Origin of the sequence: Acetobacter estunensis (assembly GCF_011516945.1) — a bacterium.
Taxonomy (GTDB): domain Bacteria; phylum Pseudomonadota; class Alphaproteobacteria; order Acetobacterales; family Acetobacteraceae; genus Acetobacter; species Acetobacter estunensis.
This window is the reverse complement of record NZ_WOTH01000007.1, coordinates 1-57,671: the sequence shown is the minus strand read 5'-3', so window position 1 is coordinate 57,671 and position 57,671 is coordinate 1. Positions and strand designations below refer to the sequence as shown.

Annotated in this window: 53 protein-coding genes (1 of these 53 running past the window's edge); 18 read left to right on the top strand and 35 right to left on the bottom strand. The window is 59.4% G+C overall.

The features are described from left to right. The 5 genes from accC to GOB87_RS05275 all read left to right on the top strand — a co-directional run. Nucleotides 1–731, top strand: partial view of an acetyl-CoA carboxylase biotin carboxylase subunit gene (gene accC, locus GOB87_RS05295; protein WP_166313516.1) — the 3' portion only. It extends 613 nt beyond the left edge of the window; the window shows 731 of its 1,344 coding nt (coding positions 614–1,344); the start codon falls outside the window, past its left edge; its stop codon occupies nt 729–731. A 160-nt stretch (nt 732–891) separates the two neighbouring features. Further along, entirely contained in the window at nt 892–2,472 is a 1,581-nt protein-coding gene (purH, locus tag GOB87_RS05290) for a bifunctional phosphoribosylaminoimidazolecarboxamide formyltransferase/IMP cyclohydrolase (protein WP_166313514.1), read from the top strand. 114 nt (nt 2,473–2,586) lie between these two features. Next, complete coding sequence (locus tag GOB87_RS05285) at nt 2,587–3,306, top strand: hypothetical protein (protein WP_166313512.1); 720 nt, start codon at nt 2,587–2,589, stop codon at nt 3,304–3,306. A 203-nt stretch (nt 3,307–3,509) separates the two neighbouring features. Next, the gene (locus GOB87_RS05280) at nt 3,510–3,755 is read left to right on the top strand and encodes a hypothetical protein (RefSeq protein ID WP_166313510.1); all 246 of its coding nucleotides are present in this window, start codon (nt 3,510–3,512) and stop codon (nt 3,753–3,755) included. A 24-nt stretch (nt 3,756–3,779) separates the two neighbouring features. Next, nucleotides 3,780–4,967: a hypothetical protein gene (locus GOB87_RS05275; RefSeq protein ID WP_166313508.1), complete on the top strand. Its 1,188-nt coding sequence runs from the start codon at nt 3,780–3,782 to the stop codon at nt 4,965–4,967. Here the strand turns inward: GOB87_RS05275 and trmB are convergent. The 3 genes from trmB to dapB all read right to left on the bottom strand — a co-directional run bounded on the left by trmB (nt 4,937) and on the right by dapB (nt 7,802). Further along, nucleotides 4,937–5,665 (bottom strand): tRNA (guanine(46)-N(7))-methyltransferase TrmB, encoded by a 729-nt coding sequence (trmB, locus tag GOB87_RS05270; protein WP_166313506.1) that lies wholly within the window; start codon nt 5,663–5,665, stop codon nt 4,937–4,939. The genes GOB87_RS05275 and trmB overlap by 31 nt on opposite strands. A 9-nt stretch (nt 5,666–5,674) precedes the next feature. Continuing rightward, nucleotides 5,675–6,862 (bottom strand): methionine adenosyltransferase, encoded by a 1,188-nt coding sequence (gene metK, locus GOB87_RS05265; RefSeq protein WP_166313505.1) that lies wholly within the window; start codon nt 6,860–6,862, stop codon nt 5,675–5,677. A 133-nt stretch (nt 6,863–6,995) separates the two neighbouring features. Next, nucleotides 6,996–7,802 (bottom strand): 4-hydroxy-tetrahydrodipicolinate reductase, encoded by an 807-nt coding sequence (dapB, locus tag GOB87_RS05260; protein ID WP_166313504.1) that lies wholly within the window; start codon nt 7,800–7,802, stop codon nt 6,996–6,998. Between the two features lie 175 nt (nt 7,803–7,977). On the opposite strand from dapB, the gene GOB87_RS05255 reads away from it, so the two are divergent. Beyond that, nucleotides 7,978–8,367, top strand: a complete 390-nt coding sequence (locus GOB87_RS05255; RefSeq protein WP_166313503.1) for a YraN family protein — start codon at nt 7,978–7,980, stop codon at nt 8,365–8,367. A 60-nt stretch (nt 8,368–8,427) separates the two neighbouring features. Here GOB87_RS05255 and GOB87_RS05250 read toward each other — a convergent pair whose 3' ends face one another. From GOB87_RS05250 to GOB87_RS05135, 24 genes are all read right to left on the bottom strand, one after another. After that, entirely contained in the window at nt 8,428–8,745 is a 318-nt protein-coding gene (locus GOB87_RS05250; RefSeq protein WP_166313502.1) for a hypothetical protein, read from the bottom strand. 130 nt (nt 8,746–8,875) lie between these two features. After that, nucleotides 8,876–9,211 carry a Grx4 family monothiol glutaredoxin gene (gene grxD, locus GOB87_RS05245; protein WP_166313501.1) on the bottom strand — a complete coding sequence of 112 codons (336 nt, stop codon included), beginning with the start codon at nt 9,209–9,211 and terminating at the stop codon, nt 8,876–8,878. Between the two features lie 71 nt (nt 9,212–9,282). Then, nucleotides 9,283–9,513 carry a BolA family protein gene (locus GOB87_RS05240; RefSeq protein WP_166313500.1) on the bottom strand — a complete coding sequence of 77 codons (231 nt, stop codon included), beginning with the start codon at nt 9,511–9,513 and terminating at the stop codon, nt 9,283–9,285. A 17-nt stretch (nt 9,514–9,530) separates the two neighbouring features. After that, nucleotides 9,531–11,741 (bottom strand): phosphoribosylformylglycinamidine synthase subunit PurL, encoded by a 2,211-nt coding sequence (purL, locus tag GOB87_RS05235; protein ID WP_166313499.1) that lies wholly within the window; start codon nt 11,739–11,741, stop codon nt 9,531–9,533. Then, complete coding sequence (purQ, locus tag GOB87_RS05230) at nt 11,738–12,439, bottom strand: phosphoribosylformylglycinamidine synthase subunit PurQ (RefSeq protein ID WP_166313498.1); 702 nt, start codon at nt 12,437–12,439, stop codon at nt 11,738–11,740. The genes purL and purQ overlap by 4 nt, the downstream gene beginning before the upstream one ends. After that, entirely contained in the window at nt 12,436–12,843 is a 408-nt protein-coding gene (locus GOB87_RS05225) for a Rap1a/Tai family immunity protein (protein WP_166313497.1), read from the bottom strand. The genes purQ and GOB87_RS05225 overlap by 4 nt, the downstream gene beginning before the upstream one ends. After that, nucleotides 12,840–13,082: a phosphoribosylformylglycinamidine synthase subunit PurS gene (purS, locus tag GOB87_RS05220; protein WP_166313496.1), complete on the bottom strand. Its 243-nt coding sequence runs from the start codon at nt 13,080–13,082 to the stop codon at nt 12,840–12,842. Before purS ends, GOB87_RS05225 begins: the two co-directional genes overlap by 4 nt. Nucleotides 13,083–13,130: 48 nt before the next feature. After that, the gene (purC, locus tag GOB87_RS05215) at nt 13,131–13,895 is read right to left on the bottom strand and encodes a phosphoribosylaminoimidazolesuccinocarboxamide synthase (RefSeq protein WP_166313495.1); all 765 of its coding nucleotides are present in this window, start codon (nt 13,893–13,895) and stop codon (nt 13,131–13,133) included. 155 nt (nt 13,896–14,050) lie between these two features. Next, entirely contained in the window at nt 14,051–15,403 is a 1,353-nt protein-coding gene (gene purB, locus GOB87_RS05210) for an adenylosuccinate lyase (RefSeq protein WP_166313494.1), read from the bottom strand. Between the two features lie 447 nt (nt 15,404–15,850). Continuing rightward, complete coding sequence (locus GOB87_RS05205; protein WP_264805389.1) at nt 15,851–16,420, bottom strand: polysaccharide biosynthesis/export family protein; 570 nt, start codon at nt 16,418–16,420, stop codon at nt 15,851–15,853. A gap of 59 nt (nt 16,421–16,479) precedes the next feature. Continuing rightward, on the bottom strand, nt 16,480–17,859 hold the full coding sequence (locus GOB87_RS05200; RefSeq protein WP_242006178.1) for an outer membrane beta-barrel protein: 1,380 nt from the start codon (nt 17,857–17,859) through the stop codon (nt 16,480–16,482). Between the two features lie 19 nt (nt 17,860–17,878). Beyond that, nucleotides 17,879–19,000, bottom strand: coding sequence for a glycosyltransferase family 4 protein (locus tag GOB87_RS05195; protein ID WP_264805387.1), 1,122 nt, complete (start codon nt 18,998–19,000; stop codon nt 17,879–17,881). Between the two features lie 21 nt (nt 19,001–19,021). Then, on the bottom strand, nt 19,022–21,205 hold the full coding sequence (locus GOB87_RS05190; protein ID WP_242006174.1) for a GumC family protein: 2,184 nt from the start codon (nt 21,203–21,205) through the stop codon (nt 19,022–19,024). A gap of 42 nt (nt 21,206–21,247) precedes the next feature. Continuing rightward, the gene (locus GOB87_RS05185) at nt 21,248–22,063 is read right to left on the bottom strand and encodes a WecB/TagA/CpsF family glycosyltransferase (RefSeq protein ID WP_166313491.1); all 816 of its coding nucleotides are present in this window, start codon (nt 22,061–22,063) and stop codon (nt 21,248–21,250) included. After that, nucleotides 22,053–23,561, bottom strand: coding sequence for an exopolysaccharide biosynthesis polyprenyl glycosylphosphotransferase (locus tag GOB87_RS05180; RefSeq protein WP_166313490.1), 1,509 nt, complete (start codon nt 23,559–23,561; stop codon nt 22,053–22,055). The genes GOB87_RS05185 and GOB87_RS05180 overlap by 11 nt, the downstream gene beginning before the upstream one ends. A gap of 313 nt (nt 23,562–23,874) precedes the next feature. Then, the gene (gene hpnR / locus GOB87_RS05175) at nt 23,875–25,416 is read right to left on the bottom strand and encodes a hopanoid C-3 methylase HpnR (RefSeq protein ID WP_166313489.1); all 1,542 of its coding nucleotides are present in this window, start codon (nt 25,414–25,416) and stop codon (nt 23,875–23,877) included. An 87-nt stretch (nt 25,417–25,503) separates the two neighbouring features. Beyond that, the gene (locus GOB87_RS05170) at nt 25,504–25,863 is read right to left on the bottom strand and encodes a hypothetical protein (protein ID WP_338421421.1); all 360 of its coding nucleotides are present in this window, start codon (nt 25,861–25,863) and stop codon (nt 25,504–25,506) included. A gap of 20 nt (nt 25,864–25,883) precedes the next feature. Beyond that, nucleotides 25,884–26,066, bottom strand: a complete 183-nt coding sequence (locus tag GOB87_RS05165; RefSeq protein WP_166313488.1) for a Trm112 family protein — start codon at nt 26,064–26,066, stop codon at nt 25,884–25,886. Between the two features lie 52 nt (nt 26,067–26,118). After that, the gene (locus tag GOB87_RS05160) at nt 26,119–26,829 is read right to left on the bottom strand and encodes an LON peptidase substrate-binding domain-containing protein (RefSeq protein WP_166313487.1); all 711 of its coding nucleotides are present in this window, start codon (nt 26,827–26,829) and stop codon (nt 26,119–26,121) included. 6 nt (nt 26,830–26,835) lie between these two features. Further along, complete coding sequence (locus GOB87_RS05155) at nt 26,836–27,786, bottom strand: tetratricopeptide repeat protein (protein ID WP_166313486.1); 951 nt, start codon at nt 27,784–27,786, stop codon at nt 26,836–26,838. Nucleotides 27,787–27,949: 163 nt separating this feature from the next. Next, complete coding sequence (gene nth, locus GOB87_RS05150) at nt 27,950–28,681, bottom strand: endonuclease III (protein ID WP_166313485.1); 732 nt, start codon at nt 28,679–28,681, stop codon at nt 27,950–27,952. A 171-nt stretch (nt 28,682–28,852) separates the two neighbouring features. Then, complete coding sequence (locus GOB87_RS05145; RefSeq protein WP_166313484.1) at nt 28,853–30,466, bottom strand: efflux transporter outer membrane subunit; 1,614 nt, start codon at nt 30,464–30,466, stop codon at nt 28,853–28,855. Beyond that, nucleotides 30,463–31,815, bottom strand: coding sequence for an efflux RND transporter periplasmic adaptor subunit (locus GOB87_RS05140; RefSeq protein WP_166313628.1), 1,353 nt, complete (start codon nt 31,813–31,815; stop codon nt 30,463–30,465). Before GOB87_RS05140 ends, GOB87_RS05145 begins: the two co-directional genes overlap by 4 nt. An 8-nt stretch (nt 31,816–31,823) precedes the next feature. Continuing rightward, entirely contained in the window at nt 31,824–34,982 is a 3,159-nt protein-coding gene (locus tag GOB87_RS05135; protein WP_166313483.1) for an efflux RND transporter permease subunit, read from the bottom strand. A gap of 194 nt (nt 34,983–35,176) precedes the next feature. On the opposite strand from GOB87_RS05135, the gene GOB87_RS05130 reads away from it, so the two are divergent. Beyond that, nucleotides 35,177–35,545 (top strand): DUF488 domain-containing protein, encoded by a 369-nt coding sequence (locus tag GOB87_RS05130; protein ID WP_166313482.1) that lies wholly within the window; start codon nt 35,177–35,179, stop codon nt 35,543–35,545. A gap of 14 nt (nt 35,546–35,559) precedes the next feature. On the opposite strand, the gene ypfJ is transcribed toward GOB87_RS05130, so the two are convergent. Both ypfJ and GOB87_RS05120 read right to left on the bottom strand, forming a co-directional pair. Further along, nucleotides 35,560–36,420, bottom strand: a complete 861-nt coding sequence (gene ypfJ, locus GOB87_RS05125; RefSeq protein WP_166313481.1) for a KPN_02809 family neutral zinc metallopeptidase — start codon at nt 36,418–36,420, stop codon at nt 35,560–35,562. 77 nt (nt 36,421–36,497) lie between these two features. Then, entirely contained in the window at nt 36,498–37,745 is a 1,248-nt protein-coding gene (locus GOB87_RS05120; RefSeq protein WP_166313480.1) for a DNA recombination protein RmuC, read from the bottom strand. A 378-nt stretch (nt 37,746–38,123) separates the two neighbouring features. Between GOB87_RS05120 and GOB87_RS05115 the strand changes: the two genes are divergently transcribed. The 7 genes from GOB87_RS05115 (at nt 38,124) to flgH (ending at nt 45,431) form a co-directional block, all read left to right on the top strand. Then, nucleotides 38,124–39,884, top strand: coding sequence for an alginate export family protein (locus GOB87_RS05115; protein ID WP_166313479.1), 1,761 nt, complete (start codon nt 38,124–38,126; stop codon nt 39,882–39,884). A gap of 342 nt (nt 39,885–40,226) precedes the next feature. Further along, nucleotides 40,227–40,820 carry a nitroreductase family protein gene (locus tag GOB87_RS05110; protein ID WP_264805428.1) on the top strand — a complete coding sequence of 198 codons (594 nt, stop codon included), beginning with the start codon at nt 40,227–40,229 and terminating at the stop codon, nt 40,818–40,820. Between the two features lie 10 nt (nt 40,821–40,830). Further along, complete coding sequence (ubiM, locus tag GOB87_RS05105) at nt 40,831–42,042, top strand: 5-demethoxyubiquinol-8 5-hydroxylase UbiM (RefSeq protein WP_166313478.1); 1,212 nt, start codon at nt 40,831–40,833, stop codon at nt 42,040–42,042. An 81-nt stretch (nt 42,043–42,123) separates the two neighbouring features. Further along, on the top strand, nt 42,124–42,864 hold the full coding sequence (gene flgF, locus GOB87_RS05100) for a flagellar basal-body rod protein FlgF (protein WP_166313477.1): 741 nt from the start codon (nt 42,124–42,126) through the stop codon (nt 42,862–42,864). Nucleotides 42,865–42,894: 30 nt separating this feature from the next. After that, nucleotides 42,895–43,680 carry a flagellar basal-body rod protein FlgG gene (gene flgG / locus GOB87_RS05095; RefSeq protein ID WP_194303219.1) on the top strand — a complete coding sequence of 262 codons (786 nt, stop codon included), beginning with the start codon at nt 42,895–42,897 and terminating at the stop codon, nt 43,678–43,680. Further along, a complete protein-coding gene (flgA, locus tag GOB87_RS05090) occupies nt 43,677–44,675 on the top strand; it encodes a flagellar basal body P-ring formation chaperone FlgA (protein WP_166313475.1) in 999 nt (332 codons plus the stop codon). Before flgG ends, flgA begins: the two co-directional genes overlap by 4 nt. 30 nt (nt 44,676–44,705) lie before the next feature. Next, the gene (flgH, locus tag GOB87_RS05085) at nt 44,706–45,431 is read left to right on the top strand and encodes a flagellar basal body L-ring protein FlgH (protein WP_166313474.1); all 726 of its coding nucleotides are present in this window, start codon (nt 44,706–44,708) and stop codon (nt 45,429–45,431) included. A 49-nt stretch (nt 45,432–45,480) separates the two neighbouring features. Here flgH and GOB87_RS05080 read toward each other — a convergent pair whose 3' ends face one another. The 5 genes from GOB87_RS05080 to GOB87_RS05060 form a co-directional block, all read right to left on the bottom strand. After that, nucleotides 45,481–45,684, bottom strand: coding sequence for an SHOCT domain-containing protein (locus GOB87_RS05080; RefSeq protein WP_166313473.1), 204 nt, complete (start codon nt 45,682–45,684; stop codon nt 45,481–45,483). 27 nt (nt 45,685–45,711) lie between these two features. Next, nucleotides 45,712–47,217 carry an MATE family efflux transporter gene (locus GOB87_RS05075; RefSeq protein WP_242006172.1) on the bottom strand — a complete coding sequence of 502 codons (1,506 nt, stop codon included), beginning with the start codon at nt 47,215–47,217 and terminating at the stop codon, nt 45,712–45,714. A gap of 168 nt (nt 47,218–47,385) precedes the next feature. Then, complete coding sequence (locus GOB87_RS05070; RefSeq protein WP_242006177.1) at nt 47,386–48,459, bottom strand: AI-2E family transporter; 1,074 nt, start codon at nt 48,457–48,459, stop codon at nt 47,386–47,388. Between the two features lie 138 nt (nt 48,460–48,597). Continuing rightward, nucleotides 48,598–50,703: a S9 family peptidase gene (locus GOB87_RS05065; RefSeq protein ID WP_166313471.1), complete on the bottom strand. Its 2,106-nt coding sequence runs from the start codon at nt 50,701–50,703 to the stop codon at nt 48,598–48,600. Nucleotides 50,704–50,820: 117 nt separating this feature from the next. Next, on the bottom strand, nt 50,821–51,153 hold the full coding sequence (locus GOB87_RS05060) for a hypothetical protein (RefSeq protein ID WP_166313622.1): 333 nt from the start codon (nt 51,151–51,153) through the stop codon (nt 50,821–50,823). Between the two features lie 292 nt (nt 51,154–51,445). Between GOB87_RS05060 and GOB87_RS05055 the strand changes: the two genes are divergently transcribed. The 4 genes from GOB87_RS05055 (at nt 51,446) to GOB87_RS05040 (ending at nt 56,228) form a co-directional block, all read left to right on the top strand. Further along, nucleotides 51,446–53,914 carry a membrane-bound PQQ-dependent dehydrogenase, glucose/quinate/shikimate family gene (locus tag GOB87_RS05055; RefSeq protein WP_166313470.1) on the top strand — a complete coding sequence of 823 codons (2,469 nt, stop codon included), beginning with the start codon at nt 51,446–51,448 and terminating at the stop codon, nt 53,912–53,914. A gap of 369 nt (nt 53,915–54,283) precedes the next feature. Then, complete coding sequence (locus GOB87_RS05050; protein WP_166313469.1) at nt 54,284–54,499, top strand: hypothetical protein; 216 nt, start codon at nt 54,284–54,286, stop codon at nt 54,497–54,499. Next, complete coding sequence (locus tag GOB87_RS05045) at nt 54,496–55,920, top strand: PepSY-associated TM helix domain-containing protein (protein ID WP_166313468.1); 1,425 nt, start codon at nt 54,496–54,498, stop codon at nt 55,918–55,920. The genes GOB87_RS05050 and GOB87_RS05045 overlap by 4 nt, the downstream gene beginning before the upstream one ends. Further along, complete coding sequence (locus GOB87_RS05040) at nt 55,917–56,228, top strand: hypothetical protein (protein WP_166313467.1); 312 nt, start codon at nt 55,917–55,919, stop codon at nt 56,226–56,228. The genes GOB87_RS05045 and GOB87_RS05040 overlap by 4 nt, the downstream gene beginning before the upstream one ends. 21 nt (nt 56,229–56,249) lie before the next feature. On the opposite strand, the gene qhpR is transcribed toward GOB87_RS05040, so the two are convergent. Further along, entirely contained in the window at nt 56,250–57,299 is a 1,050-nt protein-coding gene (gene qhpR / locus GOB87_RS05035) for an AraC-like transcriptional regulator QhpR (protein WP_166313466.1), read from the bottom strand. Nucleotides 57,300–57,671 lie beyond the last annotated feature (372 nt).

Here is a 57,671-nt window from a genome sequence, read left to right as displayed (position 1 = left end):
GCCCGCGTCATATCGAGCTTCAGATTCTCGGCGACATGTACGGCAATGTCGTGCATTTCGGTGAACGTGACTGCTCGCTCCAACGCCGCCACCAGAAGCTGCTGGAAGAAGCAGGCTCGCCCGTTCTCTCCGTCGAGGAACGCGACGCCATCGGTGCGACAGCCACAGCGGCCCTCTCCAAAATGGGCTACCGCAACGCGGGCACGCTGGAGTTCCTTTATCAGGACGGTCAATTCTGCTTCATTGAGATGAACACCCGTCTTCAGGTGGAACACCCCGTCACGGAAATGGTGAGCGACGTGGATCTCGTGCGCGAGCAGATCCGAATCGCTGCCGGCGAGAAACTGGGTTACGGCCAGTCCGACATCACCTTCTCCGGTCACGCGATCGAATGCCGTATCAACGCGGAAGACCCGGACACCTTCATCCCCTGCCCCGGCACCGTGGACGTGTTCCATGCGCCGGGTGGGCTCGGGGTTCGTGTCGATAGCGCGCTGTATTCGGGCTACCGCGTGCCGCCATTCTACGACAGCATGATCGCCAAACTGATCGTCCATGCTCCCACCCGTGCAGCGGCCATCGCCCGCATGCAGCGCGCACTTGATGAAATCGTGGTCGAAGGTGTGAAGACCGTCATCCCGCTCCACCGGCGCATTCTGGCCGATCCGGAATTCCAGCGAGGAGACTACACCATCCATTGGCTAGAAAACTTCACCGCACGTAACACATGAGCCACAGAGGGCGCGGATCGAACGGTCTGCGCCCTTCTTCTTTCCGGCTGTTGTCGCAAGGACGCCGCAGCGCTATTGAGCGGCGGATGACCGCCACTTCCGGCGATCTCCGGTCACGCAACCGCCGTCACATTCCCTGCGTATCGAAAGAGCTTTCCCAATGAGCCAGCCCTCCCTGCAGCCCGTGCGCCGCGCCCTTCTCTCCGTCTCGGACAAAACCGGACTGATCGAACTCGGTCGCGCGCTGGTCGCTCAGGGCGCGGAACTGCTCTCCACAGGCGGTTCAGCCAAGGCTTTGCGCGATGCCGGACTGCCGGTCACGGAAGTGTCCGATCACACAGGCTTTCCCGAAATCCTCGATGGGCGCGTCAAGACATTGGTGCCGCATATCCATGGTGGCATCCTTGGACGCCGTGATCTCCCCGCGCATGTTGCCCAGATGGAAGAGCACAAGATCGCGCCCATTGATCTGGTAGCGGTCAATCTCTACCCGTTTGAAGCCACAGTCGCCTCCGGCGCGGGTGACGAGGATTGTATCGAGAACATCGACATCGGCGGACCGGCGCTGATCCGCGCCGCTGCCAAAAATCATCCCCACGTCACGATCCTGACGGACCCGGCGCAATATGACAGCGTCATCGACGCCTTGAAGGCAGGAGGCACCACTCTGGAAGCTCGCCGCGCACTGGCAGGTGCTGCCTATGCCCGCACGGCAGCCTACGATGCCGCGATTGCAACATGGTTCGCCCAGAAACGTGGCGATCTGCTTCCCGAGCGCTTCACGCTCGCCGGTCAGCGCCGCGAAGAGCTGCGTTATGGCGAGAACCCGCACCAGAAGGCCGCCTTCTACACCGATGGCAGTACCCGTCCCGGCGTGGCCACTGCGCGTCAGATTCAGGGCAAGGCTCTTTCCTACAACAACCTCAACGACACGGACGCCGCGTTCGAGGCGGTGGCGGAATTCACCGATCCGGCTGTCGTCATCGTCAAACACGCCAACCCTTGCGGCGTGGCGACAGCCAACAGCCTTTCCTCGGCTTGGGATCACGCTTTGCGCTGCGATCCGGTCTCGGCTTTCGGAGGCATCGTGGCCCTGAACGGCACACTGGACGAGGAAACGGCGAAAAAGATCGCGACCATTTTTACGGAAGTGATCGTCGCACCCGACGCCACCAACGCCGCCAAGGCCGTCCTCGCCGCCAAGAAAAATCTGCGTCTTCTGCTCACGGGTGAACTTCCTGACCCGACCGCAGGCGGGGTGATCGTGCGCTCACTCGCCGGTGGTTTCCTCGCCCAGACCCGAGATAATGGCCGCGTCGAGGAATCCTCCCTCAAGGTCGTGACCAAACGCGCACCCACTCCAGCAGAATTGCGCGACCTGATGTTCGCCTTCCGGGTGGCCAAGCACGTCAAATCCAACGCCATCGTCTACGCCAAGGATGGCGCGACGGTGGGCATTGGCGCCGGTCAGATGAGCCGTGTGGATTCCGCACGCATCGCCGTCAGCAAGAGCGCCGAGGCCGCTCGTGCCTGCGGTCAGAGCGAGCCTCTAACGCGCGGCAGCGTCGCCGCTTCCGATGCGTTCTTCCCCTTTGCGGACGGTCTCGAAACGCTGGTCGAAGCCGGTGCCACCGCCGTCATTCAGCCCGGAGGCTCCATCCGCGACGATGAAGTGATCGCCGCCGCCGACAAGGCCGGAATCGCCATGGTCTTCACCGGTATGCGCCACTTCCGGCACTGATCCGCACACAGACCCACTTGCCCCGACGCGCCACTCGTGGCGTTGTCGGGACACACTTGCGTATTCTGCCCGCTATTCCCCCTCCAGATGGGCGTAGCCAATGATGGATCGGTCATGCGTCAGTTTCTTCGTCTTGCAGTCGTAGCCTTCGGTACGGCTACGATCACCCCAGCTTTCGCCGCAGGCTCGCCACCGACCGTCTCGGTCTATGATGTGTCCATGCTGCCCTCTTTCAGCGGAACGGTTGCGCAATATCTTCCCTCCCCGGCAGGCGGCGTCAGTGGCGTGCTGTTCACCGATGGCACGGAAGTGTTGGTCTCACCCGATCTGGCGTGGGATGTCTCCAAAATCGTCAAACCGGGCGAGCGTCTGACCGGCACCGGCCTGAAAGGTCGCCAGCTTCCGCTGATCCGCGCCTATACGCTCGCAGGTCCGCGTGGCAAGCGGGCGGAAGACACAGGCATCACCATGCCGCAGCATGCGCCCGAAATGGTCACGGGGCCGGACATTATGGTTCACGGGATCGTGGCGCAAACGCTCTACGATGTTCACGGCGTGCCCGCTGGTGTCATTCTCAAAGATCGGACGGTCGTGCAGATGCCCAGCCGTGCCGCCACCCGTCTGTTGCCACAGCTTCGGCCGGGAACAACGATCTTTGCAGCAGGCCCCGGCTCCACAGGTGAATTCGGAACCTCCATCTACGCCCATCAGGTTGGCCCAAGCGCGGCACAGTTGTCCTCTCTGGCTGCCGATGATGTCCCTCCACCCGGACCACCACCGGGTTCGCCGGGTTATGACTTCATTCCATCCGCAGCGTCGGCGGAAGCGCGCTGAAAAATGGGGGCTTCGTGCCCCCTTTTGTTTTTCTTCCTTCTGTCAAACCGCTCTCTTTACGACAAACTATTTCCAGAACCTATTGATGCTTAATTTGACGTTTTATTCATTCAATACGCATAACAAAATCAAATAAAGAACACACCAATAGAGAAAAGAAAATCTCTCCTGTTTGCGTTTACACGTGTTGAGGCACATATATTATGATCGTGTATGAAGGCGAAGAACTGGTCGTCCATCATGCCAACGGTACGACAGATTATGTTGTCATTACCTTTCAGGGCGCGCATCGCACTCATATCGCGACCCAGACTTTCTTTGCCGAACATCCTTTCCAGAAAAACAATATCAGTGCCATCGGTGTTACCAGCAAAGTCGATCATTGGTATTTGTCGTCCGATACCGAGTATGTCCTCTCACTCATCACCACGCTCAGTCGCCCTTACTGACAGATCATTCTGATCGGTTTTTCCATGGGCGCTTACGCCGCTCTGGCGTTTTCACGTCGTCTGAACGCAGACGCTGTACTCGCTGCTGTTCCCAAATGGTCTCTTGATCCCGCAGAAATCGAGATCCCGCAGCATTATGTGGACAACAATTTACGCCCCGGCATGGAAGGCATGGGCCTCCGGGCTTCACAAGTCCAAGGTAAAATCTTCATTCCCTATGATCCAGGAGACCACATCGACAATATTCATGCCCACAAGATTGCTGAAATCGTCCCAGAATCCCAACTTGTTCCAACATTTTACACTGGGCATTTGATTTTCGACCACATTCGTGGCTCAGCCAATATAAAGGCACTCGTGGATGCCTTACGAAGCGAAGATTCCACAAGGCGCGTGCCAGCCGTACTTTCGCGGGCGCGTCGCCATAACAGTCGTAACATTCAATGCCGTCTGGAAAGTGGATATGCGTCTCATCCCCTTCTCTGCAGCCAGATTCTACAGAGATGTCTATGCCAAAACGATGAACTTTCTCGTGCGGTCATTGAAGACGAACCTTTGATAATACGTGTCATCGCGGCTCTTTGCCGTTATCGATACTGGACAAATGCGTTCGATCTTCTAACCAATCTTATCAACCGGCATCTGACAGGAGAACATCAACCTTCTGGATATATTTTTCCCTTCACCTCACCGGGAAAACTGCCCCGAATCATTACGTGGCATGGAACCATTCTGGCTTACGCCCCGGAACAGAAAGGATTTCTCTGCCAATCCCTGATCATTGCAGATAACGCAGCCATACCCGTGTTGTGTGACACCTCCACGGACCGATATCTCTTGTGTATCGAAAGATATGGAATTCTCTTCTATTTCGCGGAAACAGATTCCGGACTACGCCTCACAAACAACCCGGAAGATGCAGCCAATTTGGCCTTTACATCCTTTCAGAACAGACAGTTACTCCGCACCATTTCCGACACGAGTGATTCTTTTCTGTCTGTGCAGACCAGACAAGGCAATCTGTGCGCACATCCCGATCATGTTGTCGTTATGGATTCACCAAATTGTCTGCAATGGGAAGCTTTTGCTCTTATTCCAGTGCAAATACAGGCACATACTCCTGTGCAGGACACTCTCTCTTATCCTGAAGAGATGGCGCCCTGCCTGTCTGCACACAACCCTCAGTTAGGTTTTCTTATAAATGTCCAGTAAAACGGCTGACGACCCGCTTTGAGCGCTTTGGCTTCATACCGCGTTCCGGGCCACCCCCCTGGCCGTTCCATGCTGGGCTCACCAGCCACGAAAAACGGCTGAGCGGTCATCACCTCAGTGACCCATGCCTGATAAGTTGGATCGTCGCTGGCTATCCGCCACTGCGCTCCCGGTTTGAGCGCACGCGCCACAAGCGGAAGATTCCCCGGATGCACGAAGCGTCGTTTGGCATGACGCGCTTTCGGCCATGGGTCGGGAAACATCAGAAATATACGATCCAGCGAGGCTTCCGGCAGCTTCTCTAAAAGCAGCCGCGCATCCTCATCCCAGATACGCAGCAGCGGCGGCACCGGGGCTGTTGCTTCCTCATCCTCGGGAACCAGACGCGAGAGAAGCGAACACAGGCCGTTCTCAAACACTTCCGAGGCGATGTATCCTACCTCGGGATGCGCCTCGATCTGCGCCAGAACATGCTCGCCTCCCCCAAAGCCGACTTCCAGCCAGAGTTGCTCGGGTCGGCGACCAAACGCCGACAAGGGATCGGAAGCGGCTTGCTCCGACAGACGCAGACGCGGCAACGTCTCATCCATCAGACGCTGCTGGCGCGGACGCAGTGGATGACCGCGCTGACGACCATACAAACGCCGGGCAGGTGGTTTCACCTTGCCCGGCGTCAGATCAGACGTATCGACCGTCACGCATCAACCTCAGCGGTTGAAGGCGTTACGCAGCGCGTCCACAAGATCCGTGCGCTCCCACGGGAACGTATCACGCACCTCGTCGGGCGTGCGGCCAAAGTGACCGTAAGCCGAGGTCTCAGTGTAGATTGGGCGGTTCAGACGCAGGTGCTGACGAATACCGCGCGGCGAAAGATTCATCACCTCACGCAGGACGCTTCCCAGCTTCGCCTCATCCACGTCTTTGCCTGTGCCATCGAGATCGACATAGACCGACAGAGGATGCGATACGCCGATAGCGTAAGAAAGCTGAAGCGTGCAGCGATCCGCCAGACCGGCGGCCACCACGTTCTTCGCCAGATAGCGCGCGGCATAGGCCGCCGAGCGATCAACCTTCGTGGGATCCTTGCCCGAGAACGCACCGCCGCCATGCGGTGCCGCACCGCCATAGGTGTCCACGATGATCTTACGACCCGTCAGGCCAGCGTCTCCGTCCGGTCCGCCGATCACGAAGATACCGGTCGGATTGACGTAGAATTCCTTGTCAGCTGGCATCCAGCCTTCCGGCAGCACGTCCTTGACGATCTTGTGCAGTTCATGACGGATCGCCTCTTGATTCATGCCCTCATCATGCTGCGTGGAGATCACAACAGACGTAGCTTCAACCGGCTTGCCGTTGAGATACCGCAGCGTGACCTGGCTCTTGGCATCCGGCTGCAGACCCTTCGCGCGCGGATCGTTCGCACGACGCAGATCGCGCATCGTCTTGAGGATCTTGTGCGAATAATACAGCGGAGCCGGCATCAGGCTGTCGGTCTCATTGGTCGCGAAACCGAACATGATGCCCTGATCGCCCGCACCCTCGTCCTTATCGCCCGCGCTGTCCACGCCCACGGCAATATCGGCCGACTGCGCATGCAGGTAGTTGCTGATCTCGGCATTCTTCCAGGAGAAGCCTGCCTGATCGTAGCCAATATCGCGAATGGCCTCACGAGCCGCCTCAATAAGGCGGTCGGACGTAATGGAGGAAGGACCGCGGACCTCGCCGGCCAGAACCACGCGATTGGTGGTCACCAGCGTCTCGCACGCCACGCGCGCTTCCGGGTCGGCCGCAAGATAGGCATCCAGAACCGTGTCGCTGATCCGGTCCGCAACCTTGTCCGGGTGGCCTTCGGACACCGATTCCGAGGTAAACAGGAACTCGCCGTGCTTGAGCATGATTGTGCCGACTGCCTCGCTAGAAAATGGAACGACCGCGATCGCGGCCCTCACGCAGAAAGGGACTTGTCGTTTGGCCGAGAGTTGCGGTCCGGTCAAGCGGGAAGCGCGGGAAACAGCCCTACGCTGCCCCTCATTTCATCCCGAGCACATCTTCCATGTCGTAATGACCCGGCTTGCGCCCCGCCAGCCACTGCGCCGCCTGTACCGCGCCATCGGCAAACACGCGGCGGTCAAAGGCCCGATGCCCAATGGTAATCTGCTCCGTGCCGGACGTGAACAAAAGCTCATGCTCGCCCACGATCTGTCCCCCGCGCAGGGCGGCAAAACCGATCTCTCCGGTCTTGCGTGGACCGCACAGCCCTTCGCGCACAGGCGCCCGCACATCGGCCAGTCGCGTTCCGCGCCCCTCAGCCACGGCTTCACCAATGGCCAGCGCCGTACCTGAGGGTGCATCGACTTTCTGCCGGTGATGCATTTCGACGATTTCCGCGTCGAAACGCTCAGCGGGCAGTACCGCCCCCATTTCGCGAGCAAGCCGAAGAAGTACCGTTACACCGGTGGAGAAATTTGCGGCCTGAACGATGGGAATCCGCAGCGCTGCCGCATCCACGGCCGTCTGATCGGCTTCCGTCAGACCCGTTGTGCCCAGCACCCATGGCACGCCAGCATCCGCCAAGAGTTCCGCATGAGACTGCACCGTTGTGACATGCGTAAAATCGATGACCACATCAGATATTTTTGCAAGCTCGCCCAGACCGTCACACAGGACGATTGCCCCATTGTTCGTAAGCCTCGCCCGTGCCGCTGCGTCCATAGGAGGTGTGCGACAAGTGCCCCCAGCCACGACACAGCCAGCCTCGGCCGTGCTGCGCACGAGTCCCTGCCCCATGCGGCCCGAAATGCCTGCTATGCCAATACGAAGAGGAGTGCTGGTCATCGCGCTGTCCGGCCCCTGATGAATGAAAGAGATGGATCGTGTCCACCGACACAATTCCATCACGCATGTTCGTGACAAACAGCGCGTCACTTTCCTACGGATTTTATCGTACAGCTTCAATGCAGACAGGACGCATGTTCACCTTGCCTTCATCCATCGCTCCCATGCTGGCCCTATGCAGAAGCCGTCACCATCACCCTCTCGCCAGACACGCGGATCTCTCGCGCATGCGGACGGTCTGCGCGGGGAAGACATTGCACGACAACATCTGCTGGCCGATGGCTGGCACATTCTGCTTCACCGCGCTCGCACGCCCTGCGGTGAAATCGATCTGGTCGCGAGCAAAAACGATCATCTCGCTTTTATTGAAGTCAAGAAACGTGCGAATTGCCAAACCGCGTCCGAAGCCATCACGATGCGACAGCGCCGTCGCCTGATGGCCGCTGCCGAACTATTGCTCACAGCCCATCCCGAGTGGACTTATGAAGGCATCAGTTTCGATGTGATTGCCATAGCGTCAACCGGCAGCTTGCGTCACATCCGGGACGCTTTCAGGCAGGAATAACCCAAAGAAAAAGGCTCCCATTTCTGGAAGCCTTTTCTAGATCATATCAACTGCCTGAAATCAGGTGCGATGACGAACATGCGCCACAGCAGTCGAGCGTTTTACCGTCCGGTAGGACGCCAGATGCACCAACCCGTGCATATTGCTTCCACGGCGGCTGGCAACCGCCATATGAAGGCTGCCCGCATGACGCGCTGCAACGTGATGGGAAACCGGATGATAAACGGGCACTGCGGTCAACGATTCCAGCGTCAGCTTACTGGCTTCAAAATCGGAGATGATGCGCTCTGCATGAGCTGACTTGGCACCTGCCACACATGTCATAAGACCGATACCAGCCGTTACAACTGTCAGTTTCCGCACCACCGTCCTGATCATCTCGTCTCTCGCGCCGTATCTGTTTTTCCGACCTTACCAGCTCTGCCTCTCGCCGCAACCCGCGAGCAGACAGTTTCTGGCCGAAAACCGGAGTTTTTCCTTATCACGCCGTTAAACGCAGTCGAATATTTCAGGCTGCGTTGACCGTAACACCCTTCTCGGTCAGCAGCGTCTGCAACTCACCGGATTTGGCCATCTCGGTCACGATGTCACACCCACCGATGAACTCTCCTTTGACGTAGAGCTGCGGGATCGTGGGCCAATCGGAGAAAATCTTGATACCTTCCCGGATTTCCGGATCGGCCAGAACATTCTCACCCCGGAAAGGAACATTCAGATGATTGAGAATCTGCACCACGCGCGCAGAGAAGCCGCACTGCGGAAAATCCGGAGTGCCTTTCATGAACAGAACAACCGGGTTCTCTTCAATCAGCGCCTGAATGCGCTGGCCAACAGATGTGGACATATTTTTCGACTCCATTCTGCGGACATCCTCATGATGAATGAGGCTGCCTTCGTAATTCCTGTGAAATCCGCTCAGGGCGCCGAAGTTTTCAGCGCCAACGCATGCAGCGTGCCACCCATGTGTCCCTGAAGCGCATTATACACCATTTGGTGCTGCTTCACCCGTGAAACACCCCGGAATGCCTCGCTGACCACAGTACACGCATAATGATCCCCGTCGCCTGCCAGATCATCAATGGCGATCTGCGCATCGGGAAATGCCTCACGAATATAGTTTTCCAGTTCTGAGGCTGTCATCGCCATGATGTGTGTCCTCTCACTCAGCGATCCATCAACGCAGGGAAAAACGCTTCGTTGACAGCACGCAAACGCGCGGCTGCCAATATGGCACCACTGGGCAACGTCAAACTGTCACCACCGATGCGCCCCATCACGCGGACCGGAACACCTGCCGCCTTCGCCGTGGCCGCGAAGCCTGTCCCATCACCGGAAACAGCCACCAGATAACGCGCCTGATCCTCACCAAACCAGAATGCTTCGGGACGCATTCCAGACTGAGGCGGCTCCAGTTCGCAGCCATGGCCGCTCGCCATGACCATCTCCGCCACGGCAATCAGCACGCCGCCATCGGACACATCATGACAGGCCAACACGTTACCAGCCAGAATCTGCTCGCGCACAAAATCGCCATTGCGGCGCTCGGCCTGCAGATCGACCTCCGGAGCATCACCCGTTTCGCGACCGAGCACCTCGCGCAGCCAGAGCGACTGACCGAGATGGCCTTTCGTCTCGCCCACAAGCAGAAGTGTTCCTTTCTCGGGCATGGCCAATCCGATGTGCTGACGCACATCCTTGAGCACGCCCAGCGCGCCAATAGCGGGAGTCGGCAGAATGGCCTGCGTCGTGCCATCCGGATCCCGCGTCTCGTTGTAGAGCGAGACATTGCCGCTCACGACCGGGAAATCGAGCGTTCGACACGCCTCTCCCATACCCTCAATCGCAGCGACGAACTGCGCCATGATTTCGGGTTTTTCGGGATTGCCGAAGTTCAGGTTATCCGTCACGGCCAGCGGCGTGGCACCTGTGGCCGTGATGTTACGCCACGCTTCCGCCACGGCCTGCGCTCCACCGGCACGTGGATTCGCCTTGCAGTAGCGCGGCGTGCAATCCGTTGTCAGGGCAAGACCAATGGTGGTGTCATCCACCTTCACAATCGCGGCATCCGCGCCACCGGGACGCTGTGCGGTCTGGCCACCGACAGTGCTGTCATACTGGTTCCAGATCCACGCACGGGACGCCAGATCCGGACAACCGAGCAATGTGGTCAACGTCTTTTCCAGACCCAACGGATCGTGAATGTCACCCACCGGCTCAGGCGCAGGCAATGGTGCCGTCGGACGGTCATAGATCGGAGCCTGATCCGCCAACGGATCCAGAGGAATATCCGCTTCCACTTCGCCGCGATGGCGCACCACGATGTGACCGGTATCGGTCAGATGCCCCACGACCGCGAAATCCAGCTCCCACTTTTCGAAAATCGCACGGGCCTGCTCGGTGCGCTCGGGCTTGAGCACGATGAGCATGCGCTCCTGACTCTCGGAGAGCATCATTTCATAGGCCGTCATGCCCGGCTCACGCTGCGGCACGGCGTCAAGATCGAGATCGATGCCCACGCCCCCCTTGCCCGCCATCTCGACGGAAGAGGACGTCAGCCCCGCAGCGCCCATGTCCTGAATAGCGACAATCGCGTCCGTCGCCATCAGTTCGAGACAAGCCTCGATCAATAGTTTTTCAACGAACGGATCGCCCACCTGCACAGTCGGACGCTTGGCGAGAGCATTTTCGTCAAACTCGGCCGACGACATGGTCGCGCCATGGATGCCATCACGGCCCGTCTTGGAGCCGACATACACCACCGGGTTGCCAATACCGGCAGCAGCGGAAAGAAAGATGCGATCCTGCCGCGCTACACCCACTGTCATCGCATTGACGAGTGGGTTTCCGTCATAAGCACGGTGAAAGTTCACCTCGCCACCAACTGTCGGCACACCCACGCAATTGCCGTATCCACCAACGCCGCGGACGACGCCGTCCACGATCTCGCGGGTACGCAGCGTCTCGGGCGCACCAAAACGCAGCGCGTTCAGGTTGGCCACTGGACGCGCGCCCATCGTGAACACGTCGCGCAGGATGCCGCCAACACCAGTGGCCGCCCCCTGATACGGCTCAATAAAAGAAGGATGGTTGTGGCTTTCCATCTTGAAGATGGCCGCCAAGCCTTCCCCGACATCCACCACACCCGCGTTCTCGCCCGGCCCGTGAATCACCCAAGGCGCCGTTGTCGGGAGAGTCTTCAGCCACTTGCGGGAGGATTTGTACGAGCAGTGCTCGGACCACATGACCGAGAACACGCCCAGTTCCGTCAGGCTTGGCGTGCGTCCCATGATGGAAAGAACGCGGTCGTATTCTTCCGCCGACAGCCCAAACTCGCGTGCGAGATCGGCGTCGACCGTCTTGTGCTTCGTGCTCACCGGCTCAATGCCTCCACCAGACTCTCGAACAGGGGCTTGCCGTCCTCACCGCCCATCAGCGGATCCACCAGATCCTCAGGATGCGGCATCATCCCGCACACCCGACCGTTGGCGCTCAGGATACCGGCGATTGCGTTCACGCTACCATTCGGATTGATCGTCCGATCGGCGGCATCGACTGTGCCATCCATTCCGGCATAGCGAAACGCCACCCGGCCGTCGCCTTCCAGCGTATCGAGCGTCTTTGAATCGGCTACATAATTGCCGTCGCCATGCGCAAGCGGCGTGCGGAACACATCACCCTTGGCCCATTTACTCGTAAACGGCGTCTGCGCGTTTTCAACACGCAGGTGACAATCCTGCGAAAGAAAGCGCAACCCTGCATTACGCAGCAAAGCACCCGGCAGCAGCCCGGTTTCCGTCAGAATCTGGAACCCGTTGCACACCCCGAGCACATGACCACCGCGCTCCGCAAACGCGCGGACCTCACGCATGATGGGCGAATGAGCGGCCATCGCGCCACAACGCAGGTAGTCGCCATAGCTGAAGCCACCCGGCAACACGACCAGATCCAGATCCGGCAACGATGTCTCGCCATGCCACAGAAGACTTGGCGATTGCCCCGTCACAGCCTTCAGCGCGATCATCATGTCACGCTCGCGGTTGGTTCCCGGAAAGAGGACGACAGCCGCCTTCATTTCGGAGCGCTCTCGGTCTTGGGAGCCGTCATCTTGGCAGCACACGGATAAGCATCATGCAGCGCCATGAACACGCCCTCGCCCACCGGCTTCTGAAGCACGTCCCGATGCGCTCTGAGCCACGCGATCACCTTGCCCCGCATGGAAGGCCCCGTCTCGGAAGCCGGCACACAGAAACCCGCCGGCGCATTGGGATCGCCCTCATTTCGATCATTGATCTTGGCCAGCGCGACCGCATCCGCCATGCCGGAAATATAGGCATCGCAAATCTCGTTGCCCGCCGCCGCCCCACGGGTGCAGATGCGGCCAAAACTGCCAGCCGTCAGAGGAGACACACGCTGAGCATGAGCTGCTTCCGCACCGAACAGGCCAAGTGCTGCAATCAGAAGAGCCGTGCGCTTCATTTCACCACCTCGACCGCAAAATCCTCAATCACCTGATTGGCCAGAAGCTGCTCGGCCATTGCGCGCGCGCGCGCCTCGGCCTTCGCAGCATCCTCATCGGCCAGATCAAGTTCGATCACCTTGCCGACGCGCACTTCACCGACTTCGTCAAAGCCAAGCACGTGCAAGGCATGTCCGATCGCCTTGCCCTGCGGATCGAGAACGCCCTCCTTGAGGGACACCGTCACACGTACTTTCATGCCGCCACCTGCCAACAGAATTTATTTCACCGCACCGTTTCGTGCGTTTCAGTGCATCAGATCCGAACTCTTCGGATCACCATTTGCCGTCTCGGGAAGGATGCCAAGGCGCCGGGCCACTTCCTGATAGGCTTCCTCGACATTGCCCATATCCCGACGGAAGCGGTCCTTATCGAGCTTCTCGTTCGTACGAGCATCCCACAGACGGCAATTGTCAGGCGAAATCTCGTCAGCAAGGATAATGCGCATATCCTCACCTTCCCACAGCCGCCCGAACTCCAGCTTGAAGTCCACCAGCGTGATGCCAACGCCTGCGAACAGGCCACACAGGAAATCATTCACACGCAGGGACATGGCCACCATGTCATCCATATCGTGCGGGCACGCCCAGCCGAACGCCGTGATGTGCTCTTCAGCCACCATCGGATCGCCCAGCGCGTCGTTCTTGTAATAATATTCCACTATGGAGCGCGGCAGGCGCGTACCCTCGGGAATGCCCAACCGCTTGGCAATGCTACCCGCAGCAACATTGCGCACCACGATCTCAAGCGGGATGATTTCCACTTCACGGATCAACTGCTCCCGCATGTTGATACGACGGATGAAGTGGGTGGGAATCCCCACCTCCTGAAGCCGCAACATGACGTATTCGCTGATGCGGTTGTTCAGCACGCCCTTGCCTGTGATGACACCGGTTTTCGCGCCGTTTCCGGCTGTGGCATCGTCCTTGAAATACTGCACGAGCGTCCCGGGTTCGGGTCCCTCGAACAGAATCTTGGCTTTACCTTCGTACAGCTGACGGCGACGGGCCATGATCGTCCCTTGTTCTCTTTGACTAGCACGAACGCTCGCACAAAGCGTCCACAGATCTGGCCCTGACAGGCCCTACATGCGGCTGCCTCTTAGCAGCCTTCCGCCTCAGATGATACATCCGCGTGACGCACCGCACGCGGATGGTCCCAAGCGGATCAGGGAGCAGACGGTCCCTTTTCCCCGAAAACGAGTTCATAGCGATTGTCGATCGCCTTGAGATGCGACCGGCTGTCGAGAGCTGCGTCCAGAATCTCTTTCGCAATCCGGCCCGCAATCTCAGGATCGGCATCGAGATTCTCGCGGAAAGTGCGGCCATCCGGCTTTCCAAGGTTACGCCACGTGTCCATCGCGCAGCGCTGCACGATGCGGTAGGCGTCCTCACGCAGCACGCCAGCACGCGCCAGAGCAAGCAGCACCTCACCGGAATGCACCACACCACCGAGACTCTCGATATTGGCCGCCATCTGCTCGGGATAGACCACGAGTTTGTCCATCATGCCAGCAAGGCGCGCGAGCGCAAAATCCAGCCCGATCGTCGCATCCGGACAGATGTTGCGCTCAACGGACGAGTGACTGATGTCGCGCTCATGCCACAACGCCACGTTCTCCAGCGCCGGCACCACAGCCGCACGCACAAGACGGGCCAGTCCCGTGAGATTCTCCGAAAGAACCGGATTGCGCTTATGCGGCATAGCCGATGAGCCCTTTTGGCCCGGATGGAAGAATTCTTCCGCCTCGCGCACTTCCGAACGCTGAAGATGGCGCACTTCGGTCGCGATACGCTCGATGCCGCTGGCAATGACAGCCAGCGCACAGAAATAGGCGGCATGACGGTCACGCGGGATGATCTGCGTGGAAACCGGCTCGGGTTTCAGCCCCAGTTTTTCAGCGACATAGGTTTCAACACGTGGATCGAGATGGGCAAACGTACCGACAGCACCCGAAATGGCGCAGGTGGCGATTTCCGCTCGCGCCGTCACCAGTCGCTCACGGTTGCGCTGGAACTCGGCATAATGCCCCGCCATTTTCAGGCCGAAAGACGTCGGCTCGGCGTGGATTCCATGGCTACGGCCAATGGTGAGAGTGTGCTTATGGGTGAAGGCCAGCTTCTTCAACGCCGCCAGAACCGCATCGAGATCCGTGAGCAGCAGATCGGTCGCCTGCACAAGCTGAACGGCCAGACAGGTGTCCAGCACGTCAGAGGACGTCATACCCAGATGCACGAAACGGCTGTCAGGACCGACTTTTTCCGCCAGCCACGTCAGAAAGGCAATGACGTCATGACGGGTCTCGGCCTCGATTTCATCGATACGATCGAGATCGGCCTGAGAAAATGCCGCCATCGCAGCATCGCCACGCTCACGAATTGTCTTGGCCGCTTCCTTGGGGATCTCACCGAGTTCCGCCATGGCCTCACAAGCAAGAGCCTCGATATTGAACCAGATGCGATAACGATTTTCGGGGGCCCAGATGGCCAACATCGCAGGTCTCGTATAGCGCGGCACCATGAAGAAGCCCTCTCTTTCCATGTGGCATTCGACCGACAGGCCGGAACATGGCGCTGCTCGTAGACCATTTTGCGGCTGGATGAAATATTTCTCCCTGCCGCGCTGCCTTGGATAGAAACGGATTGGATCCGTTTGGCCCATTAACTCTTCTAAATCTTTTTCTCTTTAATGATACGACAACTGAAACTCGTGCTGGATGGGATCAACCGTCGTGTCACAGGTTATTCAACATATCGCTTCGCCTACCCGCGTGTCGCCGTCTTCCGCTCTATCTCACGCTCCTCCGCCACCTTTGACGGAAAAGCGTGAATTTTCAGCTTTCCGCGGCATGGCGTTCGGCGCGCTTCTTTGCCTGCCGTTCTGGGCCGGTGTCGCGTGGTGGTTTCATCGCTGACGAAATGCCACCACGTGCTCCGTAAATCTCGCGCAATAATAGAGTAAGGCCGCTTAGAAGAACCGCTCGTACACTGTGACGACATCGCCTGGCGCAAGAAGGCTATCCGGTTTGATCTTGCCTTCAACAGGATGCTCATCATGCGTGCCTTCCGTTCGCACGACACTCGCCGTGTTCGTAATGGCACGGTAGGTATAGCCACCGGCAAGAGCTGCCAGCGTCTGCATGGTCATGCCAGGAAGATAATTATACTGCCCCGGCTTCTGCACTTCACCCAGAATGAACACCGGTCGGTATTGTGTCACTTCCACAGAGATGCTCGGCTTATGCAATAGCCCCTGCTGCGAAAGATCTGTCCCGATTTCTTGTGCCAGTTCCCCGGGCGTCTTACCTGCTGTCGGCACCCTGCCGAGCAGCGGAAAAGCAATCATTCCGGCATCGCTGACTGTAAACGTGTTGGTTAATTGAGGCTCGTTATAGGCGATAACGCGAATCTGATCACCTGCCCCCAGTCTGTAGGAGCCATCAACAGGCGGTATGGGCTTGAGGCCATGCGTTGGTGAGCAAGCAACAAGTATTGTCAAGGCAGCACCCACAGCAATACGTTCATTCCACTTTTTCACGCCCTGTTTTCCTTGCCGCTCACGGTTATTACCACGATTTTCATATCCTGACCGTCGCATCATCGCGTGAATGCAACCCCCAAGCTTACTGTCTGATTAGTATACGTTCCACTACCAATACCCGTCTCATTACCTTCTTCGCTTCCAGTTAACTTAGATTTACTTTTGGTATACATATATTTCAATGTCAGCTTGAAATCACGATTAAACTGCCAGTCCACACCAGCTCCTCCCCTGAATTGCACCTGCTGATGACCTGCACTCCCCGCCGATGCTCCAAACGAATCCGTACGGGCAAACCCAACCTGGCCACTAAAAAAAACATCTCGTAATAATTCGCGCTCTTCCTCAAGCTGTACCGTGGAGACAATCTGATTACGTGAAAAGGCAGATGTTGGATCGAACAGTCCACGTTGGCCGGTCAGCGTAAACGTATCCAGTTTATCCGGCATCCAGATCACTTCCAGTTCTGCCGTTGGCGTGGTCAATGTACGCCCACCTCCACGCACGAAATGACGCGTTTCTGCTCCTATAAGTGCCCGATATTGCCACACGGCATCAGCTCGCAAATCCAAGCCAACAAATCCACCACCCGAGATATAATCGGCTGGATGGCCATCGCTAACGCTGACAAATTGAGCTTCCGAAGTGCGGATAATGCCAAGCAATGCGTTTCCCTTGGATATCTCGTATCGGAGTTGAAGCATCTGGGTTTCCAACTGATGGCTCAAAGAATGCGTATTACGCCCAGCAGTAGGAATGGAACCTGCGGCCTCACCAAAAGAAAAATCGTCGTAGGCGACGCTCGGTATCAGCGCTATCCGCGTCCAATTCTTTCGATAACTTAATCGCGCATCATCTACAGCATAAGGAACTGGGTATCCAACTCCGAAATTTCCTAATTGAGTCGCAGATAGATGCTTGACCGCATGGCTATAGCCTGCGGACAGCGTATCATGTCCGAGGTTCAACCCTCCTCCGGCTGCAACATTCCAATCTGTGTAGCCAGCTTCGGACAAAGATGGATAATATTTATTATTTATTGGATAGGCAGTATTTTTTACAGATGCCGACACACCAAAAGAATGTCGACTCCAATTTGAATTCAGACCCAATCCGGCCATCGAATCAAGCTCGAGACCTCCAGTATGGCTAGCTCCAAGGATACTGCCATTATACCCAACCTTCTGGGAAACACTTGGATGAAAAATAAAAGACCCTACATTTATTCCAGCATGAGGCTGCCGCAATACCTCACGCAATGACACAATGCCCGTAGAGTCGGCTGAATACCCTGGAAGTTCGCTCGGGAAAGACTGGGTAATCAGCTGCGCATAAGCAGGCGATCCAAGTTCCCCTGAGCCGACCACACCACAGAACATCAGAAATAGTCGCGCCTTTTCTCTCCTTAGATCAAGAAATGGCTTCCCACTTTTCATGGTCACGCGAAGTCACCATTCATGGGATGGCTCTTTCCCTGTCATGCAGAACTTCATCGTACACCTGCACATAGCGTCCAGCGACATCTTTCCAATCGTAAATGCGCGCACCCTGCGCCGCCTGCTTCCGAAGACCGGTCAAACCCGCTTCCTGCAAGGCTTCCATCCGAGATGCCGTTTGTGCCAGATCACCGTCCTCACTCAGCAACCCAACACCCGTCTGAGCCACAAGACGGCGGAAAGGCGGAATGGTGGAGAGCACCGGCACCAATCCCGCCGACATACCTTCCACGGCGGCAAGCCCGAAGCCTTCATGTTCAGACAGGCTTGCGAACCACGAAGCCTGACTCATCGCATCACGAAGTTGACCATCCGAAGGCTCGACCAGAAATGTAACAGCACTCTCCATACCGAAATGATGTGCCTGCTTCTGTAATTCAGCGACAGAAATTTCAGCCGGACGACCAGCAATAATAAGGCGCCATTCCGGATTACATTTCCGAAGAGCCGCGAGAAGCGGAAACAGAAGATCCAGCCTTTTATGTGGAGAAAACCGTCCAAAAGAAATCAATGTACGACAAGGACGCAATGATGACGCATCCAGAAACTTGTCCTGATTGATCCCATTCTCGATCGTTACCAGTTTCCCATGCGCCACGTCCGCAAACAGCTTCGCGTCATTTTCACTGCATGCCACAACTTTGGCATACGCGCGGATGCTCGCGCGCGTGATTGTGGAAAACCATACCTTCTTAAGCTCTGAATACGCCCCACTGTGGAAAAACCCTCCATGTGTCGAGACGATCAGCGGCTTATGATGAAGAGGCTTCGTCCACGCCAGGTAATCGAAAAAAAAGTCGATGGCATGGACATGAATCAGGTCCGCATCCCGACAATGCCACAGAACGGAGGGGGCCAGAGGGTAACGTGTGGACCCACGCCATGGCAGACGTGTCACAGGAATACCTTCGACAGCATCACGAGGCGGCAGAATGCCCTCGCGATTGAACACACGATTGAGCGTGACAACCCGCGCATTTAATCCGCATTGCCGCCTTTGCTCCAAGGCCAGATTCAGGACAGAATCCTCCAGCCCCCCAACCGAAGGGCTGAACTGCCTCACCACATGGACGATATTCACGCGAGCACCTTTTTCACTCATTCATTGCTTGGTCAGAAGGTGTGTCTCGCTGCGCGTCAGAGGAACACCGCCCAACAGGTTTGCAGATTTCACTTCAGCGCCCGTCACCACGATCCCCGCCATCCGAGCGCCATAAACACGCAGACGCTCCAGACAGGCCGCCATAATGGTACGAGACGTACGCCCCCATCGGCACACAAACACCGTCTGATCGGAAACCGACGCCATCACCAACCCGTCCAAGGCAAGGGCCAATGGCGGCGTGACAAACAAGATCATGCGATATTCTTGAGAGAGATCGCGCAGAAGATCGCGGATCTGGAGAACTTCCGCAGCATCGAAAGCGCTAACCCGTGCCTCTCCAGCTCCCATCACGTCCACCCCCAAAGCCGGGTCACGCTCAATGACATCCCGCGCCATGGCCCTCCGCGCCAGCACATCGGAAAATCCGCGTACATTCTTTTCTCGCGCGTCATGCCGCCGAGGATCGACATTGATGATGAGCGTCTTCTGACCGCAGGCATCCAAAGAGCCACCCAGCAACGCCGCAAGTGTCATTTTCCCATCGCCCGGCGCCGCCGAGACAAGACTCACAACGCCCGTTTCCCCATAGCGCCGATCACCCGGCAACAGCGCCAATTGCGCAGAGATTCCTCTTACTGTTTCCGCTATCTGCGAAAACGGCTGCGCCATGACAGGATTGATTACGCCTTTCCCCAGTTGGCCGAAATGCGGCAGCACCGCAAGAAGTGGCAATCCATCAAAATTGCGCAGTTCATCCATATCCACGAAACTTGGCGACAAGGCCACCTTCATGACTATGGCCGATACACCGGCGACCATCGCCAACACGATGACACCCATCATCAGTTTTTTACGGTTGGGGAACGTGGGCGCTGCCGGCACGGCCGCATGGGAAACAAATGTTACGGGCGGCTGTAGCAATGCCACGCGATCCGTCAGTTGTTTGGCACGATCCAGAAACGCCTCATACACACTCCGGGCACTTTGCGATTCCTGCTCCAGCGTCCGATATTCCGCCTGCGCGCCGCTCTGACCGGCCGACTGTCCACGAAGACGATTGAGTTGCGCCGTCAGGGCATCCACATCTGCTCGGGCCGCCACAACCTCACCACTCATGGAGGTCAGAGCTCGTCGTGTCTCAATATTCAATGTCGTGCGAGCTTGAGATATCTGCTGATTCAGCGACCGCACATCAGGATGATTGGGACCAAGAGATCCAAGCTTCTCGGCTCGCTGCGTTTCCGCCTGCATCAGGCTACTCGCTGCAGCAACAAGAAGAGGCTGTTCGGCAAGCGAGATCATAGCCGATGCATCGCCTGCCTGCATGGCCGCTTTCAACGCCATGGCCTTTGCCTGCGCCGAAGCATAACGGCTCTGGGCCTGCCCAAGACTGGTCGCCATATCGGCAATCTGCCGCTCCACCAGCGGCGATCCACCTTCCGTGTTGGTCAGTCCATGCTGAACATTGTAACCACTCGTGGTGCGTTCAGCGTCCAGCCACCGCTCACGAAGAGCAGCCGTCCGTTCATCGAGCCAGTCGGCTTCTTTCTGCAGATTGCTACGCTGCTGCGCGAGAGCAACCGCCTGATAATTTGTCACAAGGGCATTCGTCAGCGCAGCCGCACGCTCACCGGTGTCGGCCTTTACGCTCAAGGTGATAATCCGCGAATGGGGCTGAGGTTCCGCCGTCACGCTCCCAAGAAGGGCATCAATCTGCCGGTCGAGTTCTCCGGCGCTGTTGCTCGCTGCCTCCGATGCCACGGGGCATACTGAGTGCACCCCGTGTTCACACAGAAAACGCCGCCACCCCTGCCCATGCGGAGGCGATGGAGGTGGTGGATATTGCCTGAGCACACGGGCCGCGACATCGCGTGAGGTCATGAGTTCCGCCTGTGTCGCAAGTTCATCGTCTTCAAGCGCCGTATTGCTGTCTGACGACTGACTTAGCGGATCGACCATATGAGTCGTCACGACCACCGTGGCCGTCGCCATGAAAGAGCGTTTCAGCGTCATCACCATCGCGGTTCCCAAAACGAGAACCAGAAGCGATACGACCAGGAACAGCTTGCGATATCTCAAGCCGATTCCCAGATAGCGTCGAACCAGAACATATGCGCCCGTTTCAGGTGGAGGCGAGGGCGCCATCCTGTTTATGGGAACGTCCAGAGCATGATCAGACATTTCCGCTCTCTCCCATCGGAGAACGCTGCATTCCCATTGGCATCAACGCGCCTTCCTTCCCAGCAGCATTCCCAGTTTCCAGCGCAGCACATACAGCCCAAAAAGCGGCAAACCAAGCAGATAGCGCTTCCACAAACGCTGCGGCTCACGACTTAGTCGCACAAGCCATTCCAGTCCGGCGTTTGCCACCCACATCGGTGGACGACTGACACGCCCCGCAGCGTGATCGACCAGCGCCCCCGCCGTAATCGCCACGACAGGCGGCAGCCGATTCCAGTTGTCCCACAACCAGCGTTCCTGCCGCGGCATACCCATATTAAGCAGCAGGACCGAAGGACGTGCTTTTACGATAGCCTCGATCACGGCTTCCGATTCCGGCGATCCAGCCGTGGCATCGAAGAAGCCGTGCTGACAGCCTGCCGTCCGACAACCGTACTTGACAGAAAACGCCTCGGCCGCCTCCTGCACCACGCCATCCGCACCTCCAAGCCAGAAAACCGAAGCCTCTTTTCCCAGAGCCTCCAGAACGTTTCCGACCCATTCGGGAGGCGTCGTGCGATGCAGTGAGCGGCCCGTCAGAAAACGCGATGCAAGCTGCACGCCCGCACCATCGCAGAAAGCGATCTCCGCCTGTCGAAACAACATCCGCAGCCATGGCAATCTCTGAGATAGTGTGACGCAGTGCGCATTCGCATTAATCACGCGTGCGCCTTTTCCAGCCCTTACCAGATCGACCAGAATCCGGACGATCTCTTCGCGCGGAATATCGAGAAGCGGCAGCCCCATAACGTTAACCACAGGAAATGAATATCCATCCACCTCACGGGCAAACGTCTGCGCCTTGTCGTCAGAATGCATGGCGGCTGAATACCTCTCTCACCACGGTCAGAATCATGATCTTGAGATCGAACAGAATGGACCAGCGACGAATGTATTCGAGATCCAGATTCACGCGCTTCTCAAGATCTTCAAGCGTCACCAGTTCACCGCGCGCTCCATTGATCTGAGCCCAGCCCGTGATCCCCGGCTTTACGTGATAACGCAGCACATATTCTGCAAGCGCGTCATCCAGAAGAAGACCCCCAGCCCGCGTCTGCGGCGCATGGGGGCGCGGTCCGACAAGCGACATTTCGCCCTTAAGCACATTAAACAACTGTGGAATTTCATCGATGCTGAGTTTACGAAGCCATTTTCCCACCCGCGTAACCCGTGGATCGTCCCGACTGGTTTGCTTGGCCGCACCCAGATCAGCCTGATTCGCATACATCGAACGGAATTTATAGACGAGAAACTCCCGCCCATTCTTGCCGATACGTGGCTGACGAAAGAACACAGGCCCACGTGAATCCAGTCGGATGAGCAGCGCAACCACTATCAGGAAAGGAGACAGAAAGATCAGGGCGAATATCCCAAGAACGATATCCAGCACCCGCTTTTCAAAGTTTTGCGTTTCCGTCAGTGGACGTCTCTGGAGCACCAGCAACGTGTTTGGCCCCAGAAATTCCTGCGGCAGAGCCTGATCGATGCCTGTCACCATATTCGGCGTCACATAGATATCACAGGCTACCGAACGCAAGGCAAAACAGGTACGGCGCACTACATCTTCCTGAACCGTTGCCTCGGGAAAAGCGAGGATAATGGCATGAAGAGATTCATGGCGACTTCTCTCCACCAGAGTCTGAAGAGACCCTTTCACCGCGTCATCGGCAGAAGCCTCGCTGTCCGGAAAGACACCGAACAGACCATAGGTGTGCCCCGCATCGTGCGAAATGCGCTCAGCCAGTTCAGAAGCAAGATCCCCCTCTCCCACTATGGCGATCTTGCGACGCAAACCGGCAATCACGGCAGGCTGATACAAAAAGAAAGTTAACACCCCTCGCGCAATCAGAAGCGGCACAATGACCGCCAGCAACCATATTCCCGTCAACCGCACGGATTGGATCACCGGCATTTCAAGCAGCACGCACAAAAAGGCATGTGCACAAGCTGCCGCCAAAACGGGCGTCACGAGATAGCGACACTGAGCTTTCAGTCGGCGCACCTTCGGGAAAGCAAGCAAAGTGCGCTTCTTGGGAAACAGCAGGAAAACCAGCACCGCCACAAGATCGGCGGCGCCTATCACTTCTGCCATCTGCCTCGTCAATGCGGGGCATTCCAGAAAATGGGCGAACCCGCTCCCCAATGCCACGCTTGCCAGATCCATCCAGGCAATAATCGCAGCCAGCAGAGTGTGAAGATAAGGATAGGGTTCCTGCAGCAATTGCCGCCGCACGGGCTGCATAAGCAGACCCATCTGGCCGCTCTCGGCCAACAGTTCCTCGTGGGTATGTCCGGTGGCCCCAGACCGGTCGATCATGCTTACACTCTCCACCACGTTCGGCGCGTCCAGCCACCGTCCGTTCCCTGCCCACGCATACAAGGGAATCTCGTTGATGCGGCCACGTGGCCACGTCCCATCACAAAACGGAAGAGATTTTTTACACTCTTCCCGCCGCTCGGTACCCGGAACCGCGCGGCACATTTGGTTAAGACATGATAAACGCCCAATTGCGAACCAGTCGAGAACCCAGATCATAAAAAAACCAGGAATCCCCGATGGGAAACCCGGCTTCTCCGCGTTTCGATGGCTGTCATGCAACCATCGGGTACAATTCCATTTTTTCAGACGATCAGGACGCCTCAACCCCCATACGTGTCTCGTCCACGAACTTCTCAGTGGCATCGTCCAGCGCACGGGAGCGACGCCCCTTGGGATCATGCACGTAAAGATCACGCGCGTTGATCTTGTCCACAGCGTCCGGCTGAATCGGCATCTCATATTTTGGCCGACGCATATGGTCGTCAAGCTGCAGCTTGGGATTGAAAACCGAGTTGAATTTCCAGAGCATTTTCACAAAGTTCGTCTGCCCTTTCATCAGCAGACGAGTCGAGATGCCCACCGTGTCCCACAGCGCCCGCAGCCCCATGTGCTTGGTGTTGAGTACCTGCTGAGTCTTCACCAGTTCTTCATAAAACTCGGGAAGCGAAAGCTTGGTCGGCAACACCGCATGCTGGATATCGAACAGGCGATAATCGCGCGTCGTCAGGCGCCGAGCTTCCTTGTGCCATATCTCGGTACCCGGATAAGGCGTCGTCACCGAAATATTGACGATGTCCGGAATCTCCAGACACCACTGCCGCACCGCCTCGAAGCGCTCCTTGCTCCATGAAGGATCGGCGATGATGTTGATCGCCACCATCAACCCCAGCGAGCGAGCGTATTCCAGCGCCTCGAAATTCTTGTCCAGCGATACACGCTTGCGGAACTGCTTCAGCCCCTCTTCATCCACAGCCTCAAGACCGATGAAGATGTAGCTCAGCCCGATTTCGCTCCACTCCTTGAAGACCTCCTTGTTGCGCATCAGCACATCCGCGCGGGTCTCAAGGTAATATTCCTTCTTGATGCCGCGCTTGCGGATTTCCCGCGCAATGGCCATGCCGTGCTCAGCGTGAACGAAGGCCACATCATCGACAATGAAGATGCCCGGCTCCTTGAGCGCCTCCAGTTCATCCGCAATGGTCTCAGCACTCGCCGTGCGATAGGAGCGACCATAAAACGTCCAAGCGCTGCAGAACGTGCAATCCCATGGACAGCCACGCGCAAACTCGATGGACGCCGCCGGGTCCAGCGTGCCGATGAAGTATTTATTGCGATGACGGAGCAGGTCGCGCGCCGGACGCACCTTATCGAGGCTCTTGACGAACTCGGGCTCCGGCCCCTCGAAGTCCATCGTGACCACGCCCGGCACCTTCGAGATGTCGCCATCCTGCCAGCCGTTCAGAAGCGGGCCGATGCTGGGCTCACCCTCACCGCGCAGGATGCAGTCAATTGCCCCGTCGCCAAGCGTCAGAACGTCCTTGGCGATGAAAGACACCGAATGACCGCCAACAATCGTCAGGCAACCCGGAAGACGCTGCTTGGTCTCCTTGCACAGATCCACGATCTCGGGGACGTTTGCCAGATAATTGCCCGAGAAGCAGATGGCGTCGGGGCGAAATTCCTGAACGATCTCCCAGTAGTCCTTGTGGGTCTCGACCTGAAGATCGATGAGTCGCACGTCATGACCCGCATCACGCGCCGCACCCGCGACAAGTTCGAGCCCCAAAGGCTCCAGTCGCAGGAACACCTTTGTGTACATCAGCGCGCTCGGATGCACGGCCAGGAGTTTCATTGCATTACCCCGTCAAACGATCTCGAAAAATGACTGCCCAACCTACAAGGGTCGGCGCACATGTCACCCATTTTCACCGGATGGCACCTATTCCCCACCGAGGCCAGTACCGGCCTCGGGCGCATGAGCCGCCTTCGGGGACGCTTTTCCATAGGACACCTCCGTATCCGGAGTAACATTCGACCCCGGCTTGGGAAGCGCATTATCCGTACGCGGCGCGGGTTCATAGCCGGCCGCGACATCCTTACCGGGCGGCTTGCTGTAATCCGCATCCCGCTCGCGTCGCGCTTCAGCTTCCGCCGCTTCGGGAAAATTGCGACCCGGGCGCTCATACGGAACATCGATATTGTCCCCAGCGCGTGGATCAGTGCCCGACATGCCGCACGCCGTCAGTTCCAGCGCCGCAATGGTGACAAACACGACTCCACGCGCCGATCCACGGCGCACGTCCGGCACCACCTTTCTCTTCAGCCCGCGAGAGAGCGCGCTTCCTCGGGCAGCATGACCGGAATGCCATCGCGAATCGGGAACGCCAGCGCTGCCCGCTCACTGATGAGTTCCTGTGCCTCACGATCGTAGATCAGCGGCCCTTTCGTTACCGGACACACCAGAAGGGAAAGCAGACGCGGATCGAGGGGGGCTGAAGTCATTGGTCTTTGCTCCGGCAGAAGGAGGAGAGAAGAAAAGGAAGACGCTTCATGCTCACGAAGGTGGTCCATCGTCCAGCGTCGGATCAGACAGATCGAGCAGCGATTGCAGCACACGGGCACGATCCGTCAGCGTATCCGCCTCCAGAAGCGCCTGTTTTTCCGGTGAGGGAAAGGGACAGATCATGGGAAGAGCAATCAGAAGCGCGTCATCTTCCAGCCGATCGATCACTTCCCAGCGCACTCCCATCCCACGCAGCTGAAAATATGCCCGCAACGAGGTCATCATATGCTCGCGATCGAACGGCGCCGGAGGAAGTTCGCTCAGATCGCCCGCATAGGCCGACGCATCGATCCGCGCCCGTCGATAGCCCCTCCGCTCCCCGCTCTCGCGGAGATAGCGAAAACGGGAAATACCCGTAAGCGTGATGGCAAACGTCCCGTCCATCCGTTCCGAAAAGGACGTGATTCGCCCCAGCGTGCCCACCTCAAAAAGTGGAAGAGGCCCTGTCTCCTCCTCGTCCTCTTCACCGTCTCCGAAGGGCTGGATAACGCCGATCAACCGCTCCCCCGCCAGCGCGTCCTCCACCAGCGCGACGTAGCGCGGCTCGAACACGTTGAGCGGCAGCTTCCCCCGCGGAAGGAGTAAAGTTCCCACCAGTGGAAACAGCCCCACCTCCGCCGGCAGATCGGCCAGCGTCACATCGGCAAGACGGGGCACCAGACGCGGAACATCATCTTCAAAAAAGGCTTGGGTCAGACTCATCTCGCCTCAGGCGAACAGAAAAGACGACAGGCGACGACGCGCCTGCACTGTCGCCGGATCGTCATGGCCCCATGCCTCGAAGAACTTGAACAGAAGCTGCTTCGCCGCACCTTCGTTCCAGCTCTGGTCCTTCTTGATGATGGCCAGAAGCTCGTTCGCCGCTTCCTCATGATGCCCGGCCACATTGAGCGCATTGGCCAGATCGTAACGAGCCTGAAAATCCTCAGGATTGGCTTTGATGCGATGACGCAGTGCGTCCGCCTCACCCGCCACCTGCCGACCTTCGCGCTTGAGTTCCACAGCGGCACGGGCTCCCTCGACTTCGGGATGCGTCGCAATCGCCTTGGGCACATCGGCCAGCGCATCGGCTGCCGCTTCTTCGTTGTCGAGTGCCAACATGGCGCGAATCAGACCGCCCCATGCCGCCGGATTCTCCGGCTCATCCTCCAGCACGGCCGAGCACAACTCGGCGGCACGCGCCGGCTGCTGCGTCTCCATGGCCACATGCGCTTCCGCCAGCATGTCGGCGCTCGGCATCGCACCACTGCCCGCTGCCTTAAGCACTCTCTCCACGAACTGCTTTATCTGGCTTTCCGGTTGCGCCCCTTGAAACAGATCCAGAATCTGTCCCTTCCAGAAAGCCGCCACCATCGGGATGGACTGAAGCGGCAGACCGGCCTGCACAAGCTGCGCTGCCAGCGCGCGGTTCGCTTCGATGTCGATCTTGACCAGACGCACCCGCCCTTTGGCCGCGTTCACCACCCGTTCCAGAACGGGCGCAAGCTGCTTGCAGGGACCGCACCAGTCCGCCCAGAAATCTACGAGCACCGGAACCTTGCGACTGGTCTCGATCACCGCCTGCACAAAGTTGGCTTCGCTGCCGTCCATGACGATGTCACCGCTTACTGCCCCACTTCCGGGCTGTGCGGGAGGTTTCTGGCCGATCATGTAGTCCATTGTCTGAAATCCTGCCTTATGTGCCCGTCCGCACCGAACCGGAATCTCTCTCCGGTCTAGCGCAGGGGAACATGAATACAAACCTGCGGCCTCGCCTCTTGGAGCAATCCGGGAGAGGAGTCCTTTTCCCTACAATTGGGAACGAGGCTCTTCTCGCGCAACATTAACCCTTGGCACGGCGGGGCGGAATCAGTTCCTTTTCGGGGTAGAGACAGTCCTGCACGGCCGCGCACCGCCAGCATTCGGGACGGCGCGCCTTGCACACATAGCGCCCCTGCAGAATCAACCAGTGATGGGACTCCCGCAGCATGTCCTTGGGAACGCGCGCCTCCAGCGCATGCTCGACGGCAATTACATTCTTTCCCCGTGCCAGTCCCGTCCGGTTGGCCAGCCGAAAGCAATGTGTGTCCACCGGCACGGCAGGTCGCCGGAACGCAACGTTGAGGATCACATTGGCCGTCTTGCGCCCCACCCCCGGCAGCGCTTCCAGCGCCTCCCGGTCCGCAGGCACTTCGCCTCCATGCCGCTCCACGAGAGCCTGTGACATCGCCACGAGATTGCGGGCCTTGTTCCGCCACAAACCGATGGTGCGAATGTACTCCGCCACTTTTTCCTCGCCCAGCGCCGCCATTTCCGCCGGACCGGGCGCTGCCTTGAACAGCGCGGGCGTCACCTTGTTGACTGACGCATCGGTCGCCTGTGCGGCAAGCGCGGTCGCCACCAGAAGCTGATAAGGCGTGCTGAAGACAAGCTCTGTCTCGGCATCGGGCCATGAGCGGGCCAGATCGGAGAGAAACCGCCGGATTTCAGGTTTTGTCATGTCACGCGGCGCAATGGCCGTGCCATTGGGAAGGCGCGGAATATCGCCGTCCACACGAGAAGCGGAAGAGGTCATGAAGGGACTGTCCTCCATGCCCGCCTCAAGGTCAAAGGGTGGGGCTGAAAATCATCCCATCCCCGCTTTCAGGCGGCCTGCGTCCTCACATCGTCCGAGATGTCCGCACGCGCCCCACAGGATTGTCCACGGAAGTGCTCACAAAATTGTGGATAACCTGAGGCGCCTCAATCAGCGCGTGAGGACGTTTCCAGAAACGGCTGGGGTGGTCGTGCTCGACAGGGACGGTGCCGGCATCCGCGTCAGATCCACATCTGAGGGATGTGGCGTCGTATCGATGCCGCCCACCGGCTTGGGATGACGCAGTCCCTCATACTGCAACGGCTTGAAGGGCCGGATATCCTTTTCGCGCGGAAGTTGCGTTTGCGACCACCCACCCCCGAGTGCTGTGACCAGTTCCACGACCGACTGCTTCTGCTGCGTCACGACCTGCACATAGGCAATCCGTGCCGTCAGCGCCGCTTCCTGCGCCACCACGACATCGAGATAGTTCGTCAGACCGCCTGTATAGAGTTCCATCGTCATGGTCTGCGTTCGCAGAGCCGCGTCCACAGCCGCTTTCTCCTGCGCCGAAGCCGTGCGCAGACGATTTACATTCGTCAGACCGTCTTCCACTTCCTGAAAGGCGGACAACACCGTGGACCGATAATGATCCTCGGCCTCTCGATACTGAGACCATGATCGTTGAAGCTCGGCGCGACGTATGCCTGCCTGAAAGAGCGGGAGCGCTGCCTGCGCGCCGAACTGGTAGAGCGAGTTGTAGAGAGAGGCGAGATCGAACCCGTTGTCCATGAAGCCGGTCGCGGCATTGAATGTCACATGCGGATAGAACGCCGCGCGCGACACACCGATGGCCCGGTTGGCCTGCGCCATCGCGCGCTCGGACGCCGCGATATCGGGACGACGCTCCAGCAGTGTGGACGGCAGACCCGCAGCAGGCTGCACATCCGCCATTCCGAACGCTTGCCGGGGTGCAATGTGAAAAGCGGCCGGTGCGGTGTTCGTCAGGGCAGCGAGCGCGTGCTCCATCACATCGCGACTGGCAAGAATCTGGGTCTCTTTCGCCCGCGTCGCTTCAAGCTGGGCTTCAGCGCGCGACACGTCGATCCCAGCCGAGATGGCCCCGGCCAGCCGCATCTGTGTGATGTGGACCGCCAGTTCATAGTAGCGGATCGAATCCCGATAGACCGCATCCTGTTCGTCAAAGCCCCGCAGCGCGATGTAATCCCGCGCCACTTCCGATTCCAGCGACAGTCGGGCCACGGCATATTCCGCAGCACTCTGCTGGGCCGACTGCTTGGCCATGCGCGTGCGGTTACGGATGGCGTCCCAGAAATCCGGCTCCCACGTGGCCGCCGCCTGATACTGCTCGGACGACATGTACATCGGGCCGGTCGAACCCGCTCCACGCCACAGGCGATGCGCGGAAGATTTGTATTTCTCCCCGCCCGCCTGACCGTTGATCTGCGGGTAGAGATGCGCCGCTATCTGGGCCGCAACATCCCGCGCCTGCGTGAAGGATTCGGCTGTTGCCTGAAGGTCGGGATTGGACGCGAGAGCCTTGTCTTCCAGCGCGTCCAGTTGCGGATCATGGAAATCCTTCCACCAGTCCGCGCGTGGAGCGGCGTCATCAGGATGCCCGTAGCGAATGACGCCCTGCCCTTTCCAGTCAGGCGGGAAGGCAAACTGCGCCGGTTTGTAACGCGGCGCCATGTCGCAGCCGACAAGGGCTACGGAAAGGCACAGCGCCGCAGCCCCATGAAGAACGCGATGAACGCCCTTCATGAATGACCACCGGGATCGGCCACGGGGGCGTTCCCTCCTTCGGGCATGGCGCGCACATCATCATTGTCAGTAGCGCCGCTGTGCCCATCACGCGCCGCGCCGGTCTTGGCTTTCGCTGCGTGTTCGGACGGCATGTTGTAGCCGGGCGTTCCCTTCACGATCCGAACCTCATCCCCATCCAGCAGACCGGCGGAGGGGTTGTTGATGATCCGATCCGTGGGCTTCACACCTGAAAGGATCTGGAGCGTCTTGCCCAGAAGCGTGCCCACCTTCACCGGCACAAGATGAACGTGATTGGTGGAATCCACCACAGCCACCTCCGTGCCCTCCGCGCGGAAGATGATGGCGCCCTGCGGCAGGATCAGGATGTTGGGATCGCCCGCCGCCTCGAAATGCGCGATGGCGAACGAGTTCGGCCACAACTCGCCGGTCGGATTGTCCACCATCAACTCGGTCGTGACCGTGCGCGTGTCCGGGTTGAAGGCGCTTGCCGTTGCCAGATATCGCGCCTTGAACGTCCGGGATGGGAATTGCGGCAGCGAAAGCGTGGCCTTGAGGTCGGGCGCGATGATGTCGGAATAGTCCTGCGGAACCGAGACGAACACGCGCATGGCGTGCGTGTCGGCCACGCTGAACAATTCCGTCGCGTTCCCACGGGAGCCAACGTCACCGCGCCCTGCGTTCACGTAGTCGCCCACATCTGCCATGCGGGCCGTGACCACGCCATCGAAAGGAGCGATGATCCGCTTGAAGCCTTCCAGCGCCTGAAACCGCTCCATCTCATGGCGGGCGGCCTCCACCTGCGCCTGCTCGGCCTCAGCATTGGCTGCCTGCACATCCACTTCCTGCTGTGAAACGGCCTGCGTGCCCTCCAGCGCTTTCCAGCGTTTGGCGGTGATACGCGCCAGCTTGTAGCGGGCTACGGCGACATCGAGATTGGCCTTGGCCGCGGCGTATTGCGCGTCCAGTCCCGGTGTGTCGATTTCGGCCAGAACATCGCCCGCATGGACCTGCGCGCCGATGTCCTTGTACCACATCTTCACGTAGCCCGAGACCTGCGCGTAGATCGGCGCGAGATACCATGCCGAGATATTGGCGGGCAGATCCAGTGTACGGCGCGCCGGGCCGGGTGCCGGAGTGATGACCTGTACATGCGGCATGGCCGCTTCGGTGGTCTGACGCGCCAGATGCACATAATGCGCCTTGCGCTCGATGATGCCCCATGCCGCAAGACCAACCGCCCCGATCACAACGATCGTGGTGATCAACCGAAAGCGCGAACTGCTCCTGTGCGGCGGCTGCCCGTCCTGTCCGCCCACGGTTCCATGAGCGGCTGGACGCTCTGTCATCTCGCCGTTCATGAAGCTTCTCCTTCGTTGGCATGGCGCGCCTTGCGGCCATGAATCATCGCAAACACACAGGGCACGAACAGCAGCGTGGCGACGGTTGCCACCAACAGGCCGCCCATGACAGCCCGGCCCAGCGGCGCATTCTGCGAGTTGCTCATCGACATCGGCAGCATGCCCACAATCATGGCAGAGGCCGTCATCAGCACGGGACGGATACGTTCGAATCCCGCATCCAACGCGGCGCGCACGGCATCGCCATGCCGCGCCAGTTCATCCCGCGCAAACGACACGACCAGAATGGAATTCGCCGTCGCTGTGCCCATGCACATGATGGCACCCGTGAGTGCCGGCACCGACAGCGCCGTGTGCGTCAGGAACAGTGCCCAGGCAATGCCGCCCAACGCGCCCGGCAGCGCCGTAATGATGATGAACGGGTCCAGCCACGACTGGAAGTTGACCACGATCAGCAGGAAGACCAGCAGGACCGACATCGCAAGCCCACCGATCAACTCGGCATAGGCCGTGTTCATGGTCACGCCCTGCCCGCGCACCGCCATGGAGGTGCCGTGCGGCAGATTGCCCCGTTCCTCATCCACGATGCGCCCGACCTGACGCGCCACGGTGCCAAGATCAATGCCCTCGTTCATGGCGTAGATGTTGAAGGCGGGCATGATATTGTAGTGCGAAATCTCGGCAGGCGTTCCCACCGCACCAATCTTGCTTAAGCCCCCCAGAAGCTGCGGGATCTGCCCGGTCGGGTTGCCGTCACCCTTGTCGATGGGCAGCGTCTCAAGATTGTTGAGCGTCTGAAGGTAATAAGCTGGCGTCTGGATATCGACCAGATGGGACACGCCCGTCTTGGTGTCGAGCCAGTACACCTGCCCTACCTGCGAACTGCCCGAAAGGGCGACCAGCATGTTGCCCGCGACATCGGATTCCGTAATGCCTGTGCCCAGCGCGAAGCTACGTCCGGTCGTGACCGTCAACGTCGGCGCGGTCATGGGCTCCTGCACCACCACATCGGCAATGCCCGGCACACGACGCAACCGCGAAACCAACCGGTTGGCAAAAGCGAAATTGTCCTTGAGGTCGCGCCCGATCACCTGAACATCCAGAGGCGCCGGGCTGCCGAAGTTCAGGATCTTGGCCGTGAGGTCAGCTGGCTGGAACGTGATCTGCGTGCCCGGAAAGCTCAGGGCCAACCCCTTGCGGAGAATGTGACGGAACTTCGCCACCGGTGCCGCCGCGTTCTTGAGCGAAATCGTCAGATCGCAATCTTCCGTCCCCACTGTAGGCGTAGGGATGAACGCCTGATTGAGGGTGCTGACCGGCAGACCGCAGTTGGCCACCACCGATTCCACTTCTCCGGGAAGAAGCTGATGGATCCGGCGCTCGACAAGCTGGGTGATCTTGCCGGATTCCTCCAGCCGCGTGCCGATGGGCGCGCGCATATGCAGCGCCAGCGCATCGGAGTTGATCTCGGGAAAGAAATCCTGTCCCACAAAGAACAGCAGACCGAGTGAACTCACCGCCGCCAGCAGGAAGGCACCGATAAAAGCGCCCCGCATACCGATGAAACGATCCAGCACTCCGCGGTAAGCGTGACGGAAACGCTCGAACTTCGCCTCGAAACCGCGCTGGAACCGGCCGAAGAACGATTTCGGCTCTCCGCCATGTCCATGCACCTGAGCCGCCAGCATGTATTTCGCCATGGTGGGCACCAATGTCCGCGACAGGACGAAGGACGCGATCATCGCGAAGATGATGGCCTCCGCCATGGGGCGGAACAGCCAACCCGCCACACCGCTCAACTGGAACAGCGGCATCCACACGATGCAGATGCACAGCGTGGAGACAAACGTAGCGGTGACGATCTGATTCGCAGCGTCGATGATCGCCTGCTCCAGATCCTTCTCCATCGCCAGATGGGCGTCGATGTTCTCGATCATGACCGTGGCGTCATCGACGAGAATACCCACCGCCAGCGCCAGACCGCCCAGTGTCATCACGTTGATGGTCTGCCCGGCCCAGCCGAGTCCGATGATCGAGCACAGCATGGCCAGCGGAATCGAGGTGGCGATGATGACGGTCGAACGCCACGAGCCAAGGAACAGCAGCACCACGAGTCCCGTCAGACACGCCGCCGTGGCCATCTCCTGCACCACATCGCGCACGGATTCCTTCACGAAGCCGGACGCATCCCCGATGATCTTGATGTCCACACCATCGGGGAGTGTTTTCACCACATTGGGCAGCACCTTCTTCACACCCGCGACCACGTCGAGGGTGGAAGCGTTACCGGCCTTGAGAATGACGATCAGGACGCCCTGTTGCCCTTTCACAAGCACAAGGTTGGTCTGTGGAGGGCCGCCCTGATGCACCCACGCGACATCGCGCAGATAGATGACGGAATTGCCCACCTGCTTGATCGGAATACTGTTGAAACTATCGATCTCGCGCGGAGATGCGTTGGTCTGCACCATCCAGTCGAACGTGCCGATACGCTGGTCACCAGCTGGCAACACGATGTTCTGCCGCCCGAGTGCTGCCGAAACATCCGAGGGCGAAAGCTTGTGAGCCAGCAGCTTGGTTGGGTCGAGATCGACCATCACGTTACCGAGCTGACCGCCATACGGGTTGGGAATGGCCGCGCCCGCCACCGACACCAGCGCCGGTCGGACAAGGTTGGAGGCCATGTCATAGATCTGAGACGCCGTCATGTTGTTTGACGACACCTGAAGCGTCAGCACCGGCACGGACGAGGCATCATAAGTCAGGATCAACGGCGGCGTACTGCCGGTGGGCATCTGCTTGATGACCGTCTGGGAAACCGAGGTGATCTGCGTCTGCGCGACCGATGGATCGGTGCCGGGCTGGAAGAACACTTTTACCAGCCCGCGTCCGTAATAGGACTGGCTTTCGATATGTTCGATGTTGCTGACGGTGGCTGTCAGCGCGCGCTCGTAATAATAGATCACGCGGCCCGACATGTCCTCGGGCATCAGCCCGTCATAGGTCCAGATGGCCGCGACGACGGGAATCTTGATGCTGGGGAATACGTCTGTCGGCGTGGACACGATGGCTTTTATGCCAAACACCACGATGAGGATCGACAGGACCACAAATGTGTAGGGCCGCTTGAGGGCTACAAGGACGATCTCATTCATACGGGACCGACCTCTGGCCGGTCACACGAAAGCAACAGGAACATGACAGTCATGCGACCTGTCTAAACAGGGAATGGGCGACAAGCCAACCTGAAACCGGCATGAAAATCACAAGTTTTGAAACATTCAACATCGTGTAACTGTTCGTTACATGGCGTTTTTCTTCCCATCTCCCAGCACAGGAGTCCTCCATCGTGACACCCGACATCCATGTAAAACGTGTGTACGACCCGGCGTCTCCCGATGACGGACAGCGCATTCTTGTGGATCGTCTCTGGCCGCGTGGCCTCAGCCGCGAAAAAGCCGCTCTCACCGCATGGGACAAGGAGATCGCCCCTTCCACCGATCTGCGGCAGTGGTTTGCGCACGATCCGGCAAAATGGGGAGAGTTCATCTCACGCTACCGCACAGAACTTGCCGCGAACACACAGGCCGTGGACGAACTGCTCGCCCGTGCGCGAGAGGGGTGTGTGACGCTGCTGTTCGGCGCTCGCGACACGCAGCACAATGAAGCCATCGTGCTGGCCGATTGGCTACGCTCACACCTCAGCCGCACAAAATGAAGTAAGCACGCTCTTCAGAGTTGGGAGGCGGAGAACGTATCGCACTGGTGAATGTCGCCGGATGCCAGTCCACGCCGGAACCAGCCCACACGCTGGGCCGAGGTACCATGTGTGAAGCTGTCCGGCACCACCCGCCCCTGCATCTCCTTCTGCAGCCGGTCATCGCCTACGGCGGCGGCGGCATTGATGCCTTCCTCGATATCGCCTGTCTCAAGGATACGTTTGGCATCATCGGCGCGCTTGGCCCACACACCCGCGAAACAATCCGCCTGAAGTTCGGTGCGCACTGACAGGCCGCCTGCACCATTCTCGGCTTCCTGCGTCCGCAGATGCGCCACCCGATCCATGATGCCCAATTCGTTCTGGACATGATGCCCAACCTCATGCGCGATCACATAGGCCCGCGCGAAATCTCCCCCTGCGCCCAGACGATTCTGAAGCTCCTGAAAGAACGCAAGATCGAGATACACTTTCTGATCCGTCGGACAGTAGAACGGCCCAACGGATGTCTGGGCGTAACCGCAGGCGGAATTCACGCCACCACTGAACAGCACCAGATGCGGCTCGTGATATGTCCGCCCCATAGCCTGAAAGTAGGTTGTCCAGACATCCTCGGTGGACGCCAGCACGCGGCCGATGAACTGCTTACCCGCATCGTCCTGTGCGGTGGGAGCCTGCGCCGTCACCTGCGGCGAAGTACCCTCGCCCCCTTCAAGCAGGCTGAACACCACCTGAGGATCGACGCCGAAATACAGTGCGCCGAGAATGAGCAGCACGCCCCCGATGCCGCCAATCTTCAGAGGACGTCCGCCACCTCCTCCCGAGCCGCGCCGATCCTCTATATTGGAGCTTTCGCGTTCGTCATTCAGGCGCATCGTGAGGGCTTCCGTGTCATGTTTCTTTCAGTGTGCGTATCACGCTCATGCACGACAAGAAATATGGTTCCGGGCCGCTATAGCAGCGTCTCCGGGTCGCTGGTTTCTTCCGCAGGCTCACCGGAGTCCAGACTACGCAACTGCCGCGCCATCACGCGGGTACGGCGACGGGCATCCTCAATGGTCGTGGACATGGCGTGCGCGTTGCGTGAGAGCTTATCGAGCACGCCGTCCATCTTGAGCATTTCCTGACGTGTCGCCCCCAGAAGCCGCGCGATGGTGTCCGTGCGCTCCTCAAGCGAGAGCGTGACATAGCCCAGATGAATGGTACGTAGCAGCGCGGGCATGAGCGACGGCCCCATGATGAGCACGCGACACGTCCGCCCGATCTCATCGATCAGCCCCGGCGCACGGGCAATCTCGGTATAGAGGCCATCGGTGGGCAGATAGAGAACGGCAAACTCCACTGTCTCCGGCGGCACGATATATTTGGACGCGATCTTGCGCGCCTCCATCCGCAAGGCGGTCTCCAACGCCCTCCGCGCCGCTTTCTCACCGTCCTTGTCATCATTGGCGCAGGCGTCGAGAAGGCGCTCATAGGCTTCGGTCGGAAACTTACTGTCGATGGCCAGCACAGGCGGATGCGATCCGCGCACAGGCATCTTCACGGCAAACTCGACCACCTCGCCACCGCGCCCGAGACGACAGTTCGTCTCCCACGTTCCCGGCGGCAGCACATCCTCCAGAATGGCGCGCAACTGCGCCTCGCCCCAACCGCCACGGGTTTTCACATTGCCGAACAGCCGCTTGAGATCACCGATCTGCGCCGTCATGGCCGACACCTCGCCCATGGCTTTCTGCATGGCGGAAAACTGTTCCAGAACCCGCTGGAACGAGGTCTGCATCTGCTTTTCCACCGCCGCGTGAAGCTGCTCGGTCACGGCGCCACGGATGGCGGCAAGCTGCTGGGCTGAAGTCGTCGCCATTTCCCGCAACGCCTCGGACTGCGCGGCCCGGGATTCTGCCTGTTCACGCCCGATCTGCCCTGACATCTGCCCCAGCCGCTCGGACATCTCCACGCGCATCTGCTCGACACGCCCGATCAGCGCACGCTCCATCTCGACCTGCCGCGCCTGCTGACGGTCCAGTTCCGACTGTCTCAGGCTGCCCTCGCGCTCGACCAACACATACAGCCGCGCGAGCAGATCGCTGTCATCGGCGCTGCCTCCACCCGAACGGCGCAGAAGAAGCAGCACAAGCAGGCCGATCACAACCGCAAGCCCCACAAACAGAATGATGCTTTCGAAGGATGTCATGCCGTTCATGCGCCGCCGTCGTCCTGTCCTACTCTGGCCATGGGCAATCCGCCGCATGGCCGCCGCGTGCTCATCCGACAGGAGCGGGCATGAGACAAGAGGCGTCCGTCAAAAGACGTGAATGGGCCTTTCTCCTTTGTCTGCTTCCCGCTGTCTGGAAAGAGGCCGTTCTTCTCTGTGGCGTGGCGGTAACACAGGAGAAAAGAGTGGGAGTGAGCCCGAACTGTGACCGATCCGTCACGTTGAGCGAATGGCCCTTCACCACACGCTTTTGCGAAGTGACGAATCATGAAATAGAAGCAAAATAATGATTAACTGATATGCCATGAATGAATAAGTCAGGCGCATGTCCGGCCTCCACCAACAAAAAGAACAGAGACCGATCGCATGAACACGTCGTCCCCAGTGGCTTTCTCCTGCCGCCGTTCCGTCCGTCCGTTCCTTCTCTCCAGTGTCATCGCCGGTCTGCCCGTCCTGCTTCTGGACGCACCCGCCCGTGCCGACACCGCGCCGAATGCCAACATTCATCACTATCCGCAGACGCCGGAGGAATACCGTTCCTCCGCAGCTACGGCTTCCTCACCCGTGAAACCACCCAGAAAAGGGTTCTGGGACAACACCCGACTGCTTCCGCCACTGGAATCCCGTCCGGAATCGTATGCCCAGCCGCAAAACCTCGCGCTACCGGCCCAAACGCCCGCATCGCTTCTCCATCAGGGGCAATGGGGTATCTTCAACTCCAACACCGGAGCGGCCTCCGGCTGGGGAACGGTCGGCTATTACGCCGTCTCGCGGTGGGCGGAAGACTGGTCCAACCTGCGCGATCCCAAGAACCGCATCGACATCATGGACCCCGTCAAATACATCCCGCTCAACGACAGCGGTTCGATCTATCTGACGTTCAGCGGCAACTTCCGTCAGCACAATTTCTACGATCAGCGCGCCGGCTTCGGACAAACCAAGAAAGACCCGGCCTATCGCCAGAACCTACGCTGGAATCTCGGCGCTGATCTGCATCTGGGCCAACACGTGCGCCTATATGGTGAACTGATGAGCGGTCAGGCGGGCGGCGTGAACTATTACGGTTACAACAATGGACGGTGGCGCAACAATCTCGACGCGCAGCAGGCGTTCGTCGAGTTCAAAGGGCGGTTGCTGCACGCCAATATGGGCGTGATGGTCGGGCGCATGACCTTTCTCGATGCCCCACCGTGGTTCACGGCCGGATCGGTCTATCCCTCCATCCCGTTCTCATGGAACGGTATCCGCGCCTATTCCTTCTGGAAGAATTTCCGCGCGGATTTCTTCGATCTGACACTCACCAACTGGTCAACGGCCAATGTGCCGTTCCACAATCAGGTGGGCTACAAAACCCGCATGTTCGGTGCCACCACCTCCTATGCCGTGCCGTCCTTCAAGTTCCTCGGCAAGAAGAGTCAGGTCTTCATCGACACCTACTACATCGGCTTTCTGCTGGCCTCGGCACCCATCGCGGGACAAACCGGCACCATTGCCGGATCGACGCGCCGCGACATGCCGGGCATGCGCGTATGGGGCAATGCAGGCCCGATCGAGTTCTCACTCGGTGGCGCGTGGCAGGGCGGTTATTTCAACACGGCCAAAAACGGCCCCTCGCGCCCCGTCAGCGCCTATGCTTTCACCTCTCAGGTCGCATGGCGCTTCGCCAAATGGTGGGGACGTCCGTCTCTTGGCATGCAGGCCGATATTTTCTCTGGCGGCAACTACAACAAAAGCTCCACGGGAAGCTGGGGCAGCTTCATGACGCCTTTCGTGCCCAGCGCCTACTACCTCGACATAAGCACCTATCTGGGCGACCAGAACCTGATCGATGTCGGCCCGATGGTGACACTCACACCCACGCCCAACACCACGCTCATCATGAAAGTGCCGGTCGTATGGCGCGCCAGCACCAATGACGCGCTCTATGCTTCCGGCACGGCCGCCTACGGGCTGCGCCCACATGGCGGCTACACAGCCACTCTTCCTCAGGCAAGCTTCACATGGCGCGCCACGCGCCACATCACATTCAGCATCGACGGCGAATACATCTTTGCATCCAAATCAATGATCAACGCCGGCGCATCCTCGGGCGCCTATGTGCAGAGCAACCTCGAACTGACGTTCTGAAAGCAGCGCAATCCGAGAATAGGGCCGGTTTCTAACTCGCCCCTATCACTTCACTGGCCGATCGGCGCTTTAGCCGTTCGGCCAGTCTCTCCACCGTTTGCGTCATGTCCGCCGCCTCTCAAAATGAGCGAGCAAAATCCACACCCTGTAATCCAGATCCATCGGGACAGCCTCACGGTCCAGATTGGCAAGATCCGCCAGCCGTTTCAGGCAACGCAAGACGACACTCTCCCATCAGCCCGTGCAACGCCTCATGTCAGCGGCATTGCACTGGCCCCTGCGATTGCGTCATGGTGCGCCCACGTTTCACCCCAGCAGGAGACCGGCCCCATGAAGCACGATATTTCGGCCCTTGATGTGCTGCTGTCACGTGCATCCACCGATGATCTCGAAGCACCCGCACCGACGGGTGAGGAACTGGAAACCATCCTCTCCGCCGTCATGCGTGCACCCGATCATGGCAAGCTGCGTCCATGGCGTTTGCTACTTGTCCGTGGTGACGCCCGCCAGAAACTGGCGGAGAAAGTTGTCGCCAGCATGAAACGGCTCGATCCGGACGTTCCTGAGAAAAAAATCGCCAAGCGCCATGACCGGATGGCGAACATGCCTCTGACCATCGTACTGGGCATGCATCTGCGGCCTGAAGACAAGAAGATCCCCCTGATCGAGCAGGAACTCGCCGTGGGCGCGGCCGGAATGAACCTGCTCAATGCCCTGCACGCAACAGGCTATGGCGCGGTCTGGGTTTCGGGCGATATCACCTACGATCCTGTGCTGGCGACCGAACTCGGCTTCCCGCCCCCTCATGCGCTGGCCGGATTCTTCTTCGTCGGCACGCCCAAAAAGCCGGACCACGAGACAAAGCGCCGCCCCGTTGCTCCCTATGTCGCGGAATGGATGGGCGCGCCCGTCACCTTCGCGGCCGACAAGGACTAAGGCTGCCGATATGACTCATCCCGCCGCACATGATGTCGCCATCATCGGAGGAGGCCCCGTGGGACTCGCCGCAGCTCTCTCGCTGGAGGCGGCGGGGCTATCTGTGGTGGTTCTGGAACGGGCGGACGCACATATCTGGGCGCAACCACATTTCGATGGGCGCGAGATCGCACTGACGCATCATGCCCGCGAGATGCTGGAACGTCTCGGCGCGTGGAAACATATCCCCCACAGCGTCATCTGCCCTTTGGCCGAGGCACGCGTGGAGACAGGGCGACAGAACCATCCGCTGATCTTCGAGAACGGACAGGGGACTACGGAAAACCCGCTGGGGTGGCTTGTCTCCAACAACATGATCCGTCGCGCACTGCATGCGGAAGCGGAAGAACGCGCCGGCATCACGCTCATGCCCGACGTGACGGTGGACACCGTTCGACAGAATACGAACGAAGCCGTCATCCACCATGGCGGGGAGCGCAACGGACGCCTCCCGGCCCGTCTGGTCATCGCAGCGGATGGACGATTCTCCCCCACCCGACGCCGCGCGGGCATCGGGGCCGTCGTTCATGATTTCCAGCGCATGATGATGGTCTGTCGCATGACGCATGACCTGCCGCATCACAACGTCGCCCTGCAATGGTTCGATCGCGGCCAGACCATCGCGCTCCTGCCCGTGAACGGTAACGCCTCTTCGCTGGTGCTGACCCTGCCGCCCGCCGATATCGGGCGCCTGATGCACGCCGAGCAAGGAGCCTTCAACGCCGAAATCATGCAGCGCGTTGGCAATCGCCTCGGCACACTGCGTCTTGTCAGCACGCGCCATGCCTATCCACTCAAGGCGGTTTACGCTCACCGCTTCGCGGGACGCCGGCTGGCCCTGATCGGGGATGCGGCCGTGGGCATGCACCCCATCACCGCGCACGGCTTCAATCTGGGTCTGCGCGGGGCGGAAACGCTCGCCCAAGACGTCGGGGCTGCCTTCAGGAAGGGACAGGATATCGGTGCGACGTCAGTCCTTCGCCGTTTCGAGCGACAGCACCGCGCCGCCACCATGCCGATGTTTGCGGCCACGAACGGTATCGCCACGCTCTACACCCGCGACGCCGCGCCGTTTCGGGCTCTTCGCGCCATGGGACTGCGTGTTGCCGACGCGCTACCTCCTTTCAAATCAGCGGTAACAGCCATGTTGATGGATCGGGGGCCGTCCTCTTTCTCCGGCTGAAGACACCAGTGGAATCGGCACGGAACAACTCTTTGTAAATCTTTCACAGTCAGGGTGGCCTCCAAAGGAGAGCCGCCCCGCATGGACAACACGACCTATATCGCGCTGTCACGCATGGACGCCGAAACGCGGGCCATGAGCGTGCTGGCCAACAATCTGGCCAATGGTTCCACGCCCGGATTCAAGGCCGGTCATCTCCAGTTTTCCGATTATCTCGTGAAGGCGAAGGGAGGCACTCCCGCCCCGGGCGAATCTCCCGACACCTACACGCAGGACCGCGCGACATGGCGCGACTTCTCGCAGGGCGCCCTGCAGCAGACCGGAAATCCGCTCGATCTGGCCATTTCTGGAGAGGGCTATTTCTCTGTGATGACCGCAAACGGCGTGCGTCTCACCCGTAATGGCCGTTTCCAGAAACTTTCGGATGGAAGCGTCACGGATGCGGCGGGCAACGCCCTGCTCGACCGGACGGGACAGCCCATTGTCCTGCGCCCTGAAGACCGCACGATCAACATTTCAGCTGACGGCACCATTTCGACGGAAAGCCGCGTGGTGGCCGAACTCGGTCTCGTGAACGTGGCCAATCCGCACGATCTCTCGGAGGAAGGCGATCAGCTTTTCCGCGCCAAGACCCCCACCACGCAGATGGAGGTCAAGGAGTTCCGGCAGGGCATGATCGAGGGCAGCAACGTCAACACCATGACGGAAATGACAAACCTCGTTCAGTTGCAACGTGATTTCCAGATCACCGCCAATCTCGTCGATAGCGAGTCCACACGACGCCAGAATGCGATCGACAAGATCATCCAGACCCAGTCCTGAATTATCTGAAAATGGAAACCCACTGACATGATGCGTTCCCTCGACATCGCCGGCACCGGCATGCAGGCCCAGCAGACGAATGTTGAGGTCATCGCCAACAACATCGCCAACATGACGACGACGGGCTTCAAGCGCCGTCGTCCCGAGTTCCAGGATCTCATCTATCAGGATCTGCGACGTGTCGGCACCATGAGTTCGGACAGCGGCACGCTGGTTCCCGCCGGTGCGCAGGTGGGTCTGGGTGTCCGCACGGCGGGCATCTACCGTATCAACGAGCAGGGAACTCTGGAGCAGACCAACAACAGCCTCGATCTTTCCATAGAGGGACCGGGCTACTTTCAGGTCACACTCCCCTCCGGTGAATATGCCTACACCCGCGACGGCACATTCTCCCTGTCCGACACGGGCATGGTCGTCACCGCGGATGGCTACCCGGTCAGTCCGGGCATCACCATTCCCAACAACGCTCAAACCATCACCATCGACCAGACCGGTCAGGTACAGGTCACGATCTCGGGTCAGACACAATCCACGGTTGTCGGCCAGTTGCAGATGGCCACCTTCCAGAACGAAAACGGTCTGGCCGCTATGGGTCAGAACCTGTTCACCGAAACACAGTCCTCGGGCAACGCCATCACCGGTACTGGCCAGAGTGTGGGTTTCGGCAGCGTGCGGCAGGGCTATGTGGAAGAATCCAATGTCAATGTGGTGACGGAAATCACCGATCTCATCACCGCCCAACGCGCGTACGAGATGAACAGCAAGGTCATCACAGCATCCGATGAGATGCTCCAGACCCTGTCTGCCCTGAAATGATCCTGACGGCACATCGTCTTTTCCTCATCCTCGGAATGGGGGTGTGCCTTGCCTCGTCGCCACTCAACGCAGCGACGCTGCGCAGGACTGCAACACTTCACAATGCTCAGGTCCATCTGTCCGATCTTTTCGACGGGCTCGATCCGGGGCAGGACTGCGACCTTGGCCCCGCTCCTGCGGTGGGACAGACTCTCGTCATCGGCGGTCCGCAACTCGAAGCCATCGCACAACAGTTTGGCGTTGACTGGCCGGATGCTTCCGAACTGGCCCAGACGACCCTGACCCGCGCCAGTCACACCATTACCGAAGACGAGGTCATGCCGTTCGTTCTCTCCGGCCTGAAGGATCGGGGCGTAAGCGACACCGCCACCATCGACCTTGCCGATTTCATTGGACCAACGGTTGCGGCGGACCCCACGCCCACATTGCGCCTGACCAACATCGTCTATGACGCGACACACGGACATTTCTCCGCTTTCTTTTCCATTCCACAGCAGGGCAGCGCGCCTGTCTCTTTTCGGGCAGACGGCACAGTCAGTTCCCGTATGGACGTTGTCGTGGCCAGTCACGACCTCGTCGCCGGACAGGTTCTCGCGGCCTCGGATTTGACGACAGCCACGATCGATTCCCGTGCTCTGCCCCCCGGTGCGATCCTCGATCCGGACGATGCCGTGGATATGCTCAGCAAACACGACATTCGGGCGCACACGACACTCACCACAGCCCTCCTTGACCATGTGCTTCTGGTGGAAAAAGGGGCTCCCGTCGTGCTGGATGTCTCCTCCACCGGCCTGCACCTGACTGCGTCCGGTGTGGCCCTGGATTCAGGCGCCCGTGGCGAACACATCCATGTCCTTAACCCCGTCTCCCGCATGGTCGTGGTGGGATCCGTCATTGACCGGACCCGCGTCGAAGTCACACCGGGCACGACCCCCATGCCGGCGGACGCACATGAATTGCATTCGAGCGGTCAACGTTCTCACCGAAACATTTGATTATTCTTCTTGTCGGATACTGCCTTTTATATGAAACGCGCCCTTTCCCTGCTCAGTCTCCTTGCCCTGACCGCCTGCAATGGCGGTATCGGACACCTGAGTGAGATAGGACACCCACCTGCAATGACACGCACGCAGGACCCCACGCGCGACACATCGTATCGTCCCGTCACCATGCCCATGCCGCCGCTTCAGCCGCCTCCGGCCGAAGTCGCCAGCCTCTGGCGACCGGGCAGCCGTGCGTTCTTCAAGGATCAGCGAGCAGCCCAGGTGGGGGATCTTGTAACTGTCATCGTGGATATCACCGACAATGCGACCATTGTTGACAACACCAGCGCAAGCGGCACGGGCAGCGAGAGCATGGGTATCCCCAGTCTGTTCGGCTTCCACGGCAAAGCCATTTCCCATGTTCTTGGATCAGGGGCGCTCGCCACATCCAGCGACAGCAGCAACACCGCCGCCGGGCGCATCAGCCGCAACGAAACCGTCACCGTGCGCGTGGCGGGCACCATTACGCAGGTGCTGCCCAACGGCAACTTCATGGTCGTGGCGCGGCAGGAAGTGCGTGTGAATAACGAACTGCGTGAATTGCAGGTCACAGGTGTCGTACGACCACAGGACATCACGGCCGACAACACGGTGACCCACGACCGTATGGCCGAAGCCCGCATTTCTTATGGTGGCCGCGGCCAGCTTTCCGTCCTGCAGGCTCCGCGTTATGGGCAGCAACTCATTGACGCCATAGCGCCCTTCTGAACGAAGGCGCTGCGTTTCTTTATTCAATTCCAAGGTATTTTACGAAAAATCAGTCCTCACCGAGGACCGCCTTGGCTCGGCGCACCACTGTCTCATATTCCTCGTCGGTCAACTCCCCCCGATTGTAGAACTCGCTCGCCCGCGCAAGCGCATCACGCGCATGGGTCGCATCGGGAATAGGATAGCGCCGTCCGGGCAAGGCAAAGGCGCTGTCAGGAAGGGCGTTGCGTTCAGCCGCAGTCAATTTCGACATAAGGGGTCTCCCTCTGGCTCCGACAGATCAGCCGGAATGCGTGAGCCTATTCACTTTCCTCTCCGCAGACAAAGCCGTTTCCTCGCATTCCTCCTCATCCATACCATCAAGATCGGCCATGGCCGCCTCAGCACTGAGAGTCGGAACATCGGAGGCCATGACCGGTTTTTCTGTACGCGCCATCTGCGCCCCGGTCCGGCTCGCCAGCGTTCCCACGACACGAAAAGCGCACATAATCGCGACACTTCCGAACACCACGCACCCCAATGCCTGACCGATTTGCACACCCGGCGCCCCGAAACGCGCACCGAAGGCGACAAACGGCACGGTCCCCAGCGTGGCACGGCCCCAGTTGAACAGCGTGGAATACAGTGGGTGTCCAAGATTATTGAACGCTGTATTGGCCACGAACAACATGCCGATGAAGAGATAACTCAGCACCGTCCACGAGCAGAACAGATGGATCAGGACAGCTCCCTCTCCCACCGCATGGAACCCCGTCACCAAAACATTCTGGCACAACATCAGCACGATCCACGTCACGACCACACATGCACCGACGGCTTTCAATGACGCCAGAAGCACCTCGCGCACGCGATCGAACTGCCCCGCTCCAAGATTCTGGGACATGATCGGCCCCACAGCTCCGGTGAGCGCGAAGACAAACGAAAACGCCACGACCACGATCCGCTCCACAGACGCCTGTCCACCTACCGCGTCCAGCCCGAACCGGGCCATATGAGCTGTTACATAAGCACCACCGATGGGCGTCGCGAGATTGGTCAGAATGGCCGGCAGCGCAATGGCGCCCACACGCCGCACATCGGGAAAGAAGGCCGACAGCCGTGGCCATGTCAGCATGTGATGGGCGGTGGCCCCTCGTACACCCAGCCCCAGCACGGCGAGACGCGAGAGAACCAGACTGGCGGCCGCGCCCATCAGCCCTTCATGCATTCCAAGAATGAGCACCGGGTCCAGCACTGCGGTCAGCATGGCCCCCACCAGCGTGACGTGCATTGAACCACGCGCATCACCCACAGCCCGCATCAGAGCGGAACTGGCCATGCCAAGGGACACAAAGGGCAGGAACGGCGAAGTGATCTGGAGATAGAACGCCGCCTGATCGAGCGCTGCGCCGGAAGCCCCCAGCATTTCCAGAACCGGCCGCGCGAGCAAAGCCGTGAGCAGCCCAAGAGCCAACGTCACGCCAAAGGTCGCCAGAAAAACGGAAGACGCAATCCGGCGGGCAAGCGGACAATGACCCGCCCCGATTTCACGCCCGACCGATGCGCCAAGTCCGATCGTCAGGCCGATGGAGACCGCGATCTGAATACCGCCCACCGCACCGGCAAAGCCAATAGCCGCCGTCAAGGCCGGGTCACCCAGATGAGCAATGTAGATCATGTTCAGCATGTCCACGGAGAACACCGCCATAAGGCCGATGGCACCTGTCCCTGCCATGACCAGCACATGCCGCATGATGCTGCCTGTCACGAAGCAGGCACGGCTCGCTGCTGATGCTCTTGCCTTCATCCGGCTCCTTGTCCGCGCTGGCCTTGTCCAGCCTCCCGTTTCTCAAGGTATGCCACGTTCCCGGCACTCTGCGAACGTGGCAAAAGAAATTTTACAAAAGTTTTCGTCTTTATTTTTTACATACAGAAAATCAACCGCACGACGTCGTGAAAAAGCCCGCATCAGCGCTCAAGCCGCGTCTCCGCGTTCCCGTGACCAGTTGCGCCATAGCAAATGGAGCGTCGCCATGGCCGCCGGTCCTACGAACAGTCCCAGCAATCCCCATGTCTCCGCGCCGCCGATAATGCCAAGCAGAACCCACAGAAACGGCAGCTTCGTACTGCCGCCAATCAAGGTGGGACGCACAAGATGGTCGGCCACAAAAATCACTACGGCGCCCAGACAAAAGATGACCACAGCACTCATCGTCCCGCTACTGACCAGTAGCAAGGTTGAGGCGAGTCCGACCGGAATCATGGCGCAGAACGGAATCATCGCCGCAATGGCGGTCGCACCTCCCAGTAGGGCCGGATGCGGCGTGCCCGCGATGAAATAGGCTACACCCATCACCAACCCCTCGCCCACGCCCACCAGCACGAGACCGGCCACCGTGCCGTGAATGGAGGCGATGATCTGCTGACCGATCAACTCTCCCCTACGGCCAAAGGCTCTGCGGGAAGCCACCGTGCACTGACGCATGATGGCGTTACCGTCCTTGTAGAGAAAGAACAGCGTCAGGATTGAGAAGAAGAACAGCGTTCCCCGATGCGCCAGTTGGGAACCCAGCGTGCGGGTCATGGCCAGCCCACGGCTGTCGAAGGAACTGAAAAACTCGCCCGCCGCCTCTGGATCGGAGAGATGTGTCCTCCACCAGTTGACCAGCGTCTTGCTGCCAAAGGGAATACGCCCAGCCCATGATGGCACCGGCACACCTTCGTGGCGCGCATCCTTCATCAGAAGCAGCACGTTCTGCGCCTCGTTCGCCGCTTCCAGCCCGACGAACAGCATAGGCACGAGAAACAGAAGCGCCATGGCCGCCGTACATACAGCCGGAAGCAGCACGCCGTCGGCATGGCGCGGCCAGCGTTCCTGCATGCGCCGGAAAAGCGGCCATGTGGCGACGGCGAACACGCCGCCCCACGCAAGAGCCGAAAGAAAGCCGTGGATCGTATAGAGCGCGATGGCGACGATAAACGCCGTCAGCACTTCACGCGCCCGCCACTGCGCTTTTCGCGCCGCTGTCCGCTGGACCATCGTGTCCATTTCCACCAGATGGGGCGTGAGCGGTTCAGCCCCCTCCTTCACGGACGAAGCCTGTGGACCGGTATGGGGCATCACCCTGCCCTTCCCATGCGCGATGTCACCGCGGCGGTTACACATGCTGTCATCTTCACTCGCAGATCAGTCACACGAACCACCCGTATCGCGATCCCGACTTTCCGCCCAGATGGCGAAAGCCTGGATCAGCGCCGCCTCGTCCAGTGCGCGGAACCGTCCCGACGCGCCGCCATGACCGGCCTCCATGTTGATCCTCAACAGCAGCGGATTCTCCGACGTGCTGTAGTCCCGCAACTTCGCGATCCACTTGGCCGGTTCCCAATAGGTCACGCGCGGATCGGTCAGGCCACCAATGGCAAAGATCGCCGGATAGGGCTTTTTCCCGATCCGATCGTAGGGCGAGTAACCGGCGATATAATCATAAGCCGCCTCGTCCTTCAGGGGATTGCCCCACTCGGGCCATTCGGGCGGAGTCAGCGGCAGGCTGTCATCAGACATGGTGTTGAGCACATCCACAAACGGCACCACAGCGACGATGCCCGCAAACAGTTCGGGCCGCATGTTGGCAATCGCCCCCATGAGCATTCCACCGGCTGAGCGGCCATCCGCAACAATTCGACCCGCTTCCGTCCAACCCTGAGCGATCAGGTGATCGGCGCAGGCAATGAAGTCCGTGAACGTGTTGGTCTTGTGCATCCCTCGCCCACCGAGGAACCAGTTCCACCCCTTCTCTGAACCACCGCGCACATGCGCGATGGCATAGACCCACCCCCGATCGACGAGGCTCAACGTGCGGGTGGAGAAGGTCGGCTCAATGGCGTGGCCATAAGAGCCATAGCCATAAAGCAGCAGCGGCGCGGGTTGCCCTTCGGGCGTGTCACGATGGAACAGCAGCGTGACCGGCACCTCTTCCCCGTCCGGCGCCCGGGCCATCAGGCGGCGCGTGCGATAATTGGCCGGATCATGACCCGAAGGCACGAGCTGCTCCTTGAGCAGATGCCGCTGGCGCGTGGCCAGATCCAACGCGAACCATTGGCGCGGTGTGGTGGGAGACTGAAAGGAGTAGCGCAGCTCAGTCGTCTCGAACTCGTAGCCACCGTCCAGAGAAAGCGTGTAGGCCTCCTCCCCCACCCCCACACTCTGTCGCACACCCTTGCGGTCCATGATCTCGATTACGGTGTTGGCGTTCACCCGCTCTGTCCAGACCACATAGTCCGCCAGACACTGGCAGCCCGTAATGTAATGCCCCGGCCGATGCGCCACGAGCGGCTGCCAGTTGGCGCGCTCGCCCACAGCTTCATCTGCTACCGTCATCAGAGCGAAATCGGTGGCCCCGTCCGCATTGGTGTGAACCACGAACCGGTCCCCCCAGTGCGCGAGATCGTACATTATCCCTTTCTCGCGCCGGGCGAGACAGACCGCGGGTGCTTCGGGCTGATTGCCGGGCACCAGCCACGCTTCCGAAGTGTCGTGGTCATTGGTGGAAATCACCACCCATTTCCCCGAACGCGCAGCACTCACACCGACAAAGAAACCGGGATCCGGCTCCTCGTACACCACGACGTCTTCGCCGCCCGCAAGCGCACGACGATACACCCGCATCGGGCGACCGTTCTCATCGCGCCATGTCCAGAAAATATGGGTGGCGTCCGGCGAAAAGGTAAAGTTTCCCGAGCAGTTGTCGATCTGTACCGGCAACATCTCGCCGCTGGCCAGATCGCGGACGCGGATCGTGTAGATCTCGGAGCCCTGCGTGTCCTCGGCCCATGCAAACAACCGGTGATCGGGGCTGTGCGCAGCACTCCGCGCGGCGTAGAACGCCTGATCCTTCGCGCGGGCATCCGTGTCGAGAAGCACCTCTTCCTCATTGGGGCGTCCTTCGCGGTGACGCACATAGCGAGGATATTGCGCGCCGGCTTCGTAGCGCACGCCGTAGCGCCAGGGACCGTGCGGCAGGAATGGCCAGGACTCGTCTTCCTGCAGACGCCCCTTCATCTCCGCCACGATGTCGGTCTGCAACGTGCGGGTCGAGGCCAGCACAGCGTCCGAATAAGCGTTCTCGGCGCGCAGATGCGTGGCGATGTCGGCGCGCAGAAGTCCCGGCTCGCGCAGGACCGCCTGCCAGTTGTCATCCTTCATCCAGCCATAATCGTCCTCACGCACACGCCCGAGTTGCTCGATGCGACGCGGTTCCTTGCGGGCGACGGGAGGTGAAGGAAGCTGGGACATGAAAGGCCTTTCCTGTGAGCACACGCCGTGCATTGTGCCACAGGATGGGCCGCCTGCCACCGTGCTGAGTGCATATCGGCGGCAGGCTCTCCATCGTGTCGATGGAGGCGGAACGGATCAGGAGTCGCGCAGGGCCTTCGCCTCTTCCTCGCGCGTGCCGAACGGCACTTCCTGCCGGTCGTCCTGTTCGTCCATGCTGCCACCGAGATTGCCCAGATTTTCCTGAATCCGTGCGTCCTCGATCGGCTCGCCTTCCGGGCCGATGGGCACTTCCGGCTCCACCGGGATTTCGCCCGCGTCCGGGTTGATGGTCATGCCCACCAGATCCGTCGCGGCCTCCATGTAGCCCTCGGGACCGCATGTGGGCTTGCCATCGGCAATCCACATCTCACGGGCTTTCGCCTTGATCTGCGCGTCACGCTTGGGTGAGTCTTCCAGCGGATTATCCACCATCTCAAAGCTCCTTACTTTTCTGTTCGCCCGCTCCCACAGGGAGCGTCGCCTTGTGGAGGCAACGGACCAGACGGCCGAATGTTGCCCTGCGTCCTAGCGTCGCGTTCTACATACAGCCTTCCACACGGAAAGCAGAGATGCGGTAAACGGACGTGTCCCATGAAAAAGCATCACGCCCCGTCTCAACACTTTTCTGATGGCTCTCATGCATTCAATTTGTATGGTCCGTCACTTTCCGCCACACAGGCGGCCCCGGTGATGATTCACCCGTCATGACGGACGATATTTCATGAACGATATAAGTAATCAGAGACGACGATCCGGCGCGGCCACCGTCTTTCGTCTTACTGTGGCCGCCCTGACCGGTCTCGTCGGACTGTGGCTGGCATGGGAGGGTTTTGAACTCGCCACGCTGGGAGGGTCTCTTTACTACGTTCTGGCGGGACTGGCCTATGTCCAGCTTGGCATCCTGTTTGTCGCCCGCAGTCGCATCGCCTTGCCTGTCACCGTACTGATCTTCGCTGCCACCTGCGTCTGGGCAGTTCTCGATACGCCCGAGATCGGCTACTGGCCGCTACTGCCGCGCCTCGTGCTGCCCGCCATCCTTTTCACATTCGGTCTGTGGACCTGCGCGGCCAGCCTTCCCGCGCTCAGCACAAGCACACGACGGACGCTGACAGGTGGTGGTCTTGCCGTCACTGCCGCCCTGCTGGTCACTCTGGTGGAAGCCTTCTTCCCTCATGGCGAAATCCATCATCCCGAAGCGATGGTCGGGTCGGAGGGCTTGGACGTTGCACAGGACGACATAGGAGACAACTGGGAGTTCTTCGGGCGCAATGCCAATGGCACACGCTTCGTGCCCTACACCCAGATCACGCCCCAGAATGTCGAAAAACTGAAAGTCGCGTGGACCTACCACACCGGACGCCGCCTGACGGGTGCCGCCATCGGCGTGGACGAGAACACCCCGCAGCAGATCGGCAATGTCCTTTATTCCTGCTCGCCTGAGAGCATCGTCACCGCCATCGACGGCGATACCGGACAGCGCATCTGGAAGTTCGACCCTAATGCCCGCACGGCAGAACACGTTTCCTGTCGCGGTGTGGGCTATCACGATATCGATCATGACGACTCCCTGACCGCTGACGACAAAGCCACCGATCCGGCGCAACCCTGCCGCCAGCGCATCGTCGTCTCGACGGTGGACGCTCGTCTCTTCGCGCTGGACGCGCATACCGGCACACTCTGCCCCGGCTTCGGACAGGACGGATTTGTCGATCTCAAGCCACAGATGGGACCGACAGAAGGCGGCAAACGCTATCATCCGAGCGCCGTGCCTCTGATTGCCGGGCATATCGCCGTCATCGGCGGGTGGGTACGCGACATCGTGCACGGCGAACCCTCCGGCGTGGTCCGTGCCTATGACGTGCGCAACGGCGCCCTCGTCTGGGCATGGGATGTCGGCGCCCCGGATCGCACCGGTGCCCCGCCAGAAGGGGAAACCTACACACTCGAAACGCCCAACATGTGGACGGTGCCCACCTACGACCGGGCGCTGAACCTCGTTTATCTCCCGACCGGGAACGGTCCCCCGGACTACTGGGGCGGCGACCGGGACGCGTTGAAAGAGAAGTTCGGCGCTGCGGTGGTGGCGGTCGATGCCAGCACGGGCAAGACGAAATGGGTGTTCCAGACTGTGCACCACGATGTCTGGGACTATGATCTGCCCTCCCAGCCCGTCCTGCAGGATGTGACGAATGAGAAGGGCGAAAAAGTTCCCGCCCTGATCCAGACGACCAAAACCGGCAACATCTTCGTGCTCGATCGGCGCACCGGCACACCGATCACAGCCGTCGAAGAACGCGATGTCGCCACGTCTCCCGCGGGACAGGGCGAGCACCTGTCGAAAACCCAGCCCACTTCCGTCGGCATGCCTCTCATCGGAGCCGATCCGCTGAGCGAGCGCTCAATGTGGGGTGTGAGTACGTTCGATCAGCTTTACTGCCGCATCAAGTTCAAGCAGTCGGTCTATACGGGTCCGTTCACGCCGCCGGGCGAGAAACCCTACATCGAGTGGCCGAGCCTTCTGGGCGGCATGAACTGGGGCGGCGTTGCAATCGATGAATCGCGCGGGCTGATGTTCGTCAACGACATGCGCATTCCGCTCCAGATGACGCTGGAGACACGGGAGAACGCAAAGAAATTCAAGGTCTCGACGGATGAGGTTCCCGGTTTCATGGGCACCATTCGTCCACAGGTGGCCGGTCCCTATGGCGGCGTGAAGATCGACATCCTTCAGTCACCGCTTCAGGTGCCCTGCAACACACCGCCCTTCGGCACGATGAGTGCCATCGATCTACGCACCAAGAAACTGGTGTGGCAGGTGCCGCTGGGCACCGTGCAGGATACGGGGCCGATGGGCATCAAAACACACATGTCCGTGCCGCTCGGCATGCCCACCCTCGGCGGTCCGACAGCGACCGCCTCCGGGCTGGTGTTCTTTGCGGGCACGCAGGACTATTACCTCCGTGCGCTGGACGCGAAATCCGGCAAAATCGTGTGGCAGGGTCGCCTGCCCGTCGGTGCGGTTGCGGCGCCTCTCATCTATCGCTCGCCTCGGACAGGCAAGGAATATGTCGTGATCTCCGCTGGCGGTATGAGCCACTCGCCCGATATAGGTGATGACATCATCGCCTATGCCCTGCCCGACACGGCGGGAGCCATGCCGGGCGTTCCGGAAGGATCGAACCGGAAATAGGCTGACCATTTATCGATGAGTGATATGTCCGATTTCGACTGAACGGACATACATGCAAAGACGGGCGTTGTTCCTTTTGGGAACGGCGCCCGTTTCGCATTCAGCCTTCGCAACGTGTGTCATTTTCGCGCAAAGCGACGGACGAACCCCCTCAGACGCAACCTTGCGCGTGCGAGTCATTCTCACTAACAAGACCCTTTCCTTTCCATTGCCCAGAACGGGTGCTTCCACCATGTCGCCCTGCCCTCTCCACGGTTTCGGATCGATCGTTCCCAACGCCATCAACCTCATGGAAGATGCCCCACGCACGCTCATGTCTTCCCTTACACTTGCCTCATGACCACCAGTCAGGACAGAACCTGCCGCTCCATGGGCATCGTACTCCTGTGGGGGGCTTTTGTGCTGTGGGGATCCTTCGCGTGTGATCTCGCCCTCGTCTCCAGCCGTTCCTACCGCTTTCTGGCCACGATCATTGCCGCTCCCGTTCTCATCTGGCCCTTTCTTACGAAAAAACCGCAATTGGCCCTTGGGGTTCCTCTGGCGCTCGTCCTGAGCGGGGCGCTGATGCTCCATTTCGCTCCATGACACCCGTGCTGCGTGCACGACTAAGCTGGCTTCATCGCTGGACAGCCCTTGTGGCCGGATGGATCGTGTTCGCCATCTTTTTCACCGGTACCCTTTCTCTTTTCGATGCTGAACTGACGCGCTGGATGCAACCGGAAAGCGCCGAAATCCTGCCGGAACAGCCTCTGTCCGATCAGGCCCTCGAACACGCCATGCAGATTCTCCGTGACGATGAACGGCAGGGAAAACCATCGGCTTTCCTCTCCCTGCCCTCCGCACGCGATCCTCTACTGCATATTTTTCGCTACGATGGACACGCTCTGATCGGTCCGGCCCTCAATCCGCGCGACGGTCGCCTCATTGCGACACGCCAGACGGAAGGCGGCGCGTTTTTCTTTAACTTTCACTACACTCTGCGCCTTCCCTCACCATGGGGAGAATATCTCGTCGCTCTGACGACGTTCTTCCTTTCTCTCCTTATCCTGTCAGGCGTTCTCCTGCATCTTTCTCGCCTGATACCGGACTATTTCACCCTGCGTCTTCATGCGGCCACCCCACGTTGCCTTCTCGATCTTCATGTGTTGACTGGCACCGCCATGCTGCCTTTCCACATTATGATTACATGGACAGGGCTTTTTCTTCTTGGGAACATCGCCTTTCCACTTATTTCGCATGACGCTGCTCCCTTACCTCCTGCCGTCGTAGAGCACCATCACCTCCCAACATTCCTGCTCGCGCCTCTCGTCCACAAAACGGAACGACTGACCGGCAATGCTGTCACGTACATCCTGTTTTCTGCTGAGCATATCGCGATCTATTCGTTGCGACCCGACAGTCTGAGCATTCACGACACACCGATGACATTCGACAATGTGACAGGACAAGCTGTGGCGCCTCCTCCACCTGACAGAGTGGAACGCGCGGAAGCCCTCCTCACGGGGCTGCATATGGCCCACACCATGGGACCGGTTCTGCGCTGGCTCTGGTTCCTCGGCGGACTGGCCGCGACCGTAATGGTCGCCAGCGGCCTTGTGTTTCACACAGCACGACGGCGTGCGAGTGCGCGCCAGCTTACATCCCCGCGCCTCGAACGACTGAATGCCGGTATCATGAGCGGTCTGGTCTTTGCGTCACTGGCCTATCTCTGGACCAATCGACTGATTCCCTACGACTGGAAAGATCGTTCGATGCTGGAAATTACAACGCTTTTCGTTCTTTGGGGGAGTACCGCCTTACTCGCGTTCGGTCTTCCACGCGCCGTCCTATGGTCCGTTCCACTCGCTCTCACGGCCCTCGCAGGCTTAGGCATCCCGCTCCTCGATTTGCTCACCGGCCCCTCGCATCTTTGGCGCCATTCCCTGTTCCTGTCTGTCGATGCCGTTTGCGCTCTGACAGGTCTAGCCGCCCTGTCCGGCGCTCTCTGGATGAGACCCCGCACATGATGCCCTCTCTCATCCTCATCGGTGCGGAACTCCTCTCCCTGACAGCCTGCCTTCTATGGGCCTGCTCGCTTGTTTATCCCCGTCGCTGCCTTGGCTTACGCAGACTGCAAACACACATGCGCAAACAAGGTGTCGGCCTGCTCGCACAATGTGGGGCTCTTGGCTGCCTTGTTTCATGGAGATACGCTGCTGGTATTGCCATCTGGATCATGCTTCTGTCCGTCAACAGTCTTTTCACTGCGACATGGCTGGCCGTGCATCCGACCAGTCTCGCAGCGCTGACGACACGCGATCGGCAGAGAACCTGAGAACCTTCTCTTCCATGGCTTTCAACTATTGCTACTTATCCATACACGCGGCGAACACCCATACCAGCGCGTAAAGGCACGCGTAAAAGCGCTTCCCTCGCTATAGCCAAGCCGAAAAGCCGTCTGCGCCACGGAATGTTCCGCTTCCCGCAGATATTTCAACGCATAATGCCGCCGCACATCCTCGACCAGATTCCGGTAGGTCATGCCCGCGTCCGCCAAGCGACGCTGAAATGTCCAGTAAGGGCAGCCAAGGCGTTCCGCCACCTGAGCGATAGAAGGGTACCCATGTGGCAAAAGATCGAGAATGACTTGCCGCACATGCCTCAGAGACTTTTGATCCGCAGCCTGCTTTCCCCTTTGTATCTGAAGCAGTCCGGCTTTAATGGCGCTGAACAGAATCCCATCCGCGTCCGGCATTACCGCTGTGAGGATATCTTCGGAAAACACAAGTGTGTTGGTGGGCTGCCCAAAAAGAACCGGACAACCGAAGGCCTTTTCATGGTCATCCACACAGGCCGGCGCCTTATGGCGAAACAACACCCTCATCGGTGCCCAGTCCGGCCCGAGGGCTTCACGAATCACATTACAGAATACAGCCAGTGAAAGTTCCGCATCATGCCGATGGTCATGAATCAGCGGGTCCGTCACATCGTAATTCAGCCGAGACACTCCGCCTTGTTTCCGGTGGCTTACGACGCTGTTGTCCTGATGAATCGGAAAGAAAGCCGCCAGATTGTCCAGTGCCTCACCCAGCACGGAAGAAGAAAGCACGGCATAACCCAGCATCCCCAACCGTCGGGGAGCGAACTGGTGACCGAACCACAGGCCAAAATTCTCCGTGCCCGTTTCTTGCGCCGCACAATCCAGCGTACGGCAATAAGCATCCAGAGGCACGGTATCGGATGGAAGCGTGCTGCGCCGCCCCTCCAGCCCACAGCGACTGAACACGTTGACAGGCTGCGCTCCCAAGCGCGCGATGAAGCTGTCCAGACCATAGACCACGGACGCCAGCACCGTTGTCGAAGCGGCAGCGGGACCGAAATGTCCATGAACCGGCATGCGCGTCATTGCGCCAGACCTCTCTTCCAACGGGCCGGAACTCTCCGTCCGGTCATCGGATTGCGCGAACGAAAGACACTTAAAGTGAAGGCGCAATCCTCTCCCTGTCAATTCATTTCTTAACCGAAACGCCGTCGTTGCCGGATGTCATGAAATTGTGTCGGGATGTCATTATCCAATCCACCTCCCACACCTAACCTGAGCCGATACGGCCACCTCAAAGCTGGCCCTTTGCTGCGACCGTGGGAGACACATTATGGCCGATCCGTTTCTAGAGGGTGTTATGCACTTTGCATGAGCAGGTTAGCTGCGTTTCTGAGCATGAAGCCAGCGAAGGCGATGGTGTGCATTGCAGCAAGTGTTGAGGCGCAGCGTTCGTAG

Excerpts from the sequence above, each read along its gene's own strand:
- purH (WP_166313514.1), top strand. The coding sequence starts at position 892 with ATGAGCCAGCCCTCCCTGCAGCCCGTGCGCCGCGCCCTTCTCTCCGTC.
- GOB87_RS05285 (WP_166313512.1), top strand. The coding sequence starts at position 2,587 with ATGCGTCAGTTTCTTCGTCTTGCAGTCGTAGCCTTCGGTACGGCTACG.
- GOB87_RS05280 (WP_166313510.1), top strand. The coding sequence starts at position 3,510 with ATGATCGTGTATGAAGGCGAAGAACTGGTCGTCCATCATGCCAACGGT.
- GOB87_RS05275 (WP_166313508.1), top strand. The coding sequence starts at position 3,780 with ATGGGCGCTTACGCCGCTCTGGCGTTTTCACGTCGTCTGAACGCAGAC.
- metK (WP_166313505.1), bottom strand. The coding sequence starts at position 6,862 with ATGCTCAAGCACGGCGAGTTCCTGTTTACCTCGGAATCGGTGTCCGAA.
- dapB (WP_166313504.1), bottom strand. The coding sequence starts at position 7,802 with ATGACCAGCACTCCTCTTCGTATTGGCATAGCAGGCATTTCGGGCCGC.
- GOB87_RS05255 (WP_166313503.1), top strand. The coding sequence starts at position 7,978 with ATGCAGAAGCCGTCACCATCACCCTCTCGCCAGACACGCGGATCTCTC.
- GOB87_RS05250 (WP_166313502.1), bottom strand. The coding sequence starts at position 8,745 with ATGATCAGGACGGTGGTGCGGAAACTGACAGTTGTAACGGCTGGTATC.
- grxD (WP_166313501.1), bottom strand. The coding sequence starts at position 9,211 with ATGTCCACATCTGTTGGCCAGCGCATTCAGGCGCTGATTGAAGAGAAC.
- GOB87_RS05240 (WP_166313500.1), bottom strand. The coding sequence starts at position 9,513 with ATGGCGATGACAGCCTCAGAACTGGAAAACTATATTCGTGAGGCATTT.
- purQ (WP_166313498.1), bottom strand. The coding sequence starts at position 12,439 with ATGAAGGCGGCTGTCGTCCTCTTTCCGGGAACCAACCGCGAGCGTGAC.
- GOB87_RS05225 (WP_166313497.1), bottom strand. The coding sequence starts at position 12,843 with ATGAAGCGCACGGCTCTTCTGATTGCAGCACTTGGCCTGTTCGGTGCG.
- purS (WP_166313496.1), bottom strand. The coding sequence starts at position 13,082 with ATGAAAGTACGTGTGACGGTGTCCCTCAAGGAGGGCGTTCTCGATCCG.
- purC (WP_166313495.1), bottom strand. The coding sequence starts at position 13,895 with ATGGCCCGTCGCCGTCAGCTGTACGAAGGTAAAGCCAAGATTCTGTTC.
- purB (WP_166313494.1), bottom strand. The coding sequence starts at position 15,403 with ATGGTGCCGCGCTATACGAGACCTGCGATGTTGGCCATCTGGGCCCCC.
- GOB87_RS05200 (WP_242006178.1), bottom strand. The coding sequence starts at position 17,859 with ATGAAAAGTGGGAAGCCATTTCTTGATCTAAGGAGAGAAAAGGCGCGA.
- GOB87_RS05190 (WP_242006174.1), bottom strand. The coding sequence starts at position 21,205 with ATGTCTGATCATGCTCTGGACGTTCCCATAAACAGGATGGCGCCCTCG.
- GOB87_RS05185 (WP_166313491.1), bottom strand. The coding sequence starts at position 22,063 with ATGCATTCTGACGACAAGGCGCAGACGTTTGCCCGTGAGGTGGATGGA.
- GOB87_RS05180 (WP_166313490.1), bottom strand. The coding sequence starts at position 23,561 with ATGATCGACCGGTCTGGGGCCACCGGACATACCCACGAGGAACTGTTG.
- hpnR (WP_166313489.1), bottom strand. The coding sequence starts at position 25,416 with ATGAAACTCCTGGCCGTGCATCCGAGCGCGCTGATGTACACAAAGGTG.
- GOB87_RS05165 (WP_166313488.1), bottom strand. The coding sequence starts at position 26,066 with ATGACTTCAGCCCCCCTCGATCCGCGTCTGCTTTCCCTTCTGGTGTGT.
- GOB87_RS05160 (WP_166313487.1), bottom strand. The coding sequence starts at position 26,829 with ATGAGTCTGACCCAAGCCTTTTTTGAAGATGATGTTCCGCGTCTGGTG.
- GOB87_RS05155 (WP_166313486.1), bottom strand. The coding sequence starts at position 27,786 with ATGGACTACATGATCGGCCAGAAACCTCCCGCACAGCCCGGAAGTGGG.
- nth (WP_166313485.1), bottom strand. The coding sequence starts at position 28,681 with ATGACCTCTTCCGCTTCTCGTGTGGACGGCGATATTCCGCGCCTTCCC.
- GOB87_RS05145 (WP_166313484.1), bottom strand. The coding sequence starts at position 30,466 with ATGAAGGGCGTTCATCGCGTTCTTCATGGGGCTGCGGCGCTGTGCCTT.
- GOB87_RS05140 (WP_166313628.1), bottom strand. The coding sequence starts at position 31,815 with ATGACAGAGCGTCCAGCCGCTCATGGAACCGTGGGCGGACAGGACGGG.
- GOB87_RS05135 (WP_166313483.1), bottom strand. The coding sequence starts at position 34,982 with ATGAATGAGATCGTCCTTGTAGCCCTCAAGCGGCCCTACACATTTGTG.
- ypfJ (WP_166313481.1), bottom strand. The coding sequence starts at position 36,420 with ATGCGCCTGAATGACGAACGCGAAAGCTCCAATATAGAGGATCGGCGC.
- GOB87_RS05120 (WP_166313480.1), bottom strand. The coding sequence starts at position 37,745 with ATGAACGGCATGACATCCTTCGAAAGCATCATTCTGTTTGTGGGGCTT.
- GOB87_RS05115 (WP_166313479.1), top strand. The coding sequence starts at position 38,124 with ATGAACACGTCGTCCCCAGTGGCTTTCTCCTGCCGCCGTTCCGTCCGT.
- ubiM (WP_166313478.1), top strand. The coding sequence starts at position 40,831 with ATGACTCATCCCGCCGCACATGATGTCGCCATCATCGGAGGAGGCCCC.
- flgF (WP_166313477.1), top strand. The coding sequence starts at position 42,124 with ATGGACAACACGACCTATATCGCGCTGTCACGCATGGACGCCGAAACG.
- flgG (WP_194303219.1), top strand. The coding sequence starts at position 42,895 with ATGCGTTCCCTCGACATCGCCGGCACCGGCATGCAGGCCCAGCAGACG.
- flgA (WP_166313475.1), top strand. The coding sequence starts at position 43,677 with ATGATCCTGACGGCACATCGTCTTTTCCTCATCCTCGGAATGGGGGTG.
- flgH (WP_166313474.1), top strand. The coding sequence starts at position 44,706 with ATGAAACGCGCCCTTTCCCTGCTCAGTCTCCTTGCCCTGACCGCCTGC.
- GOB87_RS05080 (WP_166313473.1), bottom strand. The coding sequence starts at position 45,684 with ATGTCGAAATTGACTGCGGCTGAACGCAACGCCCTTCCTGACAGCGCC.
- GOB87_RS05075 (WP_242006172.1), bottom strand. The coding sequence starts at position 47,217 with ATGAAGGCAAGAGCATCAGCAGCGAGCCGTGCCTGCTTCGTGACAGGC.
- GOB87_RS05070 (WP_242006177.1), bottom strand. The coding sequence starts at position 48,459 with ATGGACACGATGGTCCAGCGGACAGCGGCGCGAAAAGCGCAGTGGCGG.
- GOB87_RS05065 (WP_166313471.1), bottom strand. The coding sequence starts at position 50,703 with ATGTCCCAGCTTCCTTCACCTCCCGTCGCCCGCAAGGAACCGCGTCGC.
- GOB87_RS05055 (WP_166313470.1), top strand. The coding sequence starts at position 51,446 with ATGAACGATATAAGTAATCAGAGACGACGATCCGGCGCGGCCACCGTC.
- GOB87_RS05050 (WP_166313469.1), top strand. The coding sequence starts at position 54,284 with ATGGGCATCGTACTCCTGTGGGGGGCTTTTGTGCTGTGGGGATCCTTC.
- GOB87_RS05045 (WP_166313468.1), top strand. The coding sequence starts at position 54,496 with ATGACACCCGTGCTGCGTGCACGACTAAGCTGGCTTCATCGCTGGACA.
- GOB87_RS05040 (WP_166313467.1), top strand. The coding sequence starts at position 55,917 with ATGATGCCCTCTCTCATCCTCATCGGTGCGGAACTCCTCTCCCTGACA.
- qhpR (WP_166313466.1), bottom strand. The coding sequence starts at position 57,299 with ATGACGCGCATGCCGGTTCATGGACATTTCGGTCCCGCTGCCGCTTCG.